General features: G+C 41.8%; 52 protein-coding genes (1 of these 52 only partly in view). 34 read left to right on the top strand and 18 right to left on the bottom strand.

The features are described 5' to 3' along the window. Positions 1–59: 59 nt before the first annotated feature. From EES38_RS10455 to EES38_RS10420, 8 genes are all read left to right on the top strand, one after another. Positions 60–1,577 carry a fumarate hydratase gene (locus EES38_RS10455; protein ID WP_124937123.1) on the top strand — a complete coding sequence of 506 codons (1,518 nt, stop codon included), beginning with the start codon at positions 60–62 and terminating at the stop codon, positions 1,575–1,577. A 110-nt stretch (positions 1,578–1,687) separates the two neighbouring features. Next, on the top strand, positions 1,688–1,873 hold the full coding sequence (locus EES38_RS10450; protein ID WP_124937122.1) for a hypothetical protein: 186 nt from the start codon (positions 1,688–1,690) through the stop codon (positions 1,871–1,873). Between the two features lie 24 nt (positions 1,874–1,897). Next, entirely contained in the window at positions 1,898–3,271 is a 1,374-nt protein-coding gene (locus EES38_RS10445; RefSeq protein WP_124937121.1) for a YcjX family GTP-binding protein, read from the top strand. After that, positions 3,268–4,287 carry a YcjF family protein gene (locus EES38_RS10440; RefSeq protein WP_124937120.1) on the top strand — a complete coding sequence of 340 codons (1,020 nt, stop codon included), beginning with the start codon at positions 3,268–3,270 and terminating at the stop codon, positions 4,285–4,287. Before EES38_RS10445 ends, EES38_RS10440 begins: the two co-directional genes overlap by 4 nt. A gap of 103 nt (positions 4,288–4,390) precedes the next feature. Continuing rightward, positions 4,391–5,932, top strand: a complete 1,542-nt coding sequence (gene tyrR / locus EES38_RS10435) for a transcriptional regulator TyrR (RefSeq protein WP_124937119.1) — start codon at positions 4,391–4,393, stop codon at positions 5,930–5,932. A 14-nt stretch (positions 5,933–5,946) separates the two neighbouring features. Next, entirely contained in the window at positions 5,947–6,510 is a 564-nt protein-coding gene (locus tag EES38_RS10430; RefSeq protein ID WP_124937118.1) for a GNAT family N-acetyltransferase, read from the top strand. After that, positions 6,510–7,097: an HD domain-containing protein gene (locus EES38_RS10425; protein WP_124937117.1), complete on the top strand. Its 588-nt coding sequence runs from the start codon at positions 6,510–6,512 to the stop codon at positions 7,095–7,097. The genes EES38_RS10430 and EES38_RS10425 overlap by 1 nt, the downstream gene beginning before the upstream one ends. 12 nt (positions 7,098–7,109) lie before the next feature. After that, a complete protein-coding gene (locus EES38_RS10420) occupies positions 7,110–7,583 on the top strand; it encodes a DUF2947 domain-containing protein (protein ID WP_124937116.1) in 474 nt (157 codons plus the stop codon). Positions 7,584–7,638: 55 nt separating this feature from the next. Here EES38_RS10420 and nqrM read toward each other — a convergent pair whose 3' ends face one another. Then, positions 7,639–7,845: a (Na+)-NQR maturation NqrM gene (nqrM, locus tag EES38_RS10415; protein ID WP_124937115.1), complete on the bottom strand. Its 207-nt coding sequence runs from the start codon at positions 7,843–7,845 to the stop codon at positions 7,639–7,641. A gap of 202 nt (positions 7,846–8,047) precedes the next feature. On the opposite strand from nqrM, the gene EES38_RS10410 reads away from it, so the two are divergent. Then, positions 8,048–8,521: a GNAT family N-acetyltransferase gene (locus tag EES38_RS10410; protein WP_124937114.1), complete on the top strand. Its 474-nt coding sequence runs from the start codon at positions 8,048–8,050 to the stop codon at positions 8,519–8,521. 6 nt (positions 8,522–8,527) lie between these two features. Here EES38_RS10410 and yidA read toward each other — a convergent pair whose 3' ends face one another. Further along, the gene (yidA, locus tag EES38_RS10405; protein WP_124937113.1) at positions 8,528–9,337 is read right to left on the bottom strand and encodes a sugar-phosphatase; all 810 of its coding nucleotides are present in this window, start codon (positions 9,335–9,337) and stop codon (positions 8,528–8,530) included. A gap of 193 nt (positions 9,338–9,530) precedes the next feature. On the opposite strand from yidA, the gene queE reads away from it, so the two are divergent. The 4 genes from queE (at position 9,531) to EES38_RS10385 (ending at position 12,755) form a co-directional block, all read left to right on the top strand. Next, positions 9,531–10,181, top strand: a complete 651-nt coding sequence (queE, locus tag EES38_RS10400; protein ID WP_124937208.1) for a 7-carboxy-7-deazaguanine synthase QueE — start codon at positions 9,531–9,533, stop codon at positions 10,179–10,181. A gap of 9 nt (positions 10,182–10,190) precedes the next feature. Beyond that, positions 10,191–10,874, top strand: coding sequence for a 7-cyano-7-deazaguanine synthase QueC (gene queC / locus EES38_RS10395; protein ID WP_124937112.1), 684 nt, complete (start codon positions 10,191–10,193; stop codon positions 10,872–10,874). Between the two features lie 171 nt (positions 10,875–11,045). After that, complete coding sequence (locus tag EES38_RS10390) at positions 11,046–12,203, top strand: sensor domain-containing diguanylate cyclase (protein WP_124937111.1); 1,158 nt, start codon at positions 11,046–11,048, stop codon at positions 12,201–12,203. A gap of 63 nt (positions 12,204–12,266) precedes the next feature. Next, positions 12,267–12,755, top strand: a complete 489-nt coding sequence (locus EES38_RS10385) for a YbaK/EbsC family protein (RefSeq protein ID WP_124937110.1) — start codon at positions 12,267–12,269, stop codon at positions 12,753–12,755. Between the two features lie 70 nt (positions 12,756–12,825). Here the strand turns inward: EES38_RS10385 and EES38_RS10380 are convergent, their stop codons facing one another. From EES38_RS10380 to EES38_RS10370, 3 genes are all read right to left on the bottom strand, one after another. Beyond that, positions 12,826–15,624, bottom strand: a complete 2,799-nt coding sequence (locus tag EES38_RS10380) for an Hsp70 family protein (RefSeq protein ID WP_124937109.1) — start codon at positions 15,622–15,624, stop codon at positions 12,826–12,828. 75 nt (positions 15,625–15,699) lie between these two features. Beyond that, entirely contained in the window at positions 15,700–17,559 is a 1,860-nt protein-coding gene (locus tag EES38_RS10375; protein WP_124937108.1) for an Hsp70 family protein, read from the bottom strand. Further along, entirely contained in the window at positions 17,559–18,191 is a 633-nt protein-coding gene (locus tag EES38_RS10370; RefSeq protein WP_124937107.1) for a DUF2760 domain-containing protein, read from the bottom strand. Before EES38_RS10370 ends, EES38_RS10375 begins: the two co-directional genes overlap by 1 nt. Positions 18,192–18,518: 327 nt before the next feature. Between EES38_RS10370 and EES38_RS10365 the strand changes: the two genes are divergently transcribed. Next, the gene (locus tag EES38_RS10365; RefSeq protein WP_124937106.1) at positions 18,519–19,049 is read left to right on the top strand and encodes a 3'-5' exonuclease; all 531 of its coding nucleotides are present in this window, start codon (positions 18,519–18,521) and stop codon (positions 19,047–19,049) included. Positions 19,050–19,133: 84 nt separating this feature from the next. Here the strand turns inward: EES38_RS10365 and EES38_RS10360 are convergent, their stop codons facing one another. Next, positions 19,134–20,126, bottom strand: coding sequence for a LacI family DNA-binding transcriptional regulator (locus EES38_RS10360; RefSeq protein ID WP_166434238.1), 993 nt, complete (start codon positions 20,124–20,126; stop codon positions 19,134–19,136). Between the two features lie 224 nt (positions 20,127–20,350). Here EES38_RS10360 and EES38_RS10355 point away from each other — a divergent pair, with 224 nt between their 5' ends. From EES38_RS10355 to EES38_RS10335, 5 genes are all read left to right on the top strand, one after another. Continuing rightward, on the top strand, positions 20,351–21,304 hold the full coding sequence (locus EES38_RS10355) for a substrate-binding domain-containing protein (protein WP_124937104.1): 954 nt from the start codon (positions 20,351–20,353) through the stop codon (positions 21,302–21,304). 55 nt (positions 21,305–21,359) lie between these two features. Further along, positions 21,360–22,853, top strand: a complete 1,494-nt coding sequence (locus EES38_RS10350; protein WP_124937103.1) for a sugar ABC transporter ATP-binding protein — start codon at positions 21,360–21,362, stop codon at positions 22,851–22,853. Between the two features lie 10 nt (positions 22,854–22,863). Next, on the top strand, positions 22,864–23,838 hold the full coding sequence (locus EES38_RS10345) for an ABC transporter permease (protein WP_243694177.1): 975 nt from the start codon (positions 22,864–22,866) through the stop codon (positions 23,836–23,838). A 90-nt stretch (positions 23,839–23,928) separates the two neighbouring features. Then, positions 23,929–25,419 (top strand): xylulokinase, encoded by a 1,491-nt coding sequence (xylB, locus tag EES38_RS10340; RefSeq protein ID WP_124937102.1) that lies wholly within the window; start codon positions 23,929–23,931, stop codon positions 25,417–25,419. Between the two features lie 57 nt (positions 25,420–25,476). Then, positions 25,477–26,025 (top strand): D-lyxose/D-mannose family sugar isomerase, encoded by a 549-nt coding sequence (locus tag EES38_RS10335; protein WP_208020426.1) that lies wholly within the window; start codon positions 25,477–25,479, stop codon positions 26,023–26,025. A 59-nt stretch (positions 26,026–26,084) separates the two neighbouring features. Here EES38_RS10335 and rimO read toward each other — a convergent pair whose 3' ends face one another. The 5 genes from rimO to EES38_RS10310 all read right to left on the bottom strand — a co-directional run bounded on the left by rimO (position 26,085) and on the right by EES38_RS10310 (position 30,095). Continuing rightward, a complete protein-coding gene (rimO, locus tag EES38_RS10330) occupies positions 26,085–27,491 on the bottom strand; it encodes a 30S ribosomal protein S12 methylthiotransferase RimO (RefSeq protein WP_124937101.1) in 1,407 nt (468 codons plus the stop codon). Between the two features lie 97 nt (positions 27,492–27,588). Beyond that, entirely contained in the window at positions 27,589–28,035 is a 447-nt protein-coding gene (locus EES38_RS10325; RefSeq protein WP_124937100.1) for a tellurite resistance TerB family protein, read from the bottom strand. Between the two features lie 51 nt (positions 28,036–28,086). Further along, entirely contained in the window at positions 28,087–28,443 is a 357-nt protein-coding gene (locus EES38_RS10320; RefSeq protein WP_124937099.1) for a VC1380 family protein, read from the bottom strand. Between the two features lie 202 nt (positions 28,444–28,645). Next, on the bottom strand, positions 28,646–29,305 hold the full coding sequence (locus EES38_RS10315; RefSeq protein ID WP_124937098.1) for an SGNH/GDSL hydrolase family protein: 660 nt from the start codon (positions 29,303–29,305) through the stop codon (positions 28,646–28,648). A gap of 205 nt (positions 29,306–29,510) precedes the next feature. Next, positions 29,511–30,095, bottom strand: a complete 585-nt coding sequence (locus EES38_RS10310; RefSeq protein WP_124937097.1) for an FMN-dependent NADH-azoreductase — start codon at positions 30,093–30,095, stop codon at positions 29,511–29,513. Between the two features lie 221 nt (positions 30,096–30,316). On the opposite strand from EES38_RS10310, the gene hrpA reads away from it, so the two are divergent. Beyond that, positions 30,317–34,240: an ATP-dependent RNA helicase HrpA gene (hrpA, locus tag EES38_RS10305; protein WP_279432212.1), complete on the top strand. Its 3,924-nt coding sequence runs from the start codon at positions 30,317–30,319 to the stop codon at positions 34,238–34,240. A gap of 116 nt (positions 34,241–34,356) precedes the next feature. After that, on the top strand, positions 34,357–34,839 hold the full coding sequence (locus EES38_RS10300) for an outer membrane beta-barrel protein (protein WP_124937096.1): 483 nt from the start codon (positions 34,357–34,359) through the stop codon (positions 34,837–34,839). A gap of 48 nt (positions 34,840–34,887) precedes the next feature. Here the strand turns inward: EES38_RS10300 and EES38_RS10295 are convergent, their stop codons facing one another. Continuing rightward, the gene (locus EES38_RS10295; protein WP_124937095.1) at positions 34,888–35,829 is read right to left on the bottom strand and encodes a sugar-binding transcriptional regulator; all 942 of its coding nucleotides are present in this window, start codon (positions 35,827–35,829) and stop codon (positions 34,888–34,890) included. 190 nt (positions 35,830–36,019) lie between these two features. Between EES38_RS10295 and dalD the strand changes: the two genes are divergently transcribed. The 3 genes from dalD to EES38_RS10280 all read left to right on the top strand — a co-directional run bounded on the left by dalD (position 36,020) and on the right by EES38_RS10280 (position 40,029). Next, entirely contained in the window at positions 36,020–37,387 is a 1,368-nt protein-coding gene (gene dalD / locus EES38_RS10290; RefSeq protein WP_124937094.1) for a D-arabinitol 4-dehydrogenase, read from the top strand. Between the two features lie 88 nt (positions 37,388–37,475). Then, the gene (hxpB, locus tag EES38_RS10285; RefSeq protein ID WP_243694176.1) at positions 37,476–38,126 is read left to right on the top strand and encodes a hexitol phosphatase HxpB; all 651 of its coding nucleotides are present in this window, start codon (positions 37,476–37,478) and stop codon (positions 38,124–38,126) included. A 388-nt stretch (positions 38,127–38,514) separates the two neighbouring features. Further along, complete coding sequence (locus EES38_RS10280) at positions 38,515–40,029, top strand: CoA-acylating methylmalonate-semialdehyde dehydrogenase (protein ID WP_124937093.1); 1,515 nt, start codon at positions 38,515–38,517, stop codon at positions 40,027–40,029. 75 nt (positions 40,030–40,104) lie between these two features. Here EES38_RS10280 and EES38_RS10275 read toward each other — a convergent pair whose 3' ends face one another. Both EES38_RS10275 and EES38_RS10270 read right to left on the bottom strand, forming a co-directional pair. After that, the gene (locus EES38_RS10275) at positions 40,105–40,410 is read right to left on the bottom strand and encodes a hypothetical protein (RefSeq protein WP_124937092.1); all 306 of its coding nucleotides are present in this window, start codon (positions 40,408–40,410) and stop codon (positions 40,105–40,107) included. Between the two features lie 151 nt (positions 40,411–40,561). Next, positions 40,562–42,046: a carboxypeptidase M32 gene (locus tag EES38_RS10270; protein ID WP_124937091.1), complete on the bottom strand. Its 1,485-nt coding sequence runs from the start codon at positions 42,044–42,046 to the stop codon at positions 40,562–40,564. Between the two features lie 274 nt (positions 42,047–42,320). Here EES38_RS10270 and EES38_RS10265 point away from each other — a divergent pair, with 274 nt between their 5' ends. From EES38_RS10265 to EES38_RS10225, 9 genes are all read left to right on the top strand, one after another. Further along, positions 42,321–42,839 (top strand): Hcp family type VI secretion system effector, encoded by a 519-nt coding sequence (locus EES38_RS10265; RefSeq protein WP_124937090.1) that lies wholly within the window; start codon positions 42,321–42,323, stop codon positions 42,837–42,839. 136 nt (positions 42,840–42,975) lie between these two features. After that, positions 42,976–45,033, top strand: coding sequence for a type VI secretion system Vgr family protein (locus tag EES38_RS10260; protein WP_124937089.1), 2,058 nt, complete (start codon positions 42,976–42,978; stop codon positions 45,031–45,033). Beyond that, on the top strand, positions 45,021–45,728 hold the full coding sequence (locus tag EES38_RS10255) for a DUF4123 domain-containing protein (RefSeq protein WP_124937088.1): 708 nt from the start codon (positions 45,021–45,023) through the stop codon (positions 45,726–45,728). The genes EES38_RS10260 and EES38_RS10255 overlap by 13 nt, the downstream gene beginning before the upstream one ends. Further along, positions 45,725–46,759, top strand: a complete 1,035-nt coding sequence (locus tag EES38_RS10250) for a Rhs family protein (RefSeq protein ID WP_124937087.1) — start codon at positions 45,725–45,727, stop codon at positions 46,757–46,759. The genes EES38_RS10255 and EES38_RS10250 overlap by 4 nt, the downstream gene beginning before the upstream one ends. Positions 46,760–46,765: 6 nt before the next feature. Further along, a complete protein-coding gene (locus EES38_RS10245) occupies positions 46,766–50,584 on the top strand; it encodes an RHS repeat-associated core domain-containing protein (RefSeq protein WP_124937086.1) in 3,819 nt (1,272 codons plus the stop codon). Between the two features lie 3 nt (positions 50,585–50,587). Continuing rightward, a complete protein-coding gene (gene cdiI, locus EES38_RS10240; RefSeq protein ID WP_124937085.1) occupies positions 50,588–50,926 on the top strand; it encodes a ribonuclease toxin immunity protein CdiI in 339 nt (112 codons plus the stop codon). A 201-nt stretch (positions 50,927–51,127) separates the two neighbouring features. Then, a complete protein-coding gene (locus EES38_RS10235; RefSeq protein WP_124937084.1) occupies positions 51,128–51,589 on the top strand; it encodes an SMP-30/gluconolactonase/LRE family protein in 462 nt (153 codons plus the stop codon). Between the two features lie 127 nt (positions 51,590–51,716). Beyond that, positions 51,717–53,102 carry an ATP-dependent RNA helicase DbpA gene (gene dbpA, locus EES38_RS10230; protein WP_124937083.1) on the top strand — a complete coding sequence of 462 codons (1,386 nt, stop codon included), beginning with the start codon at positions 51,717–51,719 and terminating at the stop codon, positions 53,100–53,102. A 65-nt stretch (positions 53,103–53,167) separates the two neighbouring features. Continuing rightward, the gene (locus tag EES38_RS10225) at positions 53,168–53,335 is read left to right on the top strand and encodes an entericidin EcnAB (protein ID WP_124937082.1); all 168 of its coding nucleotides are present in this window, start codon (positions 53,168–53,170) and stop codon (positions 53,333–53,335) included. Positions 53,336–53,393: 58 nt separating this feature from the next. On the opposite strand, the gene EES38_RS10220 is transcribed toward EES38_RS10225, so the two are convergent. Next, the gene (locus tag EES38_RS10220) at positions 53,394–53,837 is read right to left on the bottom strand and encodes a DUF2798 domain-containing protein (RefSeq protein WP_124937081.1); all 444 of its coding nucleotides are present in this window, start codon (positions 53,835–53,837) and stop codon (positions 53,394–53,396) included. A gap of 65 nt (positions 53,838–53,902) precedes the next feature. Here EES38_RS10220 and EES38_RS10215 point away from each other — a divergent pair, with 65 nt between their 5' ends. Then, the gene (locus EES38_RS10215) at positions 53,903–54,340 is read left to right on the top strand and encodes a MarR family winged helix-turn-helix transcriptional regulator (RefSeq protein WP_124937080.1); all 438 of its coding nucleotides are present in this window, start codon (positions 53,903–53,905) and stop codon (positions 54,338–54,340) included. A 32-nt stretch (positions 54,341–54,372) separates the two neighbouring features. On the opposite strand, the gene mqo is transcribed toward EES38_RS10215, so the two are convergent. The 3 genes from mqo to EES38_RS10200 all read right to left on the bottom strand — a co-directional run. Then, positions 54,373–55,977, bottom strand: coding sequence for a malate dehydrogenase (quinone) (gene mqo / locus EES38_RS10210; protein WP_124937079.1), 1,605 nt, complete (start codon positions 55,975–55,977; stop codon positions 54,373–54,375). Between the two features lie 320 nt (positions 55,978–56,297). After that, on the bottom strand, positions 56,298–56,966 hold the full coding sequence (locus EES38_RS10205) for an HAD family hydrolase (protein ID WP_124937078.1): 669 nt from the start codon (positions 56,964–56,966) through the stop codon (positions 56,298–56,300). Positions 56,967–56,986: 20 nt separating this feature from the next. Further along, positions 56,987–57,671: the final stretch of a cation:proton antiporter gene (locus EES38_RS10200; protein WP_124937077.1), read on the bottom strand. Its footprint extends 1,103 nt past the window's final position; the window shows 685 of its 1,788 coding nt (coding positions 1,104–1,788); its start codon lies off the right edge, out of view; it ends in the stop codon at positions 56,987–56,989.

Raw genomic sequence — 57,671 nt, 5'->3', positions numbered from 1 at the left:
TAAGATTATGATATTCATAGCTGTAGCAGCGAATTAATATAACAGAAATGAGGCAAGCAATGACGGTAATTCGTAAAGAGGATCTCATCAGCAGCGTCGCTGATGCTCTCCAGTACATATCGTACTATCACCCTATGGACTTTGTTAAAGCGTTAGAAAAGGCGTACTACAAAGAGGAAAGTCAGGCGGCTAAAGACGCTATTGCACAAATCCTGATTAACTCTCGTATGTCTGCCGAAGGCAAACGACCTATTTGTCAAGATACTGGTATCGTAACCTGCTTCGTGAACATTGGTATGAATGTTCAATGGGAAGGCGATATGACTGTCCAGGAAATGGTCGATGAAGGCGTTAGACAGGCTTATACCAATCCAGATAACCCACTACGTAAATCTGTGCTTTTAGACCCAGCAGGAAAGCGTATTAACTCAAAAGATAATACTCCCGCTGTTGTGCATATCAACATGGTTCCTGGCGATAAAGTTGAAATTAAAATCGCAGCTAAAGGCGGCGGCTCTGAGAATAAAACCAAAATGGTGATGTTAAACCCTTCAGATGATATTGCTGAATGGGTAGAAAAAATGTTGCCAATTATGGGCGCAGGTTGGTGTCCTCCAGGCATGCTGGGTATAGGTGTTGGCGGTACTGCTGAGAAAGCGGCTGTTCTGGCGAAAGAAGCCTTGATGGAAGATATCGATATCCATGAGTTGATGGAACGTGGACCTCAGAACGCAGAAGAAGAGATGCGTCTTGATATCTATAATCGAGTAAACAAACTTGGTATTGGTGCACAAGGACTGGGTGGTTTAACAACCGTTGTTGACGTTAAAATCAAGTCTGCTCCAACTCACGCTGCATCAAAACCAGTTTGTATGATTCCAAACTGCGCTGCGACTCGCCACGTTCATTTCACACTTGATGGTTCTGGTCCTGCTGAATTGACACCACCTAAACTGGAAGATTGGCCAGACATCACATGGGAAGCTGGTGAAAATACACGTCGAGTCAATCTTGACACTGTCACTGAAGAAGAAGTACGTAGTTGGAAAACTGGCGAAACTTTACTTCTTAACGGTAAAATCCTTACAGGTCGTGATGCGGCACATAAACGCATTCAAACTATGCTGCAAAGCGGTGAAGGTCTACCAAAAGGTGTTGACTTTAAAGGTAAATTTATTTACTACGTTGGTCCCGTCGATGCTGTAGGTGATGAGGTTGTCGGCCCAGCAGGTCCAACAACGTCTACACGTATGGATAAGTTTACAGACATGATGCTAGATGAAGTTGGCGTCATGGGTATGATCGGTAAAGCGGAACGCGGAGCTGCAACAGTTGAGTCTATCAAAAACCATAAGTCAGTTTATCTGATGGCTGTGGGCGGTGCGGCATATCTGGTAGCGAAAGCGATCAAAAAAGCTAAAGTATTGGCGTTTGAAGAGCTTGGTATGGAAGCAATCTACGAATTTGAAGTCGAAGATATGCCCGTTACTGTTGCTGTTGACTCGACAGGCGCGAATGCTCACCAAATTGGTCCAGATACCTGGAAGGTGAAAATCGCCGAAGCAGAAAAGGCTTAAAATAAAAAATTTTGAGGCTTTGACTTACGTCTGACAATGGTGGTGGCATTTGCCGCCACTATTTTTATCAGGTATGGTAATCTTTGATTTATAACTAAATAGTCTGTGTCATGATTAAATTTATAAAGTTTTTACAAATTGCCTTCGCTGTCGTTGTACTGGCTGTTTTGGCATACGATGTTGTCCTTCACGGAGTAACAATTTTTAATCAAAAGTACGTTATATTGACTTCAGTTTTATGGGTCGTTCTCGAACTTGCTTTGTTTGTTATTTTTAAATTGATTGAGGACGACTAAAACTAAACCACAATGGAGTAATAGATGGCTAAATTGAGTCGCGAAATATCTGATATTGTCCACCGAAGCTTTGATAATCATGTAAAAATAGCCGTTACCGGATTATCCAGAGCAGGGAAAACGGCTTTTATTACTTCATTTGTCAACCAACTATTACAGTATTCTACTCACGATAACCTGCCATTTCTCCATGCAGCCAGGGACAAGAGACTCATTGGCGCAAAGCGTGTACCTCAATCTAATATGATGGTGCCAAGTTTTGCCTATGATGGCGCTCTAGAATCACTTTATTCGACACCATCGGCCTGGCCCGAGCCTACAAAAGACGTTAGTGAGATAAAGCTTGCTATCAAATACCGACCAGAGAGTCGAGCTAAAAGATTACTAAGCAAAACGCAAACCTTATATGTCGATATTGTCGATTATCCAGGTGAGTGGCTTCTCGATTTACCAATACTTAACCTAACGTTTGAACAATGGTCGGAAAAGCAATTTAATTCGTTACATGGGATTCGAAAAGAATATGCAGCACAATGGCTTGAGCTAGTTGAGCAGTTTGATCCCACTCAAGATGCGAATGAAACTGAAATAGCGAGAATTTCTCAGGTCTATACTGAGTTCTTACACACCTGTAAAAAGTCGGGACTGCATTGGGTACAGCCAGGACGCTTTGTTTTACCTGGTGAATTAGAAGGTGCGCCGGTTCTTCAATTTTTTCCTATCAAGGCTATGGCAGGTAAGAGCGCTAAGCACAGCGGTTATGCAATGCTTGAAGCTCGATACGAAGAGTATCGAAATAGCATTGTCAAAAAATTTTACCGGCAATATTTTTCAACGTTTGATCGGCAAATTATTCTTGCTGACTGCTTAACGCCATTAAATGCGGGCTATGAATCGTTTATGGATATGCGCTCGGCATTAGAGGAGCTAGTAAGCAGTTTCCGTTATGGTAAGAATGGGCTAATCAAACGTCTCTTCGCACCAAAGATAGATAAGGTCTTGTTTGCGGCGACTAAAGCCGATCACATCACACCGGATCAGCATGGAAACTTACTGTCTTTGCTGAACCAACTGATTAATCCAGTGTGGCAGCATGTTGCATACGAGAATATCGCAATGAAGTGTATCAGTATGGCTTCTATACGAACTACTACGGCCGGGCATGTAACCGTGAACGGTAAGCCTCATAGTGCAATACACGGTACAGAATTTGGTGGCAAGGAAACGACGCTTTATCCTGGTGAGGTACCTAAGAAACTGCCAGGTATGGAGTTTTGGATTAACTCTCAGTTTGACTTTACAGCGTTCATGCCAGATATATACGAAAGAGATAGCGCGTTGCCGCATGTACGAGTGGATACAGCAATGGAGTTTTTATTAGGGGACAAGCTACTATGAGTGAATTTAAAGAAAAGCAAACCTTTGATAAAAATTTAGAGCAAGACACTGTCGCCGAAGAGGATTTAACTCTCAAGCGTCATTTTGATAATTCAGCCGATTTTCAGGCAGATGAACTCTCATCGGTTGAAGAACAGACTGAGTCGTTAAATATTGAGCCGATTATACGTCCTAAAAAGCAGCGTTGGATGGGTGCAGCAGCCCTGACGGTATTCGGTGGATTGGTCGCATGGCAGGGTGTGGATTCTCTGGTAACCGCTTATCAGGAGTCAGACTGGTTGACTCTAGGTTGGTCTGGTTTCATAAGCGGCTTAGCTGGCTTTGGTTTGGTTAAATTAGGGAAGGAGTGGCTAACGTTACGGAAGCTTAAGCAGCATTTTTCGACACAGGAAAAGGCAGAACAAATTCTTCGCGAAGACGGCGTGGGTTTAGCAGAACCATTCTGCCGGAATCTCATCCAAAGTAGTGTTGAGCAAAGTTCAGTAGATGTTTGGCAAAGTAAGTTAGATCCGGCCTATAACGATAAAGAAGTGTTTGAACTTTATGATGCTATTGTCCTAAAGCACCAAGATAAGAGAGCGATTGATGTTATATCTCGCTATTCAGCTAATTCTGCTGTCATGGTTGCGATAAGCCCTCTCGCGATTGCCGATATGTTGTTAGTGGCGTGGCGCAGTCTCAAAATGCTAGAAGAGATAGCGGATATTTATCAGATCGAGTTGGGTTACTGGTCTCGCCTGCGGTTATTAAAGCTTGTGCTTGCGAACATGGCGTTTGCCGGTGTGACTGAGCTCGCAATCGATACAGGGATGGATATTATTTCAACCAATTTAGTACAAAAACTGTCTGCAAGGGCGGGCCAAGGCGTTGGTGTCGGCTTAATGACGGGAAGACTGGGTGTACAGGCCATGAAGTTAATGCGTCCATTACCTTGGGTGAACGAGCAACAAGCGTCATTAGGAACGATCAAAAAATCCATTCTCACTCGGGTGCTAAAACTGAGCAATAAGTCATAAAACACCATTTAATCCCGTAAACAATCAGTCAAATCTTGACGGTAGTTCCGATCTCGTAGAAACTACTGTCAACATTTTCTTACACCCTTTCGGAGTTCTCCAAGTGAGATTAGAAGTCTTTTGCGAAGATAGACTCGGCTTAACACGTGAGTTGCTTGATATTCTGGCTTCTAAAAATATCGACCTTAGAGGTATAGAAATCGACGTTAGTGGCATCATTTATCTCAATTGCCCGGATACGGATTTCGATGTTTTTAGTGAGCTATTAGCACAGATCAGGCGTATTTCTGGTGTGAAAGATGTTCGTCGGATCCAATTTATGCCGATGGAACGTCATAACACGGAGCTGATATCGTTACTCAATAACTTACCAGACGCGGTTTTATCAATAAACCTACGTGGCTTTATTGATATGGCAAACTTTGCAGCACTTGCGCTATTTAATTCTCATGAAGAGGATATGGTTGGACTGCCACTATCGACGTTCATTCCACACTTTAACTTTGCCAAGTGGATGGAAGGGAATAAATCACGGGTAAGAGAGACAATCGTTGTCGACGGATTAGACTACCAATTGGAAATGAATCCAGTCTATATCACCGGTGAATCGAAAGAATCGACGCTAGCAAGTACGATGATGATTATACAATCTCAGGTACAGAAAACGTCAGATCTCAATGATCTTTCTATCCATAATAATCTTGGTTTTGAGCATTTTGTGGGTGTGTCTAATAAGCATAAGTCGTTAATGGTTCAGGCGAAGAAATTGGCGATGCTTGATCATCCGTTACTTATTGAGGGCGAAACGGGCTCTGGAAAGGAAATGCTTGCTAAGGCTTGTCATAATCGTTCTCATCGGGGCTCTCAACCATTTTTGGTACTCAGTTGTGCTTCGATGCCGGATGATGTCGCAGAGACTGAATTATTTGGCCATGCGCCAGGCTCGTTCAATCACGAAGGTGGAAATAAGGGTATTTTTGAACTGGCGAATGGTGGAACCGTTTTTCTAGATGAAATCGGCGAAATGAGTTCGCATCTACAGATTAAATTATTACGATTTTTACAAGATGGTACCTTCAGACGTGTAGGTGAAGAAAGAGAGATTCATGTTGATGTCCGAGTGATCGCCTCGACAAAGCATAACCTCGCGGAATTAGCAGAATCGGGTAAATTTAGACAAGATTTGTATTATCGTCTAAATGTACTGACTCTATCTATTCCGGCATTGAGAGAAAGAACCAGTGACATTCAGTCGTTACTCGATCTTTTTGTCGCTAAGCACAGCGAAAAATTAGGTATGAGTAAGCCTAAAATTGATGACGATGTTATTGATTCACTGATTGAATATCCATGGCCAGGAAATATGCGACAATTAGAAAATGTCGTTTTGCGTGCGTTAACGGAGGTCGAGGATAGCCGTTTACGAATTGAATATTTTCATCTACCGCATGTGGACAAGGTCTCGAATATGTCTGGCCTGGTCAAGCTCGATGGATCGCTGGACGATATTATGAAGGACTACGAGTCTAAAGTATTGGAGCGGTTATATCAGTCTTTCCCATCTAGCCGTAAGTTGGCTAAGAGACTGAATGTATCGCATACATCAATAGCTAACAAACTAAGAGAGTACGGTATCAATAAGTAGTAAGGTATGTACGTATGGTTGATCAGGTCTTTGTAAAAGAAGGGAATATTGTGGTCAGAACGTCCCGTGTGGATGATGCTGAAATGATTGTTGAGTATTTTAAGAATAATAAAGAATTCTTAAAGCCTTGGGAGCCTACCAGAGATCCCGAGTTTTTTATGCTTAATACCTGGAAACAGAGACTGATCAAACTGCATGAATTGCATAACTTGGCTCTGGGCTACTATTTACTGATTGTCGATGCCAACACAGAAGAAATGCTGGGCACAATATCGTTTAGCCAAGTGACACGATTTCCTGTTTATTCTTGTAATGTTGGCTACTCTCTGGCGCAAAATGTACAAGGTAGGGGAGTGATGACGACCGCACTTAGACTGGCTTGTCATTTTATGTTTGATAGACAGAATATGCACCGAATTTCTGCTGCTTACATGCCGAGAAACAGTAAAAGCGCTGCCGTCTTAAAGCGGGTCGGTTTTATCCGAGAGGGAAAAGCAGAAGAGTACCTTCTGATTGATGGTAAATGGGAAGACCATATTTTAATGTCATTTAAAAATACGAGTTGGACAGAATATTAATGAGCACTCGACTAGAGAGTCAGCTAAATCTAATCATTGAAATCGATAAACTAAAGTCTGTATTGCGTAAAAGTAAGGTGAAGTCAGCCGAAGGGCGTGCCGAAAACAGCGCAGAGCACAGTTGGCAAGTCGCATTGATGGCCCTTATTCTAGCAGAGCATGCAGATTTCGAAGTTGATATTGCCCGAGTTGTCAAAATGTTATTAATACATGACGTCGTAGAGATTGATGCTGGTGACGTCTTGGTGTACGACATTGCGGCTCGTAAAGCTCAAGAAGAAAAAGAACAGCAAGCGGCTAAGCGTATTTTTGGTTTACTTCCAGAAGATCAGGCTCAGCAATTTGAAGCGCTCTGGCATGAGTTCGAAGCCGCAGAGTCCAATGACGCAAAATTCGCAAAAGCGTTAGATAGGTTGGCGCCAATTATGCTGAATTATCATAACGAAGGTAAAAGTTGGCAGGAAAACGGCGTACGCAAAGAACAGGTTCTTTCGATAAATGCGCGAATTGGTTACGCTTCTGACTCACTTTGGCAATATACAAAAGAACTTATTGAAAATGCAGCGTTTAAAGGCTGGCTGCAGTAACTGAGGAAATATATGTCGTACATATCGCTTAGCGAATATGCAAGAAAGTGGATATTTAATCATTCTTCAATGCCTGTACCTGAAGATATCCAAGCTCAAATTAAACCGATGAGTCAGGCAAGATCGGCTCAATTTTGGAAAGAGAACATCAGCAGCACGAGTCCTGATTCCGAACGATTAGCTAGTGACGATTGGCCAATGAAAGCTCAGAACTGGAGTTCAGAAATCGATTGGATGCCACAATGGGAATCTGATGATGAATCTTTACCATTCGAGATTCTAGAACTTATTGATTGGCAGGATGATGTCACTGTCTATTTTTGCTATGAAAAGTACAATATCATCGAAACCAAGTGGAGCGTTTTTCGTCAATATTGGAAAAACTTTCTCTTTTATGATGATGGGCCGATATTGCTTGGGCGCAGAAGAAACCAAGCTTTATGGTTCAAAGAAAGCGGCAAAGTTAAATTAGGGTCAAAAGAATAACCGGCTTAATACCTGAACTTCTAAAAGTTCAGGTATTCTATTATCAGCGCTTTAATCAGTTATTCTTTTGCTCTGGTTCTGTAATTTGGTATAGCTTTTGGGAGTGCTCCTCACAAACCGTTTCGCAGTTACAGACGCGCTCTATGTCGATTGAGCTTAGGCCACCACAACTTCCTTGAATTGCATTACGCTTCATCAAAACACCAATTGCCATCATCACGATTACACAAAGAAAAATCAAAAAGCAGATAAGAATAGTCATTTTATAACCTCATATTTTGCATATGCTATATTTTAGCAAATTCGTATACAAAAGACTCTCACTTTAAGTTTACTCTCATCTCATTTTGATGAAAGCTTACATTTAATGCACTATAACTGAATGTTGAAAAACAAAAATTCTATTTTAATTTTTCAAATAGCTGAATTACACTGACTCAAATACCTACTATTCTTCTAACCCTATGGAAGCACTCATTTTAACTCTTGCTACTGCGCGTGATGTTAAAGCTTTAAAGCGCTTAATGTATCAGCTTCATGACGAACATCATCAAGCTGAACCGGATTTTTTTAAAACAGCAGACGAAATTTGTAGTGAAAAAGATATAAAGCAATATATTGAGCAGCCAGATGGCTTGGTCTATTGCGCAATAATTGATGGTGAGATCGTTGGATTTGTCACAGCCCATTTCTCTGAGTGGTCTTCAACAGTAAGCAAACCTATATTCATGGGAAGTATCGATGAGTTGTACGTATTACCGAAATACAGGAGTCAGGGGATTGGTAAAAAACTGTTAACGCGTATCGAAAAGGAACTTAAAGATTACGGCGTGAAACAAATTTTCGTTGAAGTGTGGGCTTTCAATAAAACAGCCGTGGAAGTATATGAGTCGATTGGTTTCTCACATCACATCCACTGGCTGAGAAAATCACTTTAATGGGGGTTATTTGCCCAAGACAAATTTATTGATGGCTTGTGCGACGCCGTTTTCGTCATTTGTCCCCGTAATATAATTTGCAACTGCTTTAGTTTCTTCCATGGCATTTCCCATAGCCACACCCATACCGGCATACGCTACCATGTGTTTGTCATTACCCGCATCTCCGATGCACATTACTTGTTCCTGTGGAATGTTAAGTGCTTCAGCGAGCTTCTTAACCGCAAGACCTTTATTACTTTTAGGGTTCAGAAATTCAAGAAAATAATCAGCACTTTTCACTATCGTATATTTTTCATAGAGTTCCGGTGGCAGTTGCGCGATCGCCTCATCTAGCTGCTGTGGTTCGTCAACTATCATCGCTTTAATGATTGTGTGATCGTCACTAAGAGACCCAAAATCCATTTCATGTAATTCGATATTATTGATAGTTGATTCAACGGTTGTATATTTACTTTCTTTTGGCGTAATAAGCCCTAATGATTGACTAAAGGCATGGGTGTTAACATTGAGTTGTTTAGCCAGTTCAGCAACCAGTTTTGCATCTGCACCTGTTAGTATTTCGGAATGAATAACCTTGCCTGTTCCTGCGGTTTCGACAACGGATCCGTTAAAGTGAATCACATAGTCATCGTCACTATTTATATTTAATGCATCAAGCTGTTTACGCATTCCTGCAATTGGTCTGCCGGATGCTAATATAACTTTAACGCCCTGAGATCGCGCTTCGGTTATTGCATCCTTGGTTTCCTTCGTTAACTCTCGCTTACTGTTAAGCAAGGTACCATCAATATCAATAGCTATTAGTTTATACATAGGGTCGCCGTTTTGTTTCGATCTATAAAATAATTTAATTGTTGAGTGTAACGTAACTTGACGCCGATAAGCACTAAAATTACGTTAATAACGTGTTTTCAATTGATCTTGACGGGTAGTTGGATTAAGGTCTCAGCCCGTTAATCCCGATAGGCGGTAATAAGTTTTGATTAGATACTACAAACTGAATGAGATGTTTGAAACGATTCAGGGAGAAGGCGTTTTTACAGGTGTTCCATCCGTGTTTATTCGTTTGCAGGTATGTCCAGTTGGATGTGCTTGGTGTGATACCAAACAAACGTGGGACGCGCGACCTGATGATGAGAGGGTAATAGGCGATATTCTACTTAAACAAGAAGATTCTCCTACTTGGACTTCCATTTCAGCACCTGAATTAGTAGAAGTTTATCGGGAAAAAGGGTTTATTGCGAAACATATTGTTATTACTGGCGGAGAGCCGTGTATCTACGACTTGGTTGCGTTGACCCAGGCATTTGAAAATATAGGATGTCGCTGTCAAATCGAAACCAGTGGTACTTCTGAGGTGAAAGTTACACCTGATACATGGGTGACAGTGTCACCTAAGATTGCAATGAAAGGCAAGCTACCTGTATTACCGCAAGCATTAGAAAGAGCTAACGAGATTAAACATCCCGTTGGTACAGAAAAAGATATCGAACAACTAGATGTATTACTCGCTGGAGTTAACCTCAAGAAAGGTGTTGAAATTTCACTTCAACCAATCAGCCAAAAAAGCAGAGCAACAAAACTTTGTATCGATACTTGTATAGAACGTAATTGGCGTCTGTCTATTCAGACCCACAAATATTTGAATATCGCGTAAGGAGTAGATATGAAGAAAGCAGTCGTCGTATTTAGTGGTGGTCAGGATTCAACCACGTGTCTGGTTAAAGCTTTACGCGAATATGATGAGGTACATGCGATAACATTTGATTATGGACAACGTCATAAACTTGAAGTCGAAATCGCTCAAAATCTCGCAAAAGAACTTGGAGTAGCAGCACATAAGGTGATGGATGTATCGCTGTTAAATGAGCTCGCTATCAGTTCATTAACGCGGGCAGAGATTCCAGTATCTCATGAGCTTCAGGACAATGGATTACCCAATTCGTTTGTTCCTGGCCGTAATATCCTGTTTCTTACCTTGGCTGGTATTTATGCCTATCAAATAGGGGCAGAGTCTGTCATTACGGGAGTTTGTGAGACGGATTTTTCTGGTTATCCTGATTGTCGTGATGAGTTTGTTAAAGCCATCAACAATGCTCTTGTTTTAGGTATGGATCGAACTTTTGATATAGTGACACCACTTATGTGGCTTAACAAAGCTGAGACATGGGCTATGGCTGATCACTATGGCGCTTTGAATCTAGTGCGAGAAAAAACATTAACTTGTTACAACGGAATTCCTGGTGATGGTTGCGGAGAATGTCCTTCATGTGACCTTCGTCGAGCAGGATTAGAACAATATCTGGCAGATAAAGAAACCTACTTAAAATCTTTCCTTTCAAAGCAATAATATCAGACATTTAGCTCATCAATAATTTGCATGGCAATGACTTAACCATCATTGCCTTCTGTACACTTGTGTTTCTCTAATTCTTATCGATGGGGCACATTTTTCCGTCGAAGTTGCAGTATACTAACAAAAGAATTAATACTTTAATTCATAAGTGGAGTGAATGTCATAATGAGAGACGGTGAACTCGTAATTTTATTTGATGCGGAAGGCCTTGCTATATCTGCTTCGGGAGATAACCAGGGAAGAACACATCTGAGTTCATTTTTAAAAGATATCTGCTTCATTGATGATGAGTCCGTAAAGTTCAAATCCGATCAATTGCCTGCAATCATGCAGACACGCAATCATATTGACGTGACGCTAAAAGCAAAAAATCAAACCTTAATCGGCGAAATTAGAAAAACCCATCACCTACAGACAGATGAGCCCATATACATAGGACGCTTTTTATGTGATCAACTGTTTTCGCTGATCCATTCTATACCTGCTGTTGTCTTCCGCTATAAGGTTGATAAAGATCATCGGGGGACTTTTACCTTTGTTTCTCCTCAGGCTAGTGAGTTCTTTTGTATTAAAAAGGTACTTAAAAGGCAGCTAACAAAGCAAATTATCAGCGTGATACACGAAGATGATATCGAACGTGTTAAGGCAAGTATGGAAAAAGCAATAACGTCTGGCTCTGAGTGGCAATGCGATTTCCGCATCCAGATCCAAAACCAAATCAAATGGGTGTACGGACATGCGTTACCAACTGTTGATACATTTGATGCGTCATGGTGGGACGGCTTTTTCATCGACATTTCAGAAAAAAAATCGCTAGAGCTTAAACTGATTAAAGAATCCACGGTAGATCCATTAACGTCGGCTTATAATCGGCGCTATTTTATCGAGCGTCTTGATGATGAGTTAAAGCAATGTCGGCTAGAAACTAATAAACACCTCAGTTTACTCACCTTAGACTTTGATTATTTTAAGAGTATTAATGATCAATATGGGCATGATGCTGGTGATAACGTTTTACAATCGATTGTAAAACTCGTGTTGAACAATATACGGAAGACAGATTGTTTTGCACGGGTTGGCGGTGAAGAATTCAGTCTTATATTGAGTGAAACAGATTATAAAGCAGCTCTCAGTATTGCGGAAAAACTGCGTATGTTAATAGCTGAAAAGACAATAGATTACCGGGGAAGTAAGATTAATATTACTGTTACAATCGGAGTCGCATCAACCGAGCAGGGTTTCTCAGAGAGTAAACAGCTAATGAGAGCGGCAGATAGAGCTCTTTATGAAGGCAAGGATATGGGGCGTAACTGCGTCAAATAGCTAGACGCTAGCTTGTAAGGCTGATAATTTGAAGTTCATTGATGAAACGGTTAAGGAAAAGGTATGTCATCAGGCGAACTTAAATCGTCAGCCCAAAAGGTTCAGGACTTTCTGGCACAACATGGGCAAGCATTTCAGGTTAAACAATTAACATCTTCAACTCGAACTGCAGCAGAGGCTGCTGAATCAATCGGTTGCAGTATCGGTCAAATTGCAAAATCTCTTATCTTTAAAAACAAAAAGTCGGAAGAGCCCGTTCTGATTGTGGCAAGCGGTTCCAATATGGTTGACGTACGAAAGGTTGAAAAGGCACTAGGCGTAAAGTTGAGTAAACCAGATGCCGACTACGTGAGAGAGCATGTTGGTTACGCGATAGGTGGCGTGCCTCCGGTTGCACACAAGACGAAACTGTTTACGGTGTTAGACCCTGATCTCAAGGCTCATGATGAAATTTGGGCAGCAGCTGGCACACCTAATTCGATGTTTGCGTTAAAACCAAGTGATTTAGATGCACTTACTGAAGGGCAGTGGGTCGAATTAGCGAAGGGTTAATTTTAGTTATCACACCGACATTAAATTAAGATACCACCCATTCGTAGGTGGTATCTGTCAAAAAATAACACTATTTCAAAAGCATCAGTCCATTTGGTAGGCTTTCTCCATACGCCTTTTTCGAATCATTAGCGTCAAGTTCAACCACCTCGGTCACCAGTGTTATCCATGATTCAGGCACTTTTGAACTGGTTAGTTTGGCAAGAACCTTATCTCGACTTGCATCTGAGATATCTCGGGTTCGGTCGCCAGTTTTTCTACTCACCATTACGCAGGCAAATGCGGCCATTTGTTCTGAGTTCCAATCCACATCTAAGATCTTAGGTAACCATTGTTCGATCTGCTCTTTAGGAACTAATTTATGCAAGCTACCGTATAATGGTGAACGGCTGCATAGTCGTCCCACCGCCCACCAATGTGGCTGCGTGAAGGTTGAATGTCGAAGAGCTTTGTTCATAAACCAAGTAGCCAGTAAAACTTTATCTTCGGCTTCAAGGTGTTCTAAAGAAGCTGACAATCTAACCATTGATTCGTAACCTTTTAGCTTAGCATCATCGGTGAGTTTGCCATTCTTAGTGGCACCTGGATGGAGATACTTTGCTATATCTGCCAGTATGGTTTCCTGTTGTTCTTGGTTTAGTCCACCAGCGATGCGCCGCCAGAACGTCCACCAATCGTTCCAGGTTTGGTTTGTTTGAAATTGAACCCGCTGAGGATAGAGTTGCCAAACTTGATCGATCCGCCACGGGTCTGTTGCATCGCCAAATCCAGGACGTAAGCAAAAGCCTGCTGTTCTTAACCAACTGCGTTCGTGCAGTTCTGAGCGTCGGCGACGCTTTCTTCCTTGGATAAAAACGTCAAACAAACTCCGAGAAGTATTAAGATCCCACTCCTCTTTATTCCCCAACATCTTTTCCAAGTCTTTGTTCAAAGTCTTAATTGAATAATCGTCGGCACTTTGTTTGTTACCGCTGTACAATTTAGAGACTTGCTCGGCTGCGTCGTGAAAGCGTGTTGGTAGTTTAGACACACTCGCTTCTTCGTCTGATTGCGTTTTTCTCACCTCAAATTCAAGCATCCAGCGTTTATCCGAATCTTCGGTACTCACGCATTCGAGTTGCAAAGTTCCTACAGGGGTCAGTTGCGACGCTAAATAAACCTCGATCCTGTTTTTCTGAGTTGAACCCACGTTAAGATCAGCATCACTTGCTAATGCAGTAATGTAAGGCGGTAGGGGTTTTAAGTTATCCGTATCGACGTTCGTTAACAGACCATTTATGATATCTTCGTTGTGATTGAGTTGGTCTGCCGTGGTCGATAGAAGATTAAAACGAACGGGTTCATCCAACGTCAATGCAAAGCGACGACTTGTTAGCCTGACCTCCTGACCCTCTTCTGATCCTTTAGCCAATAAACACAATGCTTTGTTTTTTTTGTTTTCCTGCAGATGCAAGAAGTAAGAACGGGCAGATCCACCGCCGATTTTTAACTGCGCTCCACGTCTAGCTTTTAAATAAGCAACAGCTCCCAAAGCAACTGCCCAGTCGGGATGCGGGTTATCAAGAAGAGTCACAGGTTGTTCAGACCAATGATTCATTATCGATTGCATCCGCTCACGAACGAGCTCACTATTAAAAACACCACCATTGAGGAGTAAAGCAACAGGTACTCCCTGATTTTGTTCACCAAGTGCGCGCTTAGATATTTCGCTATGCTGTTGTAAGAAAGCAGCAATATGTTTGCTGACGGCTGCATCGGAAACATAGGGCAAACCAAACTCAACAACAGCGCTGCGTTTATTCATCGGTAAATCTGATAGTTCGGTTATGGGGAAAAAGCCATCAAACACCATTGAATGTGTTTCTTGCTTCGACAGCGGAATGCTCTTACTGCCTCCAATTAAACGTGAGCCAGAGCCTAGCATTGTAATTTTCGCTGATTCTGGAGCATTGGGGGCGAGTAAAGATTCTTTCGCTTTTCGAGTTTGTTGGACTAACTTGGTTAACTTAGCGGCGCTCAGCCTTTGATTTCCGCTAAGACGTTGTTCGATAAGATGAGCAAGAGCGAGATCAATGTTATCACCGCCCAGCATGAGATGATCACCAACACCAATACGGTCTAATACTAGGCCAGTAGAGTTACTGGAGATTTTTATCAAACTCAGGTCAGTCGTACCGCCACCCACATCAGCAATCAGTAATAAAGGGATATTAGCGAGTTTTTCTTGTACTTGAGATAGGTTACGAGTGTACCAATCGTAACAGACAGCTTGCGGTTCCTCGAGAAGATAAACATGCTCCAAACCAGCAAGGCGAGCAGCCTTTATAGTTAGTTTTCTTGCCGTTTCATCAAATGACGCTGGTACGGTAACCGCCACCTCTTGATCTTCCAACTTATTGAGAGGGTTTCGATGGTTCCAAGCATGTCGAATGTGGTTCAGGTAGCTTGCGCTAGCCACTACAGGCGATACTTTTGGTGTATCGTCGTTCGCAGCCCATGGGAGGATATCATCTTCGCGATCAACTTGAGAATGTGAAAGCCAACTTTTGGCGCTGGAAACTTGTCGGCCTTCAACTTGTACACCGAGCTCTCTGGCCCATTCGCCAATAATGACTCTTTCTATATCACCTTCGACAGGATTATGCTGCCATGGCAGAAGAAGATCTTTGTCAGAAACCTGTCCTACCGCAGGGTGGTAGCGAAAGGAGGGAAGCAGGGCTCTACGTGCTATTTCACCCGGACCAATCAGTTGGTCTATTTCAAATAGCTTTATTGGCTCAGCGGTTAATTCTTTACTGTTCTCGCAGTAGGAAACAACGGTATTGGTTGTACCCAAATCAATGCCGACCAGATAGCGTGGCTTAGCCATATTCAACCTCAACGTGATTTGGTTTGTAATGAATCAAAAAATAAACGGCACCTTGAGGTGCCGTTAGATAAATAACTAAATAGTATCGGAAGATGGCTCGCGTACATCAAATTCGACATGCCATTTTTGTCCGTTATCTGTTGCGACAGCTTCCAAGTATAATGTGCCTATTTCAGTTACTTTGCTCGAAAGCGTCACTGGAACCACTTCGCCTACTTGACGACCAGACTCCGCTGTCAACGTTACTTGAATCTCTGGTAGCTCCTGAAGCTCACTATCGGCCCATTGTTCCAGACGAACACCCGCTCCATCTTCTTTACGAACGGTTGAACCAAAGAACTGAAAATGTACAGGTTGGCCAATGACCAAACCAAATTCCTGAGCGTCAATATTTACTGAGGTGCCTTCTTCCATACCAAACGGGGCAACACAAATTGCTTCAACGGGTGGGGCAAAACCTGGTATAGCAGGAAGAGCACTTTCGATCCCAACATAGTAGGAACTTGCTAGACCACCTCGGATTCGGACGCCGTTACCATGACGGATATTACCGTAGTAAGACGCACCCTCTGCAACAGCCAAATCCAAATCGTTACCCTGTAGCATCTTGACTGGTGATGAGCCTGCTGTGGTCAGCCAATGGTTTATCGTATCAACCAGCCTTTTTGTCAGTACGTCGGATTTAAGAACACCACCATTTAGAAGCAGCGCGGTTGGCTTTATGAAGTCTGGAGATTGACTCATGCCTGGAATGCCGCCAAAGGGCATTGAATCTTGTTCTGCGCTATTTCCATGCTTACATAAGAACGCTGCGATGTGCTTAGTGATTGCAGGATCTTGAGCGTAAGGAAGACCGATTTGGGTCAATGCACCGCGAGTCCGTTGAATTGGTTGTTCTTCGACAGGAATCTGTGGAAAGAAGCCTTCAACTAAAGTCTGCAAAACATCGTCTTTGGTTAATTCTGCCTTGAGTGTCGCTCCAAGCAGCTTAGAACCACGGCTTGGTACAACAACCGGAACCGAAATAACATCATTAGTAGTAAGCAGTTTTTCTTTTGCATCACGGCACGCGTGAGTCATTGCCTGAATTTGCCAGTTTTGTAGTTCTTTGCCTTCCTGAGATAATTTCATCTTCAAACGATAGGCGAGTGCCAAATCCATATTATCGCCACCGAGAAGAATATGTTCCCCAACGGCAATACGTTCGAGAGCCAAATTACCATCATTTTCTGATACTTCAACCAATGATAAGTCTGTAGTACCACCACCGATATCAACCACAAGTACAGTATCACCGACCTCAAGAGTATCACGCCATGTTTCCTGATTTTGGTCTATCCAGCTATACAGAGCTGCCTGCGGCTCTTCTAGCAACGTTAGCTGTGTTAAACCGATATTTCTTGCGGCTTCAGCTGTTAATTCACGAGCTGCTGGGTCAAATGATGCCGGAATGGTCACAGTAACATCTTGTTCCTGAATAGGAAATTGAGAAAACTGATGATTCCATGCGTCACAGAGATGTGCCAGATAAAGTTCAGTTGCCCGTAAGGGGGATATTTTTTCGATCTCTTCAGGGCTACCTGCTGGAAGGAAGGCTTCTCTTCGGTTTATACCGCCATGGCATAGCCAGGATTTTGCACTGCTAACCAAGCGAATTGGTGTTTTACTACCTAGATTTCGAGCTATTGCACCTACAAGTGCTTTAGGCTCAGCTGTCCATGGGAGAGTGCGTGAAGAGCTGCTCATCTCATGTTCATGGGGTTGGTAAACAAAAGAACCGAGTTGTGCAAGACGTTCAATTGTTCCCGGCGCTGTCATTTGAGCTATCGGAAAGACTTGTACTTTTGTCGATTCATCTTGTGTATCAACATATGACATAACACAGTGTGTCGTGCCCAAGTCGATGCCTATGCTATAACGTGCTTGATTCTCCATTAAAGCTCTACCTCAGCAGGTGCGATAATGCTTGAATCGAACTCTTTTGCTGTTTTTGGCAATTGGATGTCCGCTGCTTTCCATCCTTTGTGAATTAACGTTCCAGTAAATGGGGCAGAGCCGATGACGTTACCACTCAGTCTTATCTCTTGAGAGTTAAAGCCTTCTGGTACCGTAAAGCTGGTTTCTTCATCCTGCTGAACGATAGGCGTTAAAGTAATGTAGTCTTTTAAGACCTTCGCACCACCAGAGTGAATAACACGAGCAGCTGCGCCAACTTCTTCGTCAGAAAATGCAGTGACGTCCTCATGGAAAAAGTCGACTAAACGTGCTTCTTTTTGCAAGATGGATAAGAGTTGTAATGCAGAATCTGTTGGGGCAGAAGAGACATTGGATTCAACTTCGACGACTTTCTCGACGACTTTTTCGACTTCGACGACTTTCTCGACTTCGACAATTTTTTCTACAGGCACTTCAACTTCAACGATTTTCTCAATCGGCTTTTCAATGACTTTTTCAGTTGTTTTGCCTTTTTTCGCAATGGCAACTACTAGTAAAACGACGCTTGTTGCAGCAAGACCCGCATGCAACATGTCAAATGTGGTTGGAATGAGTTGTAAATCGAAATTCATAATGAGATCTCTATAAGTAGGCGTTAGACCGCGTTGCGATTAACAGCTACACAGGGATTATCCTATGCAGTACGTAGAATAAACATTAACTAAATTGTGAGAATACTAACACAAGTCAACTAAAACAAAGACTCTGAGAAGGCTTAAATTTCGGATAAACGGATCAATAGATTATCTTTTATACATTTTTGCATAAGGTTTTGCGTTCAGATGACAATTTCACATGATAACACTGTTGAAACTCCCTTTAGGATTCGATTTTTACTCCCGATCAGTTATGATTAGCGGCTTTGTAATTTTACTGAATATCTTAAGGTGCTAAGACTCATGAACCATAACCGAGTGGTCTGTTTCGATTTGGAAATGTGTTGTTGGAACGAAGGTGGCGTCGGTACCACAGGTGAAATTATTGAAATTGGACTTGCTGAAATCGACCTAGTGCAACAAAAAATAGTAAAGCGAGCACAATACTATGTTACTCCTGAACATGATCAGGTATCTAAATTTTGCGTTGAACTGACGGGTATTACACCGCGCAAGATAGAGAAGCAGGGCCGCCCGTTGGATGAAGTTATTCAAAGTATGATAAAGAACTTTGGTGGCACCAATAAAATATATGCTGCTTGGGGGAGAGATGATCTAATTCTACGCAAAGAATGTGCTGAAAAAAACATTCGTTTCCCTTTCGTTGAATTTATCAATCTATCGACTCTATTCCGTATCCAACATCGACTTAAAGATAAACGTATTGGCCATAAACAAGCACAAGAAAGCATCAATATTGAATGGGAAGGCAGACAACATTCAGGATATGTCGATGCGTATAATCTGGCCAAGCTCGCATTGACCATGCTTTAAATTCATGTCTCACTAATATTTTGTATGTTATTTACCATAATTAAATGATTGATATACCATTTTTTATGGTAAGTAACATTAATATTAGTTCGCCTTCAGACTACCTCGAATAACCACTTTATTGTCATTAAGCTGTTCACCATTAATAAGCCGAATAATTGAATTCACCGCTTGGAATGCGATTTCTTTTAAGTTGTGCGTAATACACGGGATGGATAGTCCGTAGACTTCAGAGTATGGAATTTCATCAATACTGTAGACCTGAACATCAACTTGCGGTCTTAATCCTGACTCAATAATCGCTCTAATGATGCCAAGAGTAATCTGGTTATTCAAACCTACCAAAATACGGCCACTCTTATTTTCTCTAAGCAAGGAGAGTGTTTTCTCGTATGCTAAGTTCATATTAAAGTCAGCGTGATGAATAGTAATACTATGGTTGTAAAGGGCTGCACGAAAGCCTGCAATTCGGTTGTTGGATACCTTTGATATTTCAGAAGCGCCGATAATGTCTATTTTTTCACTCTTCGCATGTTTGTGAGCGATATACTGACCCAGCTGATAACCACTATCCATGTTATCAATATAAATGCCCGTGTATCCACCTTCTAATTCGCGGTCCAGAAGAACAAATGGAATGCCATTGTCTTCAAGTTCTGGGATGTATTTCGGGTTGTAGCCAAGATCTGCTGAGATGGTAGAAATAATGATGCCATCGACAGAGTATCCAATTAGATTATGAATGGCTTTATTTTCAAACTCTTCCAATTCGTAAGAATCAAATATTAGTGCATCGTACCCTTGCTTTTGGCATCTCATCACCATCTCACGAGTGATCTCACCGAAAAATGGATTACTCATATTTGGGTTAACGATACCTATCGTTTTGGTGTGATTACTTTTTAATGCGCGTGCTGCCCGATTGGGAGAATAACCAAGTCTATTTGCGACTTCCTGAATTAATGCCAGCGTATCAGGTTTTACCTTTTCAGGGTCGGAAAATGCACGGGATATTGTAATCGCACTTAAATTGGTCTGTTCTGCCACATCAGATAACGTAACGCGTTTCTTCGCCATGATGATATATCCCATATGAATTAATGACAATTTGTCATAGATATTTAGAGTTTATACCATGTTTTGTGTGATAAAAGACACAATAAAACACAAAAATATCGGATTTTAACTCTCACGAGAGAATGATCACATAAAAATACGTGCTAGGTATATATTCTTCTAACATAAAACAATGGTAACGATAACATTTATAACAACAAAACCCTACAAACAAGAGGTAACTCATGAAAAAACTATTACTTACCACATTAATAGGACTCGCAGTATCAGCCCCTACATTTGCTGATGATGCATTAAAGGTTGGTTTCTCAAATCGTACTCTTAACGGGGCATTTTTTAATGGCTTGACTGAATACATGAAAATCCACGCAAAAGAAAAAGGGTTTGATCTGATTGAAACCGATGCTCGAGGTGACATGGCGAAACAAATCTCTGACGTTGAAGATATGCTATCTCAAGGGATTGATTATCTAATACTCAATCCACAGGATCCTGCCGCTGGTATCCGTATTGCTGAAATGGCGAAAAAAAGAGGTGTACCAACATTCATTTTAGATAGCGATATTTCGTTGGATGCACCAGTAGTGACACGCGTTCAGGCAAACAATGCCGTCAATAACATAAAAATTGGCGAATATGCTGTCGATCAGTTCGGTGATAAACCTATGAAATGCGTCATTATCTCGGGAAATCAGGGCAATCTGGTTGGTGAGGCGCGTCGAACTAACTTCGTCAGAGGGGTAATGGAAGCGGAACTGAGAAAATACAACCATACCAACCTAACTGTTTTAAGCCAAGGGTGGGGTAACTGGGACCAACAAGGTGGCCTAAAAGCCATGGAAGATTTAATTGTGGCTAATGAAGATATGAACTGCATCTATTCGGAAATGGATGATATGGCGCTTGGCGCTATTCGCGCGCTGAGAGCTGCGAACAAACTCGATCAGGTAAAAGTTTACGCTCACGACGGATATAAAAAAGGGATAGAAGCTGTAATGCGTGGCGAGTTACAGGCAACAGCATCAAACAATCCTAATGCGCTAACAAAGACCGTGCTGGATATTGTGGGTAACTACAATAATGGGCAGAAAGATTACCCAGACTATGTCTACATTGATCCAATTTTGATTACCAAAGATAACGCAAAAACTGTTTACGATCCGAAATCTCTTTACTAAACCAACATATCGCTCTCCGCTATAAAGCGGAGAGCATTATTCAGTGAGGTATATCATGTCTGAACTAGCAGTATGCATGAAAGGGATCAAAAAGAGTTTTGGTGGCGTACACGCGCTCAAACATGTCGATTTGAAAGTAAAGAAAGCATCAATTCATGCTCTCGTTGGCGAAAATGGAGCAGGAAAATCGACTTTAATGAAAGTGATCTCTGGTATTTATCACAAAGATGCGGGAGAAATATTAGTAAATGACAAGGTTGTGAATTTCACTAACCCTAAAGAAAGCCAAGCCGGTGGGGTTGGTATCATACATCAAGAACTCGCTCTTTCACCCGATCTCACCGTTGCGGAGAATATTTTTCTTAATGATCTAGGCTTTGGGTCAGCCTTTATCAGCGAAAAGAAACTGAATGAAAAAGCAAAAGAAGCGTTGGACCAACTGGGCTTTGATATTGATCCCAGAGAAAAAGTTGGCCGCCTAAGTGTTGCGTATCAGCAAATGGTCGAGATAGCCAAATGCTTATCGAGAAATGTAAACGTTCTAATTCTTGACGAACCTACCGCCGTTTTGTCTGACAGAGAAATCGATATTCTTTTTACCAAATTACGTGAATTTCGCGATAAGGGTGTCTCAATCATTTATATATCACACCGTTTGGAAGAGATATTTCGTTTGTGCGATGCGATTACCGTAATTAAGGATGGAGAAACAATCACGGATCTTGATCCAGCGACATGTACAGAGAACGATATTATAACCAACATGGTTGGACGTGAATTCGGCGGTCTTTTCCCTGAAAAAAGTGAACCGACTGACCAGGTTGTATTAGAAATAGAAAATCTTAGTACCAAAAATTTCCTCAAGGATGTAAACCTTTACGTTAAAAAAGGCGAGATAGTAGGATTAGCTGGCTTGGTCGGATCAGGACGAACAGAAATAGCGCGTTGCCTATTTGGTATCGATAAAATGGCGAGCGGGACCATTAAAAAATTCGGCCAGCCTCTTGAGATAAAACATCCTGCGGATGCGATGCGTCAGGGGATAGGAATGATTCCAGAAAGTCGCAAAGAACAAGGTGCAATTTTAAGTCGTCCTATTCGTGAAAATATCACGTTATCAAATCTAAAAGGATCCTCTAGATTTGGTGTCATTAACCACTCAGATGAAGTCAGTATATCCGAACGCTTAAAAAGAAGTCTGCATATTAAGCTCGGATCCATCGAACAGCCCATTTCTGGTTTAAGTGGGGGTAACCAGCAGAAAGTGGTTATTGCTAAATGGCTTAATACAAATTGTGATGTCTTGATTCTTGATGAACCAACGAGGGGAGTTGATGTAGGAGCAAAAGCGGAAATATATAACGTTATTCAAGATCTTACTGCTATGGGTTACGCCATGATTGTGATTTCTTCTGAACTGCCTGAAATCATAGGCTTATGTCACCGGACTTACACTATGAGTGAAGGACAGATGACAGGGGAACTCATCGGCGACCAGATGACAGAAGAAAATATCATGCACCTTTCAATTCCAAAACGTTCACATTGAGGAAATAAATATGACTACTATTACTCAAGCTCAAACGATGCAAGATACGACACCGTCCTGGAAAAAATCTCTCCTATTTCTTGCCGATAACTCAACTATCGTTGTTTTTATCGTAATGTTAATTGCTGCTGCTGTACTTTCTGATAAATTTTACAGCGCTGATAATATTACCAACGTCCTAAGACAAAGTGTTCCTCTTGGACTTATTTCCCTCGGCATGCTTTACGTTATTCTAACTGGCGGTATCGATCTTTCTGTTGGCTCTATTATGGCTTTGGTTTCTGTCGTCGTCGCTTTGATGATTCCTGAAGTCGGTCTTTGGATGGCGATATTTACCGGAGTTATCACTGCAACATTAGTGGGTTGTGTTGGCGGTGGACTTGTCGCGTATTTTAAGATTGCCCCATTTATTGCTACTTTGGCCATGATGACTGTGGCTCGCGGATTGTCGATGATCGTTTCTAAAGGGCAGCCAGTGTTTATTGACGATATGTCCTTTGTCAATTTTGGCTCCGGGTACTTTTTGGGAGTGCCGCTTCCCGTCTACGTATTCTTGGCTTTTGGTATCCTGGCTCATTTTGTTTATAAGAAAACGTCTTTTGGCCGATTAGTGATATCCATTGGTTCCAATGAAACGGCAACGCGCTTCGCGGGGATTCGAGTTGAACGGTTCAAATTTGCGGTTTACGCGATTAGCGGAATGGCTTGCGGTATCGCCGGAGTGATAGCTGCCACTCGCACGGGCGTCGGATCTCCAGTATTAGGCCTAGGATTTGAATTGGACGCTATTGCTGCAGTCGTCGTGGGTGGTGCGAGTCTTGCTGGCGGTAGAGGTAACGTTATCAATACCATTATTGGTGTGTTAATCCTTTGCGTCATTTCAAATCTAATGAACTTGATGAACATATCTGGTTATCATCAACAAGTTGTAAAAGGGGTCATCATCATTCTCGCCGTTATACTGGAAAGTTTTAAATCGAAATAGTCGGTGACGGTCTCATCATAATGATAATGATATAAAAGCTTGTGCTTTTGTTGGTTAACATCGCGGGGATACCCCGCGTTAGGGGAAACTATGTTTTTAGGCGTAGATTGTGGTACTCAAGGTACTAAAGTCGTGATTTGTGACTCCCGCACCAACACTATTCTTGGTAGTGGCTATGGTAAACACGACATTATTAGTAACGATAGCGGAAGACGAGAGCAACATGTTCAATGGTGGATTGACGCATTTAAGTTGGCGTTGAAACATGCCAAGCAAGAATCGGGTATCGAACTCACTGAAATAAAAGCAATCGGAATATCAGGACAGCAGCATGGTATGGTGGTGTTGGATAAATTTGATAATCCGATATATCCCGCAAAACTGTGGTGTGATACCGAGTCTAGTAAAGAAAATGCTGAGATTATTGAGAAACTCGGCGGGCATAAAGCATTTATGGATAGAGTCGGTATTCAACTGCAAACGGGTTATACCGCCTCCAAAATTCTTTGGCTATATCGAAATCATCCGGATGTTTATGCCAAAATTGATAAGATAATGCTTCCACACGACTATCTCAATTATTGGCTGACGGGTGAATTTAAAACAGATTTCGGTGACGCTTCTGGTACAGGCTACATGAGCATCCATGATAGGCAATATGATGAGGATGTGTTTGCCGTTGTCGCACCGAACTTGGACATTGAGAGTCATTTACCGCAGCTCATTTCAGCTGAAACTATGATAGGAAAAATTAAACCTGAGATTGCTCAGCTATTAGGGTTAAGCAGCGACGTCATGATTGCATCTGGAGGCGGCGATAACATGATGGGCGCTATCGGTACTGGGAACATCAAAGCAGGGACGGTAACGATGAGCCTAGGCACGTCAGGGACACTGTATGCTTATAGTGATAAACCCATGGCAAGTGATGATGGTATGATTGCGAGTTTTTGTTCCAGTTCTAATGGTTGGCTCCCTTTGATTTGTACGATGAACGTCACAGCCTCGACGACACTTATGCGTACACTTTTTGATATTGAGTTAGATACTTTTACTCAAATGCTTCAACAAACCCGCCCCGGAGCCAATGGCATTACACTCTTACCATTTTTTAGTGGTGAGCGTATTCCACCACTGCCGAATGCCACGGCATCGCTACATGGCTTAACAACAGACAACTTAAGTCAGGCCAATATAATTAGAGCAACGACAGAAGCGGCGACGTTTACTATCCGCTATGGGCTGGATTTATTTCGTGAACAAGGTATCGAACCTGAGCAAATTCGTCTTATTGGTGGCGGTGCAAAAAATGCGGAATGGCGTCAGATGGTAGCCGATATCATGAATACGCCGGTTATATGCCCTTTAGAACATGAAGCGGCAGCATTAGGTGGCGCAATACAGGCTATGTGGGCTTACAATCATGCGAATGACACGCCTGTTTCTCTTGATGAGCTGTGTGATATATGGGTTGGACTGGATCCAAAATCGGAGGTACGCCCCATTTCGAATAATGTTTTGCTTTATGAGCAGTCCTATCAGGCATATAGGCGCTGCTTGTCACAAACTTATGCATTCTGATGATAGTAAGCTAACTACACAATAATAAGGCTAGAAAGCCATTTAATGAACACCTTAATGAATACCAATAATGTGAAAGGTCATTTTATGTATAGGGACAGAATTAACGCACTTATTTCTGAGTCGGGAATCTTTCTTTCAGAAAAGGAAGTCCTTGAATTAGAAATGTCAGATTTTGGTTTAAACGATTTTACTCGAGTAGGCTTAACCGTACATACCTATCTCAACACGGAGCGATGTTGTGCCAAAGAACTTGTACTTCTACCACATCAGACTTGCCCTGAGCATCGCCACCCAAATAAGGTTACTGGGTTAGGTAAAGAAGAAACATTTCGATGCCGTTACGGAACTGTAAGCGTATTTATCAGTGGTAAGCAGACTGAATCACCTTCGGTTACTCCACCCGATGTTGGCTCTAATTACTACACGGTATTTAAAGAAGTCGTATTGAAACAAGGGGAGCAACTGACGTTGCAGCCAGAAACGAAACATTGGTTTCAGGCTCATGAGGGGGGGGCTGTCGTGTCTGAGTTCTCGACACATTCTGATGATATGTCCGATATATTCACTGATCCGAATATAAATCGTTTTAGCTTCATTCAATAATACGACAAAGCCGGACAAGGTCCGGCTTTCTAAAAGGGTGTGACTCTTCGTTTACTCTTTTATTTAATGAGTTCTGCCCATAAGTCATACTCGTCTGAATGTGTGACTTTGACTGTTACAATGTCACCTGGGGTAACTGAGCGTTCGTCATTAAGATAAACAAGCCCATCGATTTCGGGAGCGTCAGCATAGGTTCTTCCGATGGCGCCTTCTTCATCGATTTCATCAATAAGGACTTTCATTGTCGAGCCGATTCGTTTCTGCAAGCGAGCAGTACTGATTGCCTGTTGCACTTCCATAAAACGATCGTAGCGTTCTTGTTTAATTTCTTCAGAAACAGGATTATCCAACTCGTTTGCTTTCGCGCCATCAACTGGAGAGTATTTGAAACAGCCAACTCGATCCAGTTGAGCCTCTTTGAGCCAGTCGAGTAATAATTGGAAATCTTCCTCAGTCTCTCCAGGGAATCCGACAATAAAAGTAGAGCGAATAACCAGGTCCGGACAAATTTCGCGCCACTTTTTAATTTTATCTAATGTTCTTTCTGCCTGACCTGGGCGCTTCATCAGCTTAAGAATTCTCGGACTGGCATGTTGGAACGGAATATCCAGATAGGGCAGAATTTTTCCTTCCGCCATCAGAGGAATGATATCGTCAACATGTGGGTAGGGATAGACATAGTGAAGTCGAACCCAGATGCCAAGTTTACCCAATTCTTCACTCAGTGCTTTGAGATTCTGACGCACAGGCATGCCATTGGAAAAACCAAGTGCATGTTTTGTATCCACACCATAAGCGCTCGTATCTTGGCTGATAACTAGCAGCTCTTTCACGCCCGCATTTTTTAATCGTTCAGCCTCAGTCAAAACATCACCAATAGGGCGACTGACTAAGTCTCCCCTCATTGACGGGATAATACAAAACGTACAGCGATGGTTGCATCCTTCCGATATTTTGAGATAGGCGTAATGCTTTGGCGTGAGTTTTACGCCTTGATCTGGTACTAGGCTAGTGAATGGGTCATGTGAGGGTTTTGGTACGTACTGGTGAACGTGCTCCAATACATTTGTGTAGGCATGAGGTCCTGTAATACCAAGTACATTCGGAAAAACTTCGCGAATTTCATCTTCTCTTGCGCCAAGACAACCCGTTACGATCACTTTGCCATTCTCATTTAAGGCTTCTCCAATCGCTTCGAGCGATTCTTGAACTGCACTGTCTATGAAGCCACAAGTATTAACGATAACCAGGTCTGAGTTTTGATAACTGCTGACGATATCATAACCTTCGGTACGCAGTTGAGTGAGGATACGTTCTGAGTCGACCAAATTCTTAGGACAGCCTAAAGAAACAAAGCCGATTTTGTTGCCAGTAGCCGGACTTAGAGAAGCACTTTGCTCATCTATAGTCTTCTTAGCGGTGTCCAGCGTTGTGGTTTGGTTTGGTGTATATGTATGGACTGTCATTGCTCTGAGTACTACCTAATTATTATTAGAACGGTAATCGTTTCGAATAATATTATACCGAAAGATAGCAATTAGATAGTACTGGGAAGCGAAGGAATTATTCTCCAGTGACCTGAAGTTTGGCGCGAATAAACTCACTGTGATCAACATAAATAAGCTCAGCGGTTTTGCGAATAACCGAGTCTTCTAGAGGGTCGATGTTACCATCAGCAAAGGCCATTTCCCACATCGCTTTGATCAGATCAAAGCGCTGTTCCCGACTAAGAGAACGCAACTGAGAAGTAAACTCATAAAGGGATGCAGCGTCTTTGGTTCTCGCCTCTGCGTCTTCAATTAAACTGGTTGCTTTTTCCTGTTCGACTCCACAGAGCTTTTTGAGAAGCTGTGTTTTAGACTCTTGTTCTTTAGCATCCAGATTGTGATCGGCTTTGGCAACTTCAACCAGTAAACAGGCGATCGCTAATTCAGAAGATATGCCGTTTTGGCGTCCTAGGTCTTCACCTTCAAGAAGTTCTTTAAAAAGCGATTTCAAGGTGTTTATCATAACGTCTCCCCACCGTTAAGTTCTGATGTGTAATTTTTTAATTAGAGGTAATTAGCTGGATTGATTTTTTAGATCATTTAATGTTTGGACAACATCTGAAGGCATTTGTTCATGAGCCAAGAGTATCAATGCTAATATGGCTTCCTGCTTATTTTCTAATGATGTTTTCTCGAGAAAAATTTCCATGATTTGTTGGCGAATTAACTCTATCTCATGCTCAACGAACCCGCGACCTTCCTCATCGCCTTGTCCCTCTTCCGGGGCCGAATCAAATTTGAGAAATAATAAGTCATCCAATTGATGTAGGTTGATCAGTCTTTCAGGCAGCCAGTCTTCTCCTGTAACAATTTCAGGATCGGTTTGCTTGAGGATTGTTTGCAACTGATACAACATTTCTGAAGCTTTCATTCACTTCTCACAACAGTGATAGTCGATTCGCACTATAGTAAGTGTAACGGCAAAGCTATCATAACTTTAATAAATTTAATAATCTGTGAGTTAGTTTGCTGCAAAAAACGTCAATCTTCATGAGAGAGGGAGAAGGATTCTCTATCGCGATATATGATGTGGAGTCAATCAACTTTGAGTGTCATTGACTCCGGGTTTAAGCCTATACAAAGAGTGACTTTACTTTATCAGCCAGAGCAGAACCAAGGACTTGGTTACTTTTAGCGGAAAGGTGGATACCATCGCAGCCGTCGGTTTCAATAACACTTCCAGCTTCAAAAAAATCGACTTTCCAGAAGTTAGCCATCATTTGATAGTATTTCGGTAGTTCCAAACTCTTTTCGTAACTACCATCGAATATTGTTGCAAACCATGGGTCGGGCATAGGGGAGAGCGGTGGAGGCGAAACGATCAGTATTTTAGGTGCGGGATAAATGCTTCCCACACCTCCTGCACTCGCGTATGCCTGACCGACGAGAATCGACATCCCTTCAGCGATTTCCTGAGGCGTTTGTCTAAAAGACGCTTTGGTGTTATTTGTGCCTAACATAATAATGACTAAGTCTAGTGGAAGATGACTGGCAAGTGATGTTGGAAAATAAGCTGAACCATTGAGGCGAGGATCGGTTGGATCGTCGAGGTGTGTTGTACGAGCGTTGAGGCCTTCTTCAATAACGTTATATTCATCTCCTAGGGACATAGCCATTGCTCCTGTCCATCGCTCTGAAAAAGCATAGCGAGAGGTTGGTACACTGTTTTGACTCGGAACCCATCCCCAGGTTAATGAGTCACCGAAGCAGAGTATGTTGCGTTTTAAATTCATAATTCTTCCTTGATAATGCTGATGCGAATTGAATGTTAATTGTCATTACAGCTCATCCATGACGATAAAATTAACTATTGTTAATCTTATAAACTACATTACCTTGAGAATTAATGTAACACAACAAGTTACGTGATTGGTGTAAAAAAAAGCCAGCTATATGCTGGCTAAAAGTTAAGGTATGGAAAAGGAATGGACTAGCAGATTAAGCAGTAACGTTGGCTAACTGTTCTTTAGCACTTGCAATGCCTTTTGCGGCAAAATCTTCACCCATGTTTAGTGCTTCAGCGTATACGAATTCAACATCGGTAATACCAATAAAGCCTAAGAATGTAGTTAGAAATGGTGCAACGATATCTTCAGATTGACCTTTATGAATACCACCACGAGTTGTAATAACGATCGCTTTTTTACCTTTGATCAGGCCTTCAACACCTGATTCAGTGTACTTGAACGTTACACCAGCACGAGCAACTAGATCGATCCAGTTTTTAAGCTGAGTTGGTACTGTAAAGTTGTACATCGGTGCAGCGATAACAAGAGTATCTGCATCTTTGATTTCGTTAATAAGTTTGTCAGAAAGATCAACATAAGCCTGCTGCTCTGCAGATAGGTCTTCTGTCGCACGCAAAGCTGTTGCAATTTCGAAAGTAAGAACAGGAAGCTGTTCTGCTACAAGATCGCGAACAGTGACGTCAGCATCAAGCGATGACACGAACTCGTCAACAAGTTTAGAAGATTGCGAGTATTCACCAAGGATACTAGATTTAAGAGCTAAAACACGAGACATGTTAATGATTCCTTCGTTGTCTGAGTAATTTCATTAGAGCGTATTTTATCGGGAATCTATCTGAAGAGTAAGCAGAGTAAATTGCAGAAGATATTCGAAAATTTCGAACGTACTACTGTCAATAATGGCTGAAAGGCATAAATGACTTGGTTGTATCACGACCCAGTGATTATGGTACAATCCGCGGCAATTATGTTACTGAGTTATTTATAGGAATGGTTTTGACTTCTTCTTCCTCCAGTCAGTCTAATACTCCAGAATCTAAAACGAATTCGAAAGAGCAATTGTTAAATGCAATTAGTCAATGTGCGATTCGAGATCGTCGACGTATAGAAAAGCGCGTTTACGGCGCAATGAAAATTCGTAAAGCGGAAGCGAGAGACGCTGTTTTCGATGAAATAGCATTGGATATTGCTCAATCTATGGCGCTTGTTGAATCCAGAACCAATAGCCAGCTCAAGATAGAATATCCGGAAATATTACCCGTTAGTCAGAAGAAAGATGATATTGCTGAAGCGATAGCAAATCATCAGGTTGTGATTGTCGCTGGTGAAACCGGATCCGGTAAAACGACGCAATTACCTAAAATCTGTCTTGAACTGGGTCTTGGACGGTTTGGCCTTATTGGTCATACGCAGCCAAGACGTTTAGCTGCCCGCTCGGTAGCTGCGCGTATTGCCGAAGAAACCGAGTCTCAAATGGGTTCCGCTGTTGGTTATAAAGTGCGTTTTACCGATCAGGTTTCGGATCAAACTCAGATCAAACTGATGACGGATGGTATTCTGCTTGCTGAAATACAGCACGATCGATTTCTGACTCAGTACGATACGATTATTATCGATGAGGCTCATGAAAGGAGCCTGAATATCGATTTTATCATGGGTTATTTGAAGCAATTATTGCCTAAGAGACCCGATTTAAAAGTGATTATTACGTCAGCGACAATCGATCCTGAACGTTTTTCGAAGCATTTTGGTAACGCGCCGATTATTGAAGTATCAGGAAGAACGTATCCAGTGGATACACGCTATCGTCCATTAGTTCAGGATGATGACTCAGATAGGGACGAGCTACAGGGTATCATTGATGCAGTGGATGAACTGTGTGATGAAGGACTCGGCGACATTCTTATCTTCCTCAACGGTGAACGTGAGATCAGAGACACAGCCGATGCACTGACCAAGCACAAACTGCGTGATACTGAAATCGTGCCTCTATACGCACGTCTGTCGGCTGGGGAACAGAATAGAATTTTTCAGCCTCATGCTGGGCGTCGAATTGTACTTTCTACTAACGTAGCGGAGACATCGCTAACAGTACCTGGGATTAAATACGTTATAGATCCAGGTACGGCAAGAATCAGTCGTTACAGTTACCGAACCAAGGTACAACGTTTACCTATTGAACCCATTTCGCAGGCAAGTGCTAACCAAAGAAAAGGCCGTTGTGGTCGTGTTGAAGCCGGTATTTGTATTCGTCTGTATTCAGAAGATGACTTCCTTTCTCGTCCGGAATTTACCGATCCCGAAATTCTTCGTACCAACTTAGCTTCTGTTATTCTCCAAATGACTGCGCTTGGGTTAGGGGATATTCAGGCATTTCCATTCGTTGAAGCACCCGATAAACGTAACATTCAAGATGGTGTTCGTTTGTTGGAAGAATTAGGTGCGATAAACGATAAAGTCGACAATCCGAAAAAACGGCTGACAGAGATGGGGAAACAGTTGTCACGTCTGCCTATCGACCCTCGTTTATCACGTATGGTGTTAGAAGCGCCTAAATATGGCTGTTTAAAAGAGGTCATGGTCATTGCCTCTGCGCTATCTATCCAAGATCCAAGAGAAAGACCATCAGAGAAACAACAGTCGGCCGATGATAAGCACCGTCGTTTTTACCATGAAGATTCAGACTTTTTAACCTTTGTGAACTTATGGGATTATATTAAAAAACAACAAAAAGAGCTGACAGGGAACCAGTTCCGTAAGCAGTGTAAACAGGAATATCTCAATTATCTGCGCGTAAGAGAATGGCAAGACATCTATTTACAGCTGCATCAATCAATGCGTGAGCTTGGGTTTAAATTGAATGATGAACCGGGTAGTTATCATGGAGTTCATGTCTCGATACTTAGCGGGTTATTGTCTCATGTTGGTATGAAAGACCCAGAAAAAAGTGAATATCAGGGGGCGAGAAATGCGCGCTTCAGTATATTCCCCGCTTCTGGGCAATTTAAAAAACAACCAAAATGGATGATGGCGGCAGAGCTAGTTGAAACATCTAAGCTTTGGGCGCGCGAAGTCGCAAAAATTCAGCCAGAATGGATTGAGCCATTAGCAGGGCATCTGATAAAACGCAGTTATAGTGAACCGCATTGGTCGAAAAAGCGCGCTGCTGTAATGGCGTATGAAAAAGTGACGTTGTTTGGTGTCCCCATCGTTGCTAAACGTCTGGTTAATTACGGAACGATAGATCCAACTTTAAGTCGAGAGATATTCATTCGCAGTGCATTAGTTGAAGGTGAGTGGGAAACAAAACACGCTTTCTTCAAGAAAAATCGCCAACTGCTCAGAGAAGTTGAAGAGCTGGAAAATAAAAGTCGTCGCAGAGATATCTTGGTGGATGACGAAGAACTATTCCAGTTTTATGATCAACGTGTTGGAACAGATGTTGTTTCTGGACGTCATTTCGATACGTGGTGGAAAATAGAAAGCCGTACTCAGCCTGAACTACTCGACTTTGAAAAAGATCAGTTAGTTAAAGGTGATGCGAGCCATATCACCGAATTAGATTATCCCAATTTTTGGCACCAAAATGGGGTCAAATTGAAGCTGAGTTATCAATTTGAACCTGGAGATAACAGTGACGGTGTCACGGTCCATATCCCATTACCCGTTCTCAATCAGATTGAGCCTGATGGGTTCGATTGGCAGATCCCAGGCTTGAGACATGAACTGATTGTGAGTTTGATTAAGTGCTTACCAAAGACTTTACGCAAGAACTTTGTTCCGGCACCTAATTATGCTGAGGCATTTTTGGCGCGAGTAACACCGTTAGAAACACCGCTACTTGATGCGTTAGAAAAAGAGTTGCGTCGTATGACGGGGGTGGAAATTCTGCGAGACGACTGGAATTTACAGCAGGTGCCCGACCATCTAAAAATTACATTTAGAGCGGTTGACCATCGCAATAGAAAGCTTAAAGAAAATCAGGATCTCTACGAGCTAAAAGACAGTCTAAAGGAAAAAGTCAAAGAGACGTTATCTCAAGTGGCTGATGATGATATCGAGCAAAAAGATCTTCATACCTGGAGCTTCGGTGAACTACCTAAAGTTTATCAGCAGAAAAAGGGAGGCTTCGATGTAAAAGCCTACCCGGCACTAGTTGATACTAAAGATAGTGTTGCCATTCAGCTGTTCGAAACGGAAGAAGAACAGGCTACTGTAATGAGACAGGGTCAACGACGCCTTATTTTGCTGAATGTCCCTTCGCCGATAAAATATCTGCATGAGAAGTTGCCGAACAAATCAAAACTGGGTTTGTACTTCAATCAGTATGGCAAAGTGCTGGATCTGATTGACGACTGCATCGCTTGTGGTGTGGATAAATTGGTTAAACAGCATGGAGGTTCGGTCTGGACTCCAGATCAGTTCGAAGCACTAAAAGAATATGTAAGAACAGAGTTGGGGGACACCGTTGTCGATATTGCTAAACAAGTAGAAGAGATACTAACTACAGCATTCAATATCAGCAAGAAGCTTAAAGGTAAGATTGATCTGACGATGGCTTTTGCGTTATCTGATATCAAAGCTCAGCTTGAAGGTCTTATCTTCAAGGGTTTTGCTACCGAATGTGGTTGGGAAAAGCTACCTGACATTCATCGATATTTGAAGGCAATAGAACGACGGTTGGAAAAACTTCCTATCGATCCAAATAAAGACCGTTTGCATATGTTGAAGATTGAATCTGTTACCAATCGCTACAAAGAGCTGTTGAATAAGATTCCGAAAGGCGTATCCATACCTGACTCAGTCAAAGAAATTCGTTGGATGATAGAGGAACTAAGAGTGAGTTACTTCGCCCAGCAACTTGGTACACCTTATCCGGTTTCCGATAAAAGAATAATTAACACAATAGAGTCTGTTTAGGCACAGTCTTTGCTCTGAGTTACTTACATACTGGAAATTGCTTCCAAGTGGCAAAACATTGCCGATAGTCCTAAGTTTGTACTATCGGCCGTAATGTAAGTAGAAAGGATAATACGATGAAAAAGACACTAGCGGGTTTTGCTCTGGCACTCGTTGCCACATCGGCAAATGCAGACTCTTTATTATACGGTGGTGCTTCCGCTGGTGAGTCAACTTACAAAGGTGATCATGGTACAGCGTACTCAGTCCATTTAGGGACGGGGATTTTGCCATTCATCGGTATTGAAGGCGGTATCACGAAATTTAATAGTATTGATACAGCCCCTGGGCAGGAAACGGAAGCGAGTACAGCGTATTTAGCTTTAAAGCCTAGTTTAGATTTTGGTCCTCTCCATATTTATGCTAAGGGTGGTTTGCATAAATGGGACGAAAAAGTTAACGGGCAAAAGATCGATGATGGTGTGGATCTAATGTATGGTGTTGGAGCTGAATACTTCTTGAGCGGACCACTTTCTATTGGCTTTAGTTATCAAAGATATGTGATGGATAGCGATGACATGGGCACATTTATGTTCAATGCATCGTTCCACTTTATGTAGAATAACCACCATATTCTATATGAGACGAGTGCTAGTCCACTCGTCTTTTTATTTTGTTAATAGCCATTTCGCTGTTAATTCATCCGTAACCAGACCATTAATCCATTTGCCATTTAATGCAGCAAGAATAGGGGGCCGTTTACTCTCTCCTCCGGCGATAGCAATTCGCTGACTACTGTTACGCCGTATATCGAAACTTGTTACCAGCTCGTTGAAACTGCATTCTATCGGTCGACCTTCTATATCAATGAAACGTCCGAGAATTTCGCCAATACATCCTAGATGCTCTAATTCTTTACTCTGGGCTTCAGATATAAAACCATCGATTGTAATTGGGCTATCTTTGCCAATCTCTCCTAAACCGATAAAGGTAATGTCACATTGGCTTGCGACATCTGCATGATGTAAATACAGCCTATTATGACACCATATATCCATGTCGCGTTTGTCGAGAGCATATCGTGGTGCTGCAAGCTGATAGTAGTTAGCTTTAATTCTGCTGGCTAACATCAGAGATACGTCATCATAGTAATTACACTGTCCATCCAAACCAATTGCGCTAATTAATGAAACGCAACGCTTTAGATTGAAATCTCTTGGTTCAAGATGATTGACGCAACGCTTGAGCGTATTACCAGATCCAATACCAATTGTATGAATTGAGTTCTGTTCGATGTGTTGGCTAATAGTCTGTGCACCGCCATAAGCAATACACTCAAGTACGCTTTGTCCTTGAGCGACGGGAACAACATTGCATGTGTGCAATTGGTATTTTTCTTTTAGTAACTCAGCATAGTCAAGACAAGTCGCAATAGGGTGCTGAATACTGATTGACACAGCACCTTCATCTTTAGCCGCTGCAATCAGCCGCTGAACAACCGGCCGTGATACACCAAGGACCGATGCTATTTCATTTTGATTTTTGCCATTGACATAGTAGAGCCAAGCAGCCCGCATCATTAACTCAGACTTTGTGTAATTTTCACTCATATTCTTTCTCACCCAAATGCGTTTTTATCCTTGGATTTTCTGATATAGCGTTCTATTACCTAAGCTTAAATTAATTGTATTCTTTTGACCAATAAAATATCATTTGCTCCTTTGTGATCAATTACTCTTTAATTGGTCATTTGTTCATTTAAAATGGCAATCAAATAAAACCAATAACGAGAGGCAAGAAATGAACAACGAATACACATGGTTACACATCGGTCTAGGCTCCTTTCACCGTGCTCATCAGGCATGGTATATGAATCAGCTCATTAAAAACGGTGATAACTCATGGGCGATAGCGGCCGGTAATATTAGAAATGACTCTGAGAGAGTGGCAAATGCCCTAAAAGAACAGGCTGGTCGTTACATTCTAGAAACCGTCAGTCCGAAAGGTGAATGCGCTTATGAAGAAATAAACTCCATCCAGAAAATATTATCGTGGGAGCCTGACTTAACCCCACTTATTGAAGAAGGAGCCCAGGAAAAAACTAAGGTTATAGCCTTTACAGTGACTGAAGGTGGGTACTATCTCGATACTTCCCATCAGCTTGATAAGAGTAATTCTTCTATTATGAAGGATCTTTCCGGAGGCAATGAAACTATCTATGCCGCGATCACTAAGATTTTAGCGAAAAGAATAGAGTTAAATACCGGACCTGTAACACTTTTGTGCTGTGATAATGTTCGTCATAACGGAGAACGATTCCATGGCGGACTCATTGAGTTTTTAACTGCGCTTGGGCGGGATGATATATTGCAATGGATGGATAACAATGTTTCTTGTCCGAATACAATGGTCGATAGAATTACGCCTAGACCAGCAGAGACACTACCTGAAAGAATTAGAGAAAAAACAGGTACTGTTGATAAAGCACCTGTGATGGGAGAAAGTTTTATTCAGTGGGTGATCGAAGATCACTTTATCGCAGGTCGTCCTAATTTTGAATCGATAGGTGTTGAGTTAGTTGAGTCGGTAGTGCCTTATGAAGAAGCCAAAATCCGCATCCTAAACTCATCTCATAGTTGTATTGCATGGGCCGGTACACTACTGGGTCAGTCTTATATCCATGAGAGTACATTAACTGAAAGTGTGTATAAGCTTGCATACGATTACGTGACACAAGATGTCATTCCCTGCTTGGGCGATAACGGGATTGACTTGGAAAACTACAGAGATGTGGTGTTAGAACGTTTTACTAACCCTCACATCCAAGATACTAATCAGCGTGTTGCCGCAGATGGGTTCTCAAAAATACCCGCAATGATTACGCCAACGCTGGTCGAATGTTATGAGAGAGGTGCTATTCCAAAAGCAACAGCAATGTTACCTGCACTTTTCTTCGTCTATATGGAGCAGTGGCACGATGGGCAACTCCCTTATGAATATCAAGATGGTATTTTAGATGCAGATGCTGTTCACCAAATGTATCAGTCTGATGATCCAATTCATCAGTATGCAACCGATCATGCGTTATTCAGTCATTTGGCAGATAAACCTGAATTTGAATCGTTACTTCGTGACAGTATTCAGACTGTTTATCGTTTAATACAGTAGCGCGTCACTTAAATTGTTTAAAGCAATTTATTAAAAGATAGAGCACAGTGACGCTGTGCTCTAATTATGTGTAGAAGAAGAGATTATTTTGAAAAGTTTTAAAGCCGTAATTTTTGATATGGATGGTGTTTTGATTGACTCTGAGCCTCTATGGCAACAGGCACAAATCGAAACAATGGCGAAGTTGGGTATTACCATTACCGTTGAGCAATGTATCGCGAAAACCATGGGAAAACGCATTGATGCAATAGCATCAATTTGGTGTCGTGAATTCTCAATCAATGCTGATGTAAAGCAGCTGGAAAATGCGATTTTAGACCGTATTTGTCAGCTGATTCAATCACAAGGGGATATGCTTCCTGGAGTAACGGAAATATTGCAGTTTTTGTTGCAAAACCAGCTTAAAATTGGACTGGCAACTTCTTCCAGCATTCGTGTGGTCGATGCGGTTCTAAGTAAATTACAAATAAAATCGTATTTCAGTGTAATAAGAAGTGCTGATTTGGAACCTTACGGAAAGCCTCACCCTTCAGTATATTTATCGACAGCTCAACAACTTGGCGTATCGCCAGCAGATTGCCTAGTAATAGAAGACAGTCTAACTGGATTGATTGCGGCTAAAGCAGCGAGTATGACGACATACATAGTTAATCATAATTGCTGTGCTGATAAGTTCAGTTTTTCAGATAATCAATTTGATGATTTGCATCAGGTCTTAGCATTTCTCACCCAAAGTTAATCGATTCCCACAATCAATGTATCATGCCACTTTCATTATGAAATTAATTTAGTTTAATTTGAAAAGTGGCGATCACTGCATGAAATATTCATTTCACTTTAAGTCTAATATTAGTGATTAAAATCTCAAAATGAGCCTTATTTTGGTTTGTGGCACATATTTTAGAACGCTTATTTTAAAAAAATGATACAAATATTCTAATTTTTAGTAAGAATTGAATAAAAATGTGACCAATATCCATTGTTACAATCGCATAATGAGGTAAGTTGTTGTCCGAGGATATTTCGAAGGAGAGAGTGAACCCCGCTGAGCTTGATGGAAATAACTCAAACGGTAAACAAAAAGAAATATCTAATTACAATGTCTCAAAGATTAAGGTGAATTAAGAATGTCAGATAACACACCTAAGAAGCTAAAATACTACGCTGCAGGATGGAAAGAGTCTAAAACTTCCGAGTACATGGATTGTCACAACCCTTCAAATGGCGAAGTTATTGCCCTTGCTCCTAAATGTACAATTGAAGAAGTAGAAGAAGCTATCTCTACAGCGAAAACAGCATTTGAAAGTTGGAAAGAAACTCCACCTAACAAACGTGTTCAAGTTCTATTTAAAATGAAAACTCTTCTAGACGAGCATCTAGATGAATTAACTGCACTTGTTGCTTTAGAAAATGGTAAATGTTGGAACGAAGCTAAAGGCGACGTTTTAAAAGTAACAGAAGTTGTTGAGTTTGCATGTGGTATCCCACACTTAATGAAAGGCACTTCTTTGATGAACGTTAGCCGTGGCTACGACACAGTTCAGTTCAAAGAACCTATGGGTGTTTTCGCTGGTATCGCACCATGGAATTTCCCTGCAATGATCCCAATGGGCTGGATGGCTCCAATGGCAATCGCAACTGGTAACACTCTAGTTATCAAAGCAGCAAGTTTTGTACCTCAAACTTCAATGCGTATTCTGGAACTATGGGAAGAAGCTGGCCTACCTGCTGGTGTTCTAAACTTAGTAACATGTTCTCGTCACGAATCAGAACTACTTCTAAGACACCCAGATATCAAAGGTGTTTCTTTCGTTGGTTCTACTGGCGTTGGTCTACACATTTACTCAACTGCAGCTGCAAATGGTAAACGTGTACAAGCATTGACTGAAGCGAAAAACCACGCGCTAGTACTAAAAGACGCACACTTACCTCGTACTGTTGCTGGTATCATGAACTCTTCATTCGGTTGTGCTGGTGAACGTTGTATGGCGCTTCCAGTAATCGTGGCTGAAGAAGAAATCGCAGACGATTTAGTAGAACTACTTGTTTCTAAAATGAAAGAACTTAAAGTTGGTCCTGCTACAAGTAAAGACAGCCAATTAGGCCCTGTCATCAACGCGGGTCACAAAGAGTTTGTTACCAACTGGATCGAAAAAGGTATCTCAGAAGGCGCGAAACTTGTTGTTGACGGTCGTCAGGTCACTGTTGAAGGCTACGAAAACGGCTTCTACGTAGGTCCAACTCTGTTTGACCATGTAACTCCTGAAATGGAAATCGGTCAGAAAGAAGTATTTGGTCCAGTTCTATGTATCAAACGTGTTAAGAGCTTCGAAGAAGGTATCGCTCAGATGAACGCAAACGAATTTGCGAACGGTAGCGTTATCTATACTCAATCAGGCTACTATGCTCGTCAGTTTGCTAAACAAACAGACGGTGGTATGGTTGGTGTTAACGTTGGTATCCCAGTTCCTGTTGGTATCTTCGGCTTTACTGGTCACAAACATTCATTCTTCGGTGATTTACACGCGATGGGTGAAGATGGTGTTCGCTTCTTTACAGAACTTAAAACTGTTACTACAACGTGGTTCGATGAAGAAGAAGGTAAAAAACACACTACTAACACTTGGGATGGTACAATCTAATCAATTAGATTTTACATTCTCTTTGATGTTGAAAAGCCTAGCAAATGCTAGGCTTTTATTTTTGGTAATAGAAGACTACATCAAGTCGTTCATCAATGTCTCGTATTCTTCATTTACCTGCGCGACTATTTCAACAAGTTCAGTTGCATCATTGGTGTGGAGAGCGATTTCCCAAGCAACTAAGTTTTTATTGGGATGTTTCAACCCGACCAATTTTGTCTTAGAACCTGAATCTTTAAACGCTAAGCGGTCAAGATCGCAACTGTAACATTCTTTGGATTCAACAATTTCAACCTCAATCACGCCAGTAGGACAAACTTCGACATGCGCATGTGGGTGGTCGGGGGTTTGTAGTGTGTATTCCCGATGTACAGTAATCATTATCCTTTCCTCCTAGTGGCTTCTGCAGATGCCCAAATAAAGTGTAGTCCAAAACATGCGACACACCCACACAACCACTACAAGAGACAAGAAAATCCTACTTTTAGCTTAAGCTCGGTAAATTGTATTCTTAACCTTACTATTCAAATGATTATGAAAGGTAGCGCTGTTGTAAATGAGCTTTGAAGAAGCTCGGATTTAAGTCCTGACCTGTTGCTTGTTTGACTAAATCTTTTGTTTTCAGAAGGCTACCATGCGCCCAGATATTTTTATGTAGCCATTCAAAAATTGGAGTTAGATCTCGGTTTTTAAGCAATGAATTGACGTCTAGAGACTGACTAATCTTTGACATAAACTGAGCGGCATACATTGCGCCTAATGAATAGGAAGGAAAGTAGCCGAACGATCCATCTGTCCAATGAATGTCCTGCATGCAACCGTTTTTAAAATTGTCTTTTGTTGATAATCCTAAATAGGCTTGCATTTTATGATCCCAAAGTTCTGGAACATCTTGATAATCGATAGTGCCGTTGATCAAATCCCGTTCTATTTCATAGCGCAAGATAACGTGGGCAGGATAGGTGACTTCATCTGCATCAACTCGGATGAAACCTTTATTGACGCGAGTATAAAGGTTTACAAAATTGTCTGTTGCAAAAACAGGATCGTTATCCGCACCAAAGTGTTGCTTTGCCATATCAGCGAGGCTTTCAATGAATAGGGGATTTCGACCGATTTGCATTTCGAAAAAAAGAGACTGGGACTCATGGATTCCCATAGAACGGGCATTTCCCGCTGGTGTACCTGCCAAGGATTTAGGCAGACCTTGCTCATATCTCGCATGGCCTGTTTCATGAACGATACCCATCAAAGACTGAACAAATTCATCGGGATTATAGCGAGTAGTAATGCGAACGTCGGATGGAACACCGCCGCAAAACGGGTGAATACTCTCATCCAACCGGCCGTGGTTAAAATCAAATCCCAATGTTTTCATGACATCTAAGCCTAATGCTTTTTGCTTTTCTGTAGCGTATAGCCCATTGGGAAGAGAGACGTCTTCCGAAGACTGCTTTTCAATGACTTCTTCAATAAGGCTAGGTAGCCAACTTTTCACATCATTAAAAATGGAGTCAAGATTCGCTGATGATTGACCAGGTTCATACAACTGCATCATCGCATCGTAAGGAGTCAGCCCCGTTGCCTCAGCTCGTATTTGTGCTTCCTCACGCGAGAGTTTCACAACCTCTGCCCAGTTTTTTGCAAAGCCATTCCAGTCATTAGATTGTCGTTGAGTGCGCCATGCATGCTCACATTTTGCGCCTGCCAGTGATTTAGCTTCGACAAGTGATTCGGGAAGGATATTAGCATTTTGCCACTGCTGGCGAATCTCACGAATCTCCGCTTTTTGTATCTCTGATAAAGCAAGCGATTCGGATTCATTAATCCATTCGCCAATTTCAGGTTGAGTCAAAAGGCTATGGATATGCACATGCAGCTCTGCCATCGCTTCTGAACGAGCCTGAGCACCTCCGGATGGCATGACAGCCGCCTGATCCCAGCCACAAATGGCAGAGAGATGTTCAAACCGAGATACTTTCTTTGAGTGTGCGATTAACTTATCGTATGCGTTCATCCTAAATCCCTTGTAAGTAATTCATTGTTTTTATTCTTAAGTTTAGTCTAACAATTGGTTTCATGAACACAACAAGCAATTTCTTACTTAGCCAAGCAGGTTATTGCTTGGTTTTGGGCAAGAATTTGCTCAGTTGATTAGAGTGTTTTTATAACTAATTGATTTTTATATACGGTTAAAACTGGCATTGACCTTGCTCTATCTATACCAACGAAAAAGCAGCGTTACTCACGCTAACAATATAAAAATACCAAATTAATATAAGGATTTTGCAATGCCAACTCCATGTTATATCTCTATCGAAGGCGAAACTCAGGGTCTTATCACTTCAGGTGCTTGTACTTCAGATTCTATCGGTGACTCATATGTAGAAGGTCATGAAGATGAAATGATGGTTCAACAATTTGATCACGTTGTAACTGTACCAACTGACCCACAATCTGGTCAGCCTGCTGGTCAACGTGTTCACAAACCATTCAAATTTACTGTGAACCTTAACAAAGCAGTACCACTACTTTACAACGCACTTTCTTCTGGTGAGAAAATGTCTTCTGTAACGCTAAAATGGTACCGCACTTCTATCGAAGGCAAACAAGAAAACTTCTTCACTACTACGTTAGAAAACGCAACTATCGTTGATATCCAGTGTGAAATGCCACACTGTCAAGATCCTAAAGATGCAGACTTCACACAGAACCTAACTGTGTCAATGTCTTACCGTAAAATCACTTGGGATCACGTTAACTCTGGTACTTCAGGTGCAGATGACTGGCGTAAGCCAATCGAAGCGTAATTTAACGCCTCGATTTTCAAGTCACCCGCTCATGGCGGGTGACTTTCGAAACCTTAAGCGCGATGCATTTAAACAGTGTATGGCGCTTAGGGTTTTCGTCGTATCAGTAAACCTATAAAAATAAGAAAGGATATCCATGGCAACGTTAGGCTTTCAGGTCACGATAGATGGCTTAGATGATGACACGCTTGTCGTCAGAGAATATCAGGGGCACGAGTCTATTTCTGACTCTATAGACTGGCTAGGTCGTCCTTGTTTTGGTTACCGTTATCAAATTGAACTCGCGAGTCGGCTCAGTGATTTGTCTGCTGAAACCATTGTCGATAGTAAAGTTTTACTGCAAGTTGTCCATAACGGTGTTGTAGTACAAAATGTGCATGGCATCGTACGTAGTTTTGGCAAAGGCGATACTGGTCATCATCATACGTTTTATTCGATTACCGTAGTGCCTTCTCTTGAGAGGTTATCATTACGTCACAATAGCCGAATATTTCAAAATCAGACTGTTCCAGAGATTCTTTCTATCCTACTGCAGGAAATGAATATTTCTGATTACACCTATGCGCTGAAGAAGGACTACGCAAAAAGAGAATTTTGTGTTCAGTATCGCGAATCAGATTTAGCATTCTTCCACCGTTTAGCTGCAGAAGAAGGACTGGTATACAGTTTTGTTCACGAAGAACAGAAGCACACACTTTATTTAACCGATGACAGTGAAAGCTTGCCTTCGATAAGTGATGCGGTTCCTTATAATGTACTTTCGGGCGGAACAACCGATGTACCTTATGTGTCGCAGATGGACGTTCGTCGTCAATCCAATCCAAGCAGTACCGTACTTCAGGACTACAGTTTTAAAAAGCCGTCGTATCGTTACGCTCAATCTAGCCAGGGTACGGATATGGATTATCAAAAGCAGACTTACGAGCATTTTGATTCTCCAGGACGATTTAAAGATAATGCGACCGGTAAAAAAATCAATGAAGTCCGCTTAAACTATCTTCGTCGTGAATCGCATACGGCAACGGGTAAAAGTAATCATCCTTACCTTCAGTCTGGGGTTGTGTTTACGCTTTCCGAGCATCTTGATGATGCAATGAATCGTGACTGGTTACTTGTATCGGTAAAACATCAGGGAACTCAACCACAAGCGCTAGAAGAAGAGGCCGGCAGTGGGGCAACAACGTATGCCAACCAGTTTGTTGCAATTCCATCTGATATTACATGGCAGGCAAAGCCCCAGCCAAGGCCGCAAGTCGATGGTCCTATGACAGCGTTCGTTGTTGGACCGAAAGGCGAAGAAATCTACTGTGATGAATACGGAAGAGTAAAACTCCAGTTCCATTGGGATCGTTACAGCAACGGTGATGACCAAAGTTCTTGCTGGGTAAGGGTTTCACAGGGTTGGGCTGGCGCTCAATACGGTATGATGGCTATTCCTCGTATCGGTAATGAAGTGATCGTTTCGTTCTTAAATGGTGATCCAGACCAACCCATCGTTACTGGGCGAACTTACCATACTAAGAATACACCGCCGTATGCTCTACCTGATCATAAAACCAAAACAGTGATACGTACCGAAAGTCATCAGGGTGAAGGATATAACGAGCTGAGCTTTGAAGACCAATCTGGTAGTGAAAAAATAAATGTTCACGCACAAAAAGATCTCGAATCACTCACTGAAAACGATCTGACAACTCACGTCAAACACGATAGCCATCTCACGGTTGAGAATGACCGATATTCAAACGTAAAAGTTAACGATCACCTGACGGTTAATGCAGAAGCGCGCCATAAGATCGCAGGCACGCAAAGCCTGACTATTAACGGTGAACTTCATATCAAGGCCGGTAAAGTTTGGGTCAACGATGCGGGTACTGAAATACACATCAAAGCGGGTCAAAAAGTCACCATCGAAGCCGGGTCAGAAATTTCTGTCGTCGGTGGCGGTAGCTTTTGTAAAGTCGATCCATCTGGTGTGTCTTTGGGCGGAATGATGGTCAATCTGAATTCCGGTGGCAGCCCAGGAAGTGGTAGTGGCGTGAGTGTTAAGTCGCCGACGTTGCCAAATGGAATTAACGGGAAACCAGATAACCCACTGGCTATAGAAACAACAGCTCAGCAAGCAACGATGAAATCAAAAGCGGCATTCTGCGAAGAGTGTGAAAAATGTAAGGATGGCGCATGCGCGATTTAAATTCAGACTTAAACTGGTATGTCATCTTGAATTCAACCAGTGATTGCAATCCTCAAAACGAATTTTATCAGCGCAACGGCACTCGTGTTCATCAAATTTGGAAAGGCACCCCATATGCTGAGTGGAATGATTTAATGCCACTGATCGCTCAGGTTGATAGGGAGCATGAGTTCTTATCTTGGGCATTAGAATCACAAGATGATTGGGGAATGTTGGTCGGCTCAAAACACGATCTTGAAGATGTACTTGCTCACTTTCGAAGTTTAACTCAGGTTTGGGTACCATCTGATACCCATGCCTTCTTCCGTTTTTACGATCCAGATTTCGGTATCCGAATTGCTCGTTATTGTAATGATTCCCAGCGTGCGGAACTCATGGGGCCAACGTGTGAATGGGTAAGTAAAGGGCAACGAGTCATTAATTTATTTCCAGCCGATACAGTGCAAGAGAAAGAATTTCCTTGGTGGAATGTTCCAAAGGAAGTGATGGATCGCTACACATTAGAAGATAAAACGACCTTTATTACTAATTGTATTAAGTGGCTTAAAGAAAATCACGCTGACCTTTATTTCTATTTTCCGCAAAGAACCATTGAAGCCAAAGTTGAACATTTAGTTCGACGTTATACCAAGACAAAAAATATGACGATTAACGAATATATTTTTCAGGCGTTGTCTCTCGAGGTGTATCGATGAGCAATCCTTTTGCAAATACTGATATCGAGTTGATGTATAAAAACATTAAAGCGGACTTTGATCAATCCATTACTCAGTACAAGAAAGAGTGTGAAAACTTTTGGTATGGCTGGGCATTAGAAATGGAGCAGAAAGTTGTAGTGAATGGTAGTGAGAAATCTGCAGATGCGGATGACTCGACAATCCAAGCAGAGCTAATTACTTGTCCGTATGACGGAAAGTTAAAAATCGTTCACTGTTTTGAAGCAGAAGTTTATGTGCCTATTCCAAATACGCCATTCAAGATCCAACCAGTAAAGAAGAGAAACTCCACCAGTTCTGGATATAGCTATTATATGGGCTATAACGCCTACTCTAATGTTTCCTATGTTAATGACGGAGATCCGATTGAGGGAACTATTGGAAAAGATGGAATGGCAGACGTTCAGCTCGATGCAGATAGGTATCGTGGAAAGTTATTAAGAATAACGTTTTATCCAGAAGTTACCAAAAGCGACATAGACACTTTACTTCAATCATATGATGAAACGTTAACTGATCTGGGTGGTTGGCTAGATGAAAAATGGTCTACTCAAAAAACCGAATGGCAGAAATTTGTTAAAGAAGATTTTGATCTGACAGATGTGCTGGAAGATTTCTATGATGGACTTATCCAAACGATAATTGCGACATGGGATGATATTTCTCATTTATTCAAATTATTAAGCCATCCTGAAAAATTAGCCAAGCAGCTCGCTAAATATATCAATAATCCCGAGTTAGTCGCTGAAAAGTTAAAGAGTGCAAAAGAGGAAGCGGCCAAGATGCTCACACTTCTAAAAGACGAAGCTCGGTTATTTGTCTTAGTGAAAGCGGTCTACTGCCGAATCCGAATGCTTACTCCGGCTCAAATAGTTACCACAATTGCTAATAATCTGTCTGCCATTTTGGTTGAAGTTGTGATTTCTTTTGTCATTCCTGGCGGCGCGGCATTAAAAGCAGCGAATGCAATTCAGGATGTTGCCTCGGCAACTGCAGCTATCGAGGCATAAAAGATAATGAAAGTTTTTAAAATAATCGATGAATTAGAAGAACTGTTTAAATTAGTAACGAGAAGTTCGGATAAGGCCTTTTCATCACTAGAAAAAGCAACACGTCATCATGAAGGTGGACTGAGCACTATACGCAAGAAGACGCAAGATATCGAAGGTAAACATGTTGAGGATGCAAGTGGTTTCGCGGCTGATGCCAAACAATCAACGGAAGTAGTCACGGATTCAACGAGAACGACGCATAACGAATCTAGCCGAAATAATAATGGTGAGACTGTCGATGATACCCAAAATACAGTAAAAGAAGGCTGTCCGGTATCGATGGTCACAGGGGAAGAATTGTTAACGATAGAAGATGTTTCTCTTCCCGGTTCAATCCCTTTTACATTTAAACGCGAATACCGCACGACAGCCTGTGAGATCAACGTCGGTCTTGGGTACGGCTGGAGCCATACACTGGCGCATCATCTTGAGTTTAAGGATGGCAGTGTTTTTTGGCATGATGATGAGAATAAGGTTACCACTTTACCTGAACCAACGGAGCAGTCCCCCGAAATCTATAATGACCTAGCAAGTTCCGCTATTTTCCTTGGCACTGAAGAGGGGGAGTTTATTCTTGCCTCTGCAGGGAAACCTTTTCTGCACTTTAAACGAGATGGTGATATCGGTCGCTTATCCGGCTTCAGTGATAACTATTCTAACCGCCTCAATGTTGAATACGATGAAAATAATCGTGTTAATGCGGTTATTAACCCTCTTGGAATAGCACTGTGGTTTAGTTATCACAATGACTTAATTTCTCAAATTGAACTAAAAACCGCAAAACAGACAGAACAAGGTAGAGTTTGGATATCTGAGCACGTTCTGCATCATTATCTGTATAACGATTCTGAGCAGTTAATTGCAGATCGTAACGGTTTAGATGAAGGTGAAGATTACCAATACGATGAGCAGAATATTATTTCACTACGTCGTATGGCGGGTGGTGTCGAGTTCGGTTGGAAATGGGATGGTGAAGGTAAATCTGTTCGCTGTACTGAACACTGGAGTAACACTGGTTATCAGTCAACTTTTATCTGGGATGATGAAAAACGCAGCGTCAATGTGGTGTATTCCGACCAGAGTGTGGCCAGTTATACCCACGATGAGAATGCCAAACTAGTTAAAACGTCTGACCCTGACGGTGCGGAAACGGTTAATACGTACGATGACAATGGCAATCTGCTAAGTACCGTGGACGCGTTGGGGAATGAAATCAAACACGTCTACAACAAAGACGGCCAGCGTAAAGCAACAATTCAACCCGACGGTACTGTCATCCGTTTCAGCTATATCGATGGTAAATTATTCCGGGTGATGGTTGGAGATGCTAAATGGCGTTATCTATATAATCGTCAGGGCGATATGGTTCAGAAAATGGACCCGCTGCGTAATACCACGGATTATCGTTATGATAAACAAGGGAATCTAACCGAAATTATCTATGCTGATGGCAGCAAGCATCAGTTGAACTGGAACAAGCTCGGCATGCTCATCGGTGAAAATTATCCTGATGGCAGCGAAACATTATACCGTTACGACATTCTGGGACGCATGATTTATGAGCGTTCATCTATTGGTGGTGTTACTCAGTATTCGTGGGATGCAGCAGACCGCTTAGTTAAAATTGATAAGCCAGACGGAAAGTCCAAGCGTTTTGAATACAACGCGTATGGCAAAGTCACTCAGGTTGTTGATGAACACGGTAATAAGACCGAATACGAATATCAGAAGAACAGCCACCTAGTCAGTCGGGTAGTGAATCCGGATGGGACAAGCCTTCGCTATCAATACGATAATGCCAAACGTTTTGTCAGCCAGATAACCAATGAACGTGGTGAACGTCATAGTATTGATTATTACACCAATGGTCTGGTTGAACGTGAGACAACGTTTGATGGCCGCCAGTTTGTTTATGAATATGACTTACTGGGTAAAGTCACGAAGAAAACGGAAATCGGCACAGAAGGCACTGAACTGGTTACGGAATTTAAACGTGACCCGATGGGGCGTTTGGTGTCGAAAACATTGGCTGATGGTCGGGAAATTGAGTATCGCTATGACCAATATGGTCAGCTTGCTGAAATGGATGATGGAGTGACTCCGTTAGCATGGCGTTATGATCTGATGGGCCATGTGACTGAAGAGCATCAGGGCTGGGCATCGCACTATTTCTCGTATGATGAATTAGGTCAGGTAACAGACTGGCAGTTGCCGGATGCGAAGTTAATCTCGTATCAGCGTGGTAAAGGTGGCGTATTAAGTAAAATCAACCTCAATAATGAGCTGTTGACTCAACACGTTTATCAAAACGGATTAGAGAAACAGCGTCAACAGGGTAATGTAGTCAGCACGTTCTCGCATGATGAGCAGGGGCGTTTAGTTTCCCAGAAACAACAAATTGGTCAGAAGACTCAGCGTAAACGTCAGTATCAATACGATTCTTTAGGTAACTTGTCGCAAATTCATGATACCCGCGATGGGGATTTTCATTTTGATTACGACCCGTTGTCACGTCTTACTGCGGTTCGTGGCAATATTGAAGAGCGGTTTGTTCATGATGAAACTGGGAATTTGCTTACTCAGACTCTGGGCAATCAAATTAATGAAAATCGCAGCCGAGCTGCAGGTAATCAGCTCAGTTTTCATGGTGATACCCATTATGAATACGATGAGTTTGGGCGTTTAACAGAAGAGCGTCGTGGTAAAAATCAGTCATTAGTAACCAAGTATGACTATGACTGTCAGCACCGCTTGATCAAAGCTTCAATGCCGGATGGCAGTACAGCAAACTACACCTACGATGCCTTTGGCCGCCGAATTAAGAAAGTGGTGACCAATAAACTGGGTGAAACCAGCACAACAGAATTTGTCTGGCAGGGCGATAACTTAGTTGCTGAGCTTAAAGATAGTAAAGAGTACCAAACCTATCTTTATGAGCCGGGTACGTTTAAACCACTGGCACTAATCAAAGGTGAAGGTAAGGAAGCGGAAGTTTTCCATTACCACCTAGACCAGATTGGCACACCAATTGATATTACCGATACAAATGGCTCCAGTGTTTGGTCGGTTCAATACCGAGCGTACGGCAATGTAGTCAGAAAACATGTAGAAACAATTGCAAACCCGCTGCGTTTCCAGGGGCAATATTGTGATACCGAAACAGGTTTACATTACAACCGACATCGTTATTATTCTCCGGACACAGGTCGTTTCACAACTGTCGATCCAATCGGCCTTGCCGGTGGTTTAAATAACTACCAGTATGTGCCGAACCCGACCGGATGGGTAGATCCGCTGGGGCTGGCTAGTGTCCCTGGGGATTGTCCGGTAGGGAAAAGTTCGCAGTCAAACAGTGTTAATTTTAATCAAAATATAAAGAAACATTTAACAACAGTTGATGGTTTTTCTCAGCAAAAAGGCGTTATTGGTGGACATAATTTGGATGCGTTTAACGAGATAGCAAGTGAAAAAAATCTAAAAATTATTAGTAATGATCAACATCCGACTATGGAAGGGATCAGTCAAGTTGAATACCAGATTCCTTCTTTTGATAGAGAAGGAAATATGACTGGATATAAGAATAAAGTTTTTACCAAAACACTTTATGATCCTAATGTTATTTCTGATGATAAGATTTATGATTTAGGCGTAAAAGCTGCCGAGTCTGGATATAGTCAGGCCGTATCACAGGGTTTATCTGCGTATAGTGCTATAGCTGATGGAATTAAAATCAGGGTTTATATAAGAAATAGTCAAGTTGATAATTTTCATCCGGAGTTTTAATTTATGAATGAAAGATTATTTGAAGATATAGATTGTAAAAATGACCCATTATGGATAGCTAAAGAATTCTTTAATTCAATAAATGGCCCACTGTTTATTCGCTCTATTACATATTTGGTTAATGGAATAGGCTATGGAGATGAATACTTCTCCTGTGATTTTCCTGATGAACTTGATGAAGATGAAGAATATTTTGATGGTGTAAAGTTTAGGTATCATGACGATGAGTTAGTTATGTCTAAAAATAACTTCAGAGAATATATAGTTAAAGCATGCGAAAAATTTAAGGACCTAAATCCAGATAGGGTGCGTGAAATAGATAAAATTCTTTCTGACTTATAGAAATAAGCAGGGCGAGCGAGCGCCTATATCAATCAAAATTTGAGTTATTAATTGAGCCTTATTACAGCTCATTTTTGCGATTAACTCATGTAGAGTTGTTGTTTCAAATGAGTTTTGTTTCGGGTATATGTATAAAAAGGTACTTATCAGCGCTTTGGTGGCGGCTGTTTTCAGCGGTGGGGTGAACGCAGCTCAGGACTTATCTATGGACGCGCAGTCGAAAGTGGCGATGTTGAGTTAGTGCTTGATGATTTGAAAGGTCCTAATGGATTAACCTTTTCTCCAGATGGAAAAGCCATTTATATCTTAGAGACATTAGCCCAGCCTAATACTATCTGGCGTTACGATGTCACAAAATATGGCAAGTTAAGTAATAAGTCAAAATTCTTTGTGGCGGATAAAAATGGTGGCTTAGACGGATTTAAATTTGATGTTGATGGAAACCTTTGGGCTGGCTATGGCACCAACGGTGCTGTCGGTGAAGATCCGAGCAAGTTTGATGGTGTGATCGTTATTAACCCGCAGGGAAACGTTATTGGTCATATTCATACACCTGAACGTTGTGCGAACTTAACGTTTGGCGGCAAACATAACAATCGTCTATTTATGACTTGTAGCCATTCTCTTTACGCGTTGTATGTAAATACGCAGGGTGCTAAATAACTCGTCACTATTTATACACTTTCCTACTCAAATTGGGTAGGAAAGTGAATTTCGTTATCAGAAAGGCGTTTCCACTGTTACAATTCAGTTTTTGTAAATTCCGACCAACTCAGAACAGGGTACTCCTTTGACAACAAACACTGATTTTAGCCAACTCAAACTTAATCCTTCTCTACTTGAAACACTCACTGAGCTTGGTTTTCAGTCCATGACGCCCGTTCAATCGATTGCGTTGCCTCACGTTCTAAACGGAAAAGATATATTAGCTCAGGCCAAAACCGGATCGGGTAAAACGGCCGCGTTTGGTTTGGGTATTTTGGATCGCTTAAATGTAAAACGATTTCGAGTGCAATCTCTTGTTCTCTGTCCGACTCGTGAACTGGCTGATCAGGTAGCGAGTGAATTGCGTCGTTTTGCACGCGGTATTCATAACATTAAGATACTGACACTGTGTGGTGGTGTAGCGATAGGCCCTCAGATTGGTTCGCTCGAACATGGCGCTCACATTATCGTTGGAACGCCGGGGCGAGTTTTAGATCATTTAAACAAAGGGCGACTTAATTTAGACAATCTTACCCAGTTTGTTTTGGATGAAGCCGACAGAATGTTAGAAATGGGCTTTGCGGATGCCTTAGAAGAAATTAACCGCTTCATGCCAGAAAAGCGCCAAACGCTATTGTTCAGTGCAACTTTTCCTGACCAAGTCGAGGACATGGCTTTAGGGATGCTGAATGAGCCTGTTACGGTAAAAATTGAAGATGAAGGCGAAAAGGTCAATATCCAACAGCAATTTTATTCTGTAACGGATATGGATAGTCGACGTGAAGCCACAAAATTACTGTTATTAAAAGAGCAGCCAGAAAGTGCGGTCGTATTTTGCAATACAAAACGTGAAACTCAGGAAGTGGCTGATTATCTGGAAACGATTGGTTTTAATGTCAAATCGCTACACGGCGATCTAGATCAGCGAGAACGCGACCAGGCACTTGCACTGTTTGCGCTGAAATGCGTCACGATACTGGTTGCAACTGACGTAGCGGCACGAGGCTTAGATATTGATAACCTCGATTTGGTGATTAACTATCAAATGGCTCATGATACCGACACACATACACACCGTATTGGTCGCACTGGTCGTGCGGGTGAAAAGGGCCTAGCGTTTAGCTTGGTTGGACCGAAAGATGAATTAAAACTTTCACTTTTGGAAGATAGATTTGGCCGTCAATCGCTAAAAGCGCTACCAAACGCCGCTGATTTAGACCACTACGCTTCTCAGGCATCGATGAGCTGTATTCGTATCGAAGGCGGTAAAAAGCAAAAGCTACGTCCTGGAGATATATTGGGCGCACTTACCGCTGGGAAAGAAATTAGTGGCGCTAATGTTGGGAAAATTCAGGTCCATGACATTTGGGCTTATGTTGCTGTGGAAAGAAAGTTAGTGAAACTGGCTTTGTCAAAGCTGAATAACGGTAAGATGAAAGGTAAGTCATTTCGTGCCAGAATTATGTCGTAACACTTTGTGAATATGATAAAAAGCGGTATGGTTATTAAGTACACAGTCTTTGAAAAGAGGTATGAATGAAACTGATATTTTCTCTTATTGCGATGGCGATAGTACTGAGCGGTTGTTCTAACACATGGGATGGTGCTAAAAAAGACTCAAAGCACATTTGGAGTGAAACAAAACAAACGACAAGTGATGCTGTTGAGGGAACCAAAGAAGCCATTCATAAAGCAACAGAGTAGCTATTATTGTTAGCTTGTAAGTGTAACGCCTGTGTTTGTAAGCACAGGCGTTTTTATTTTAGGCGTTTGCTAGGGCTCGTTGGATTCGAGGCTTAACAATGAATATCATCATCATGGCGATGGCGTAGCCCAATGGCATCGCTTTAATCAATGTTAATGCCCATACCCATACAAACTCTTGTATTCCTTGCGTATTAACCGTAGTAGCAGTGTTAATGATGCTTAGTACGGATTCTAAACAGAGTGCAACGAAAAAACATTGAATGAGTTTTTGATAAAGTGGCTTTATATTTGATAATTTCGTTTCAACCAACATCGAGATTTTCATAATCAGCAATCCAGCCAAAGGCAGCATGATAATCAACGAGAATGCCAGCGATATTAACCATTGGTTCATAAACTGAGAGGTGAAACCATGGTTAATAAATGTCATAAATAATGTGATGCTCGCAACAATAAAAATAGGAGCAGGTAGCGTGATAGCGATTTTCTTGAGTTTCATTTGGAATCTTTATTGATTAGTTGATATAGTCAACTATATGTAAATTAGTAGACGATATCAACCATATGAAGAGTAAGCCTATTGAGCGTCAATTAGCTCAGCTCACACAAGTGATTAGAGAGAAAATTACACTGTCACTTATTCAAAAGAATAGCCGCGTTTCATTTTTTGAAAGCTTGGTATTGCTGCAGATTAGTGAAATAGAAGCCTGTACAGCACATGATGTTTGTGTCGCGTTACATAAAGATAAAGCACAGATAACCCGTTTGGTGAATGGGTTAGTGCAATTAAATTTAATTGAACGGATACAAAATCCGCGGGATAAGCGTCAACAAGTATTAAGTTTAACGTCTTTAGGTAAAGAAGAACTCAATTTAATCATGAATGTTCGGCAAAACTTATCGCGTAAAATGACCTGTGGAATTGATGAAGATGTCTTGCAGTTAGTAAGTCACCAACTGGAAATAATGAAAAATAATCTAGGGGATAAAGACAGCCGATGATGTCACCGGCTGACTGGATTAATAGAAAACGATTATTTAAACGCAGCGTATTGGTTTTCGGATGTTTTATTAGAGTGAGAAAACTCTGTTTCAACATCCAGAAGATGGTGTTCTAAACCAAGAGCCTTACTGGTCTGTAATAATACCTTTTCATTCATTTCAGGATGACTATTTAACTCGGTTCCGTATGAAGGAATCATAGAGCTGATTTTATCTTTCCATTTATCTGTTGCCATTTCTTGGCTGAAGCAATTTTCTAATAGTTCGAGCATAATTGCTGCAGAAACAGATGCACCAGGAGAGGCACCTAATAGTGCTGTCAAACTGCCATCTGCAGCATGAACCAGCTCTGAACCAAGGTGAAGCTCCGCAGGTGTACCAGGTTTTTTCTTAATGATCTGCACACGTTGTCCTGCTTGCCACAGTGACCAATCTTCTTTACTCGCTTCAGGGAAAAACTCTTTGAGTGCATCAAGTCTGTCGTCATCACTTTGACGAAGCTGACTGACCAAATACTTAACCAGATCGAAGTTTTTAAGGCCAACTTGTGTCATTGGCAGAAGATTGGACGCATTGACTGTACCAAACAGATCAAATAAAGAACCTTCCTTCAAAAACTTAGTAGAGAAGCTCGCAAATGGGCCGAACAGTAATACCTTTTTGCCATCGATGATGCGGGTATCCATATGTGGAACCGACATCGGCGGAGCACCAACAGCCGCTTTTCCATATACCTTGGCGGTATGGCGTTCTACAATCTCTGGATTCTCTGTCACAAGGAATTGACCACCAACGGGGAAGCCCGCGTAACCTTTCGCTTCAGGAATGCCGGATTTTTGTAGCAGAGTTAAAGAAGCTCCACCCGCACCAATAAAGACGTATTTTGCATTGACTGTTCTTGTATTACCTGTGGCGTTATTCACCACCTTAACCTGCCAATGTCCGTCAGTATTGCGCTTGAGAGACTTTACGTCATGGCGTAAGTTAACAGAGAAGTTTTCATTTTCCTGTAAAATACCCAGCATATTCTTAGTCAGCGCACCAAAGTTCACGTCTGTACCAATACGGGAAAATGTCGCAGCGACGGGTTGATCCGTTTGCCGACTTTCCATACAAAGCGGAATCCAAGATCGAATTTGATCATGGTCTTCGGAATAGCTCATGCCGTCGAATAGAGGACTACGACGCAATGCTTGGTAACGCTTGCGCATAAACTCAACGTTTTTCTCTCCAGTGACGAAACTCATATGAGGCACGCTGGTGATGAATGACGATGGATCTTTTATTTGGCCCGTTTGAACCAAATAAGCCCAGAATTGGCGAGACAATTGGAATTGTTCATAAATGCCAATCGCCTTTTCGGTTTTGACTTCACCGTCTGAGGTTTGTGGTGTGTAGTTTGATTCTGCAAGTGCTGAGTGACCAGTCCCTGCATTGTTCCATCCGTTGGAGCTTTCGTTTGCGACGTTATCCAAACGTTCGAATAGTGCCATTTTCCAGCTTGGTTCTAATTGCTGTAATAATGTACCCAGCGTAGCGCTCATCACGCCACCGCCAATTAGAACGACATCGACCAGCTCATCCTTTGCATCAGAATTCCGCTGGTTCAATCCATTTTGACCAGTATGTTTTTTCATCGGGGCTTCAATCTCTTTTTTCGGCTTTTATTTTTACGCCATCCTTTATGTAGGCATCAAAAGACAACATCAGAAACGTATTTCTAATATTTATTCATTCGTGCTTTTATCTGTTTTTTATGTATGGATGGTGAGTGTTGATGCAACAATACACATATTGTGTGAAGCACATCAAAACTGAGCTCAATATACCACCATAAAATGTGACTACAAGATGCTTTTAAGGATAAATGTTAATCGCAGGACAATATCTTTATAAAAGGTAACTTGAGCGAACAAAAAACGCCTGAAATGCGTAAAAATTTAGACAGGATTCATAATTATTTGTGGCGTTGCCAAAATAATATAGGCCAATCATTTTTGTTTGCCTCAGCACGTAATTTTGGACAAGGATTGATTGTTATAGGGAAGTCTACGTACTGACATAGAGGTAGGTCATTGATAGAGTCGGTATAAAAATATAGCGGAGTAAAAAAGAGTTCTGCTGAGTCTACCCAAGACTCAAGACGTTTAATTTTTCCTTCTTTAAAACTTGGAACGCCACAAATGATGTCTGTGTAACCGTTATTATCTTCAACTAAGTCAACTCCCATGCAGTGCTTGATCCCAAGAATATCCGCAAATTTCTTCACGATAAAAGAGACCGTTGCGGAAATAATGACAATGTTGTGCTTTGCCTCTTTAAGTGAATCAATGGTTTGTTGGGCTTGAGGAAATATGAGCAGTATGACTTTGGTCTCTACGAACTTTTCTGCAAGAAGATCTACGTCATTTTTCGATAGATGTTGTAATGGTGCCATTGCAAACTCGATATATTGCGCCATGTTGAGGGATCCAGACGCATACCGCGCCATGTAGGCGCGGTCTTGATCTAAAAAGCCAGGAATTTGGATAATATGTTGTTCGACTAAGAACTCATTCCAAAGAAGTGAGCAATCTCCATCAATTAACGTATCATCCATATCAAATATGTAGAGCGGTTTTGACACAATATGTTCTCGTTGCAAATTTATTCTACTTTGACCAGTGAAACTAATACTTCACCTTCCTTCGGTTCTATTGACTCAATATCGTGGCAGATATTGACTCTATTTTTTTTATCCACAACGAATAGAGGCAGAACAAAGTCGTCTTTGTATTCTTTCAAGTAGTCTTCATAAGTAAACGTTTCGTTGATCTTAGTGTGTCTGATTTCGCCGCCTTGATTGAATAGACTGGCTAGCTTCTTGTAGCTGACTTGCCCACCCAAGAACGAAAGGCCGTGGTACTCTTCAGCTGCACGGTGTTTTTCGGCATTTTTGACCGTCGCATTGTCATGAAGACAGAACACGCTTTTTTCATCGAAATCGCGGACAAAGCGCATACAAGCCATGACGTTAAAATGCTTATCCGGAGTTAGCGCTAAAACATGTCCAAGACCTATGTAGTTGAGGTATTCGTCTGCATGACTCGACATCGCATTACCATAGTAGCACTCGAGGCCTGACATTCTTGCACGGCGAATGTAATCCCAGTTTGAATCACAAAGTAGGACTCGGCAGTCGTATTTAGTAATCGCTTTGGCAATTTCACGAGCGATTTCGTTTGCGCCGACCATGAGAAAACCACGAGGCGCTGGCTCTGCAACTTTAAGCCATAGAGCCATAGGTCTTGCTGTGGCACTTTGCAGCACAACTGTACCAATGATAACCATA

This window comes from Vibrio viridaestus (assembly GCF_003856525.1).
Lineage (GTDB): Bacteria > Pseudomonadota > Gammaproteobacteria > Enterobacterales > Vibrionaceae > Vibrio > Vibrio viridaestus.
Note: the sequence above shows the minus strand (reverse complement) of the source record. Positions and strands in the feature narration are given on the sequence as shown.

What these genes read in the sequence shown, in the direction of transcription:
- EES38_RS10455 (WP_124937123.1), top strand. Translation starts at nt 60, where the DNA reads ATGACGGTAATTCGTAAAGAGGATCTCATCAGCAGCGTCGCTGATGCT.
- EES38_RS10450 (WP_124937122.1), top strand. Translation starts at nt 1,688, where the DNA reads ATGATTAAATTTATAAAGTTTTTACAAATTGCCTTCGCTGTCGTTGTA.
- EES38_RS10445 (WP_124937121.1), top strand. Translation starts at nt 1,898, where the DNA reads ATGGCTAAATTGAGTCGCGAAATATCTGATATTGTCCACCGAAGCTTT.
- EES38_RS10440 (WP_124937120.1), top strand. Translation starts at nt 3,268, where the DNA reads ATGAGTGAATTTAAAGAAAAGCAAACCTTTGATAAAAATTTAGAGCAA.
- EES38_RS10430 (WP_124937118.1), top strand. Translation starts at nt 5,947, where the DNA reads ATGGTTGATCAGGTCTTTGTAAAAGAAGGGAATATTGTGGTCAGAACG.
- EES38_RS10425 (WP_124937117.1), top strand. Translation starts at nt 6,510, where the DNA reads ATGAGCACTCGACTAGAGAGTCAGCTAAATCTAATCATTGAAATCGAT.
- EES38_RS10420 (WP_124937116.1), top strand. Translation starts at nt 7,110, where the DNA reads ATGTCGTACATATCGCTTAGCGAATATGCAAGAAAGTGGATATTTAAT.
- nqrM (WP_124937115.1), bottom strand. Translation starts at nt 7,845, where the DNA reads ATGACTATTCTTATCTGCTTTTTGATTTTTCTTTGTGTAATCGTGATG.
- EES38_RS10410 (WP_124937114.1), top strand. Translation starts at nt 8,048, where the DNA reads ATGGAAGCACTCATTTTAACTCTTGCTACTGCGCGTGATGTTAAAGCT.
- yidA (WP_124937113.1), bottom strand. Translation starts at nt 9,337, where the DNA reads ATGTATAAACTAATAGCTATTGATATTGATGGTACCTTGCTTAACAGT.
- queE (WP_124937208.1), top strand. Translation starts at nt 9,531, where the DNA reads ATGTTTGAAACGATTCAGGGAGAAGGCGTTTTTACAGGTGTTCCATCC.
- queC (WP_124937112.1), top strand. Translation starts at nt 10,191, where the DNA reads ATGAAGAAAGCAGTCGTCGTATTTAGTGGTGGTCAGGATTCAACCACG.
- EES38_RS10390 (WP_124937111.1), top strand. Translation starts at nt 11,046, where the DNA reads ATGAGAGACGGTGAACTCGTAATTTTATTTGATGCGGAAGGCCTTGCT.
- EES38_RS10385 (WP_124937110.1), top strand. Translation starts at nt 12,267, where the DNA reads ATGTCATCAGGCGAACTTAAATCGTCAGCCCAAAAGGTTCAGGACTTT.
- EES38_RS10380 (WP_124937109.1), bottom strand. Translation starts at nt 15,624, where the DNA reads ATGGCTAAGCCACGCTATCTGGTCGGCATTGATTTGGGTACAACCAAT.
- EES38_RS10375 (WP_124937108.1), bottom strand. Translation starts at nt 17,559, where the DNA reads ATGGAGAATCAAGCACGTTATAGCATAGGCATCGACTTGGGCACGACA.
- EES38_RS10370 (WP_124937107.1), bottom strand. Translation starts at nt 18,191, where the DNA reads ATGAATTTCGATTTACAACTCATTCCAACCACATTTGACATGTTGCAT.
- EES38_RS10365 (WP_124937106.1), top strand. Translation starts at nt 18,519, where the DNA reads ATGAACCATAACCGAGTGGTCTGTTTCGATTTGGAAATGTGTTGTTGG.
- EES38_RS10360 (WP_166434238.1), bottom strand. Translation starts at nt 20,126, where the DNA reads ATGGCGAAGAAACGCGTTACGTTATCTGATGTGGCAGAACAGACCAAT.
- EES38_RS10355 (WP_124937104.1), top strand. Translation starts at nt 20,351, where the DNA reads ATGAAAAAACTATTACTTACCACATTAATAGGACTCGCAGTATCAGCC.
- EES38_RS10350 (WP_124937103.1), top strand. Translation starts at nt 21,360, where the DNA reads ATGTCTGAACTAGCAGTATGCATGAAAGGGATCAAAAAGAGTTTTGGT.
- EES38_RS10345 (WP_243694177.1), top strand. Translation starts at nt 22,864, where the DNA reads ATGACTACTATTACTCAAGCTCAAACGATGCAAGATACGACACCGTCC.
- xylB (WP_124937102.1), top strand. Translation starts at nt 23,929, where the DNA reads ATGTTTTTAGGCGTAGATTGTGGTACTCAAGGTACTAAAGTCGTGATT.
- EES38_RS10335 (WP_208020426.1), top strand. Translation starts at nt 25,477, where the DNA reads ATGAATACCAATAATGTGAAAGGTCATTTTATGTATAGGGACAGAATT.
- rimO (WP_124937101.1), bottom strand. Translation starts at nt 27,491, where the DNA reads ATGACAGTCCATACATATACACCAAACCAAACCACAACGCTGGACACC.
- EES38_RS10325 (WP_124937100.1), bottom strand. Translation starts at nt 28,035, where the DNA reads ATGATAAACACCTTGAAATCGCTTTTTAAAGAACTTCTTGAAGGTGAA.
- EES38_RS10320 (WP_124937099.1), bottom strand. Translation starts at nt 28,443, where the DNA reads ATGAAAGCTTCAGAAATGTTGTATCAGTTGCAAACAATCCTCAAGCAA.
- EES38_RS10315 (WP_124937098.1), bottom strand. Translation starts at nt 29,305, where the DNA reads ATGAATTTAAAACGCAACATACTCTGCTTCGGTGACTCATTAACCTGG.
- EES38_RS10310 (WP_124937097.1), bottom strand. Translation starts at nt 30,095, where the DNA reads ATGTCTCGTGTTTTAGCTCTTAAATCTAGTATCCTTGGTGAATACTCG.
- EES38_RS10300 (WP_124937096.1), top strand. Translation starts at nt 34,357, where the DNA reads ATGAAAAAGACACTAGCGGGTTTTGCTCTGGCACTCGTTGCCACATCG.
- EES38_RS10295 (WP_124937095.1), bottom strand. Translation starts at nt 35,829, where the DNA reads ATGAGTGAAAATTACACAAAGTCTGAGTTAATGATGCGGGCTGCTTGG.
- dalD (WP_124937094.1), top strand. Translation starts at nt 36,020, where the DNA reads ATGAACAACGAATACACATGGTTACACATCGGTCTAGGCTCCTTTCAC.
- EES38_RS10280 (WP_124937093.1), top strand. Translation starts at nt 38,515, where the DNA reads ATGTCAGATAACACACCTAAGAAGCTAAAATACTACGCTGCAGGATGG.
- EES38_RS10275 (WP_124937092.1), bottom strand. Translation starts at nt 40,410, where the DNA reads ATGATTACTGTACATCGGGAATACACACTACAAACCCCCGACCACCCA.
- EES38_RS10270 (WP_124937091.1), bottom strand. Translation starts at nt 42,046, where the DNA reads ATGAACGCATACGATAAGTTAATCGCACACTCAAAGAAAGTATCTCGG.
- EES38_RS10265 (WP_124937090.1), top strand. Translation starts at nt 42,321, where the DNA reads ATGCCAACTCCATGTTATATCTCTATCGAAGGCGAAACTCAGGGTCTT.
- EES38_RS10260 (WP_124937089.1), top strand. Translation starts at nt 42,976, where the DNA reads ATGGCAACGTTAGGCTTTCAGGTCACGATAGATGGCTTAGATGATGAC.
- EES38_RS10255 (WP_124937088.1), top strand. Translation starts at nt 45,021, where the DNA reads ATGCGCGATTTAAATTCAGACTTAAACTGGTATGTCATCTTGAATTCA.
- EES38_RS10250 (WP_124937087.1), top strand. Translation starts at nt 45,725, where the DNA reads ATGAGCAATCCTTTTGCAAATACTGATATCGAGTTGATGTATAAAAAC.
- EES38_RS10245 (WP_124937086.1), top strand. Translation starts at nt 46,766, where the DNA reads ATGAAAGTTTTTAAAATAATCGATGAATTAGAAGAACTGTTTAAATTA.
- cdiI (WP_124937085.1), top strand. Translation starts at nt 50,588, where the DNA reads ATGAATGAAAGATTATTTGAAGATATAGATTGTAAAAATGACCCATTA.
- EES38_RS10225 (WP_124937082.1), top strand. Translation starts at nt 53,168, where the DNA reads ATGAAACTGATATTTTCTCTTATTGCGATGGCGATAGTACTGAGCGGT.
- EES38_RS10220 (WP_124937081.1), bottom strand. Translation starts at nt 53,837, where the DNA reads ATGAAACTCAAGAAAATCGCTATCACGCTACCTGCTCCTATTTTTATT.
- EES38_RS10215 (WP_124937080.1), top strand. Translation starts at nt 53,903, where the DNA reads ATGAAGAGTAAGCCTATTGAGCGTCAATTAGCTCAGCTCACACAAGTG.
- mqo (WP_124937079.1), bottom strand. Translation starts at nt 55,977, where the DNA reads ATGAAAAAACATACTGGTCAAAATGGATTGAACCAGCGGAATTCTGAT.